We start from the raw sequence: 56340 nt of genomic DNA on the forward strand, positions 1-56340 counted from the left end.
GCGGGAGCAGCACCACCTCGGCTCCGGAATGATCGGCCCGGGCCCGCACGGCTCGACGGCTCTGAGCGTGGCGCCCGAGAGCGAGGGCCACGCCACGTCCTGACCGGCTCGCTGACGACGGAACTCGACAAGTAGGGGGCGTACATGATCGGGGATCCCGAGCTCGACGGGGAGTGGGGGCCTGCGGCCTCGGCCCCGGCCGAGGTCGTGGAACGTGAGCCCGGACGGTTACCGGTACGGGCGCGGACCCGCCCGTGGTGGTGGGTGGCGGCGGCCGTGGTGGCCACCTCCGCGCTGTGGGCCGGCGGGCTGTACGCGTACGGGGACCGGACGGCCGAGCCGGAGATCCGCTACCGGCTCACGGACGACCTCTGCGGCCAGTACAAGGCCCCGACGCTGGAGGGACTTCTGGGCGGCCTCCCGGACGCCGCGGCGGAGGCGGGCAGCCGGCATCCGGCGCTGGACTGGGCGGCGTGCTCCCGCAGCAGCGACCGGCAGGCCTCCGGCAGGGTCTTCGACACGAGGGCCACGGTCGAACTGCACAAGAAGATCGATCCGGCGGTCGAGTTCGCGCTCGACACCCCGGGCAGCCGGATGTACGTCTACGACGGCGGTGCGTGGGAGTCGGTGCCCGGTCTGGGCGAGCAGGCCCTCGTCACCCGTCCCGGGGGCGAGACCGAGTCCGGCCTGCGGCTGCGGGTCCGTGACGGCGGCGCGGTGTTCGCGATCGACGTGACGATCTTCGACGTACGGGGCGAGGGTGTCTTCGATCCCCGGGTGGACCCCCTGCCGGACCCCGACCGGGAGGCCTTGGTGGCGGCGGCGGTCGAGGACGCGCGGGCGCTGATGACCGAGCTGCGCACGAGCTGACACAGCACGGTGCCCCGTGACCGGATCCGGTCACGGGGCACCGTGCTGTCGTGCGGGGGCCGTTACTCGGCGGCGAGGGAGGCCTCGGCGTCGAGGGTGACGGCGACGGCCTGGATCACGGAGGCGATCTTGAAGGCCTCCTGGATCGTCTCGCGGTCGACGCCCGCCTTGCGCAGGACCTGCTCGTGCGAGTCCAGGCACTGGCCGCAGCCGTTGATCGCGGAGACCGCGAGCGACCACAGCTCGAAGTCGACCTTCTCCACGCCCGGGTTGCCGATGACGTTCATCCGCAGGCCCGCGCGCAGCGTGCCGTACTCCGGGTCGGAGAGCAGGTGCCGGGTGCGGTAGAAGACGTTGTTCATCGCCATGATCGCGGCGGCGGACTTGGCGGCGGTGTACGCCTCCGGCGAGAGGTTCGCCTTCGCCTCGGGCTCCAGCTCACGCAGGACGAGCGGCGAACGGGCGGCGATCGCACAGGACAGGACCGTGCCCCACAGCTGCTGCTGCGGGAGGTCGCTGTTGCCGATGACCGAACCGAGGTTCAGCTTCAGGTCCTTGGCGAAGTCCGGTATGGCCGACTTCAGGGAGTCGAGGGACATCCGTCACTCACCGGCCAGCAGCGCGCCGGCGTCGATGGTGCTGTCACCCTTGTTCCAGTTGCACGGGCACAGCTCGTCGGTCTGCAGGGCGTCGAGGACCCGCAGGACCTCCTTGGGGTTACGGCCCACGGAACCGGCGGTCACCATCGAGAACTGGATCTCGTTGTTCGGGTCCACGACGAAGACGGCGCGCATCGGCAGGCCGTCCTCGCCCAGGATGCCCAGCTCGGTCGACAGCTCGCGCTTGATGTCGGACATCATCGGGAAGGGCAGGTCACGCAGGTCGGCGTGGTCCTTGCGCCAGGCGTGGTGCACGTACTCGGAGTCGAGGGAGAAGCCGAGGATCTGCGCGTCGCGGTCCGCGAACTCCTCGTTCAGCTTGCCGAAGGCGGCGATCTCGGTCGGGCACACGAAGGTGAAGTCCAGCGGCCACGCGAAGATGACCTTCCACTTGCCCTCGTAGGTCTTGTGGTCGATCTGCGCGAACTCGGCTCCGGCCTCGAGCGAGACACAGGCGGTCAGGTCGAAGGTGGGGAACTTGTCACCAACAGTGAGCACGCGCTCTCCTAATACAGAGGAAAATAACCCTTTTGGGGGTTTTCCGGTGGGGTTGGACGTATCTCACATGCTGACACACCTGCATTGATTACAGAAATAGCTACTCTTGTGCCGGGTGATCGGAGGTACCTATCAGTGGCTGTCAGTAGTAGGGGAGCGAAGCAACCGACGCTCGCGCAACTGCGCGCGTTCGCGGCGGTCGCCGAGCACCTGCACTTCCGGGACGCCGCCGCGGCCATCGGGATGAGCCAGCCCGCGCTCTCCGGAGCCGTCTCAGCGCTGGAGGAGGCCCTCGGCGTGCAACTGCTGGAGCGCACCACCCGCAAGGTGCTGCTCTCCCCGGCGGGCGAGCGGATCGCGGCGCGGGCCCAGGTGGTGCTGGACGCCATGGGCGGACTGCTCGAGGAGGCCGAGGCGGTACGGGCGCCCTTCACCGGGGTGCTGCGACTCGGGGTGATCCCCACCGTGGCGCCGTACCTGCTGCCGACCGTGCTCGGACTGTTCCACCGGCGCTACCCGCGGATGGACCTCCAGGTGCACGAGGAGCAGACCGCCTCGCTGCTGGAGGGGCTGACCGGCGGACGTCTGGACCTGCTCCTGCTGGCGGTGCCGCTCGGGGTCCCCGGAGTGAGCGAACTACCCGTCTTCGACGAGGACTTCGTCCTGCTCGCACCCCGGGAGCACGCGCTGGCCGGGCGCCGGGACATCCCGCTGGAGGAACTGCGCGGACTGCAGCTGCTGCTGCTCGACGAGGGGCACTGCCTGCGTGACCAGGCCCTCGACATCTGCCGGGAAGCGGGTCGGACGACCGGCGCGGACGTCACCACGACCGCCGCCGGGCTGTCCACCCTCGTACAACTGGTCGCCGGGGGACTGGGGGTGACGTTGTTGCCGCGCTCCGCGCTGCGCCTGGAGACCGCCCGCAACGAGTACCTGTCCACGGGGTACTTCGCCGAGCCCGCGCCGTCCCGGCGGATCGCCCTGGCCATGCGGACCGGGACCGCCCGGCAGGAGGAGTTCAGGGCGATCGCCGCCGCGCTGCGCGAAGCCGTACGCCCGCTGCCGGTCTGGCCCACCGATTAGGGCCTCGCCGGGAGCGGGCGTAGAGGGATCGGGCGGGGGCCGGGTCACTCCGTCCGGAGGCCGTCCGGGCGCATCAGCCGCAGCAGGGGCGGCAGGCTGAGCAGGGTCACCACGACCACCACACCCGCGCCGGCCGCCGTCATCCCGAGCACCGAGGCCCAGTCGATCCGGACCGGCTGGGCGGCCATGCCCATCAGGACGGCGCCCAGCCCGACGCCGACCCCGGCCGCCAGCACCAGGCCGAGCACGATCGGCACGGCCGTCTGCCACAGCACCGACAGGCCCAGCGTGGAGCGCTTGGTGCCGAAGGCGACCAGGGAGGAGAGCAGCCGCCGGCGCTCGCGCAGCTGCTCCAGCTGGGAGACGAGCAGACTGCCGCCGATCAGGAGCAGTACGGCGGTGGCGCCGAAGAACAGGCCCGTGCGGATCGAGGAGTAGCCCGCGGCCTCCCGGGTGTCCCGCAGCCTCATCGCCGTGGCGAACGGGTCCGCCTTGAAGACGGCGTTGCGCGCCCGGTCCAGGACGTCCGGACCGGACTCGTCGACCTGGACGTAGATCTGCGGGTTCCGGAAGTCGCCCAGCCCCTTCGGCGCGGCCGACGGGGTGACCAGCAGGCCGGTGCGCAGCTGCCCGCTGGGGTCCGGCCGGCCGGCGACCGTGCCGGCTGCCGCCGGGAACGTCCACTTCGTCGGAGCGGGCGATTCGCCCTCCGCGGCCCCGTACTGCCTGACGTCGCCGACGAACAGCTCGTCGCCGGGCTTCGCCGTGGCCCCGTAGATGCCCCGCGCACCCTGGACGGGCGAGCCGGTCAGTACGAAGGCGTCCCCCTCCGCGCAGGAGTCGAGGACCGCGACCTCACCGAGCGCGTCGCAGGTGCCGATGGTCACTTCGACCGGCTCCTCCGTCGCGGGCACCTGGTGGGCGGCCTGGGTGGAGGTCAGCGAGACGGTACGGGTGACACCCCGCTCGGCGGAGATCCGCCGGGCCAGGTCGTCCGCGTCGGTCGTCGAACCGTGGCGCACCATCACCCTGACGGCGGCCCGCGCGGGATCCTGGCCGGTCGAGGTGACGTAGTCGCCCTCGACGCCCGCGAAGAGCATCTGGAGGGCGATGGCGCCCGCGACGGCCACGGCGATGCCGTTGACGAGGCGGGCCGCGGATCCGCTGTTGACCTGGAGCCGGCGCACGGCCAACTGCCAGGAGACCGGGCCACCGGACATCTTCGCGACGAAGCGTTCGAGCAGCCAGGGGAGCAGCACGGTGATCCCGACCAGCAGCAGCACCACACCGCCACTGACCTGCCACTGGTTGAACCTGCCCTGGTCGTTGCCGCGGCCGCCCATCGGCACGAGCAGGCCGAGCCCGATCAGCGGGAGCAGCAGCCGCCACCAGACGCGCCGCCGGGCGGGCTCGGCCGTACGGACGACGCCCAGCGGCTCGATGACCACACCGCGCAGCGCGAACAGGGTCACGGCCACCGCCGCCGCGGGCACGGCGAGGGCGACCAGGACGGCGAGCCAGGGCGCCGGGTCGAGGTCGGCGGGGAAGACGCTGCGCTGCCGGAGGCTGACGCTGCCGACCAGGGAGCGGCCGACGGCGAAGAAGCCGGTACCCAGCACCAGTCCGAGAAGAGAGCCGGCCAGCGCCTCGCCGGCCGCGATCCGGCGCACCATCCTGCTGTCGGCGCCGACCAGCCGCAGCGCGGCGAGCCGCCGGTCGCGCCGGTCCCCGCCGAAGCGGACGGCGGTGGCGATGAACACGGCGACGGGCATCAGCAGCGCGACGAACGTCAGGACGACCATCAACATGAGCACGGGGTCCAGGCCCTCGCGGTCCGCGTCGTAGCCGAAGGTCGTGACGCGCTGGACGCGATAGTCCTCGGGGCCCCTCTTCTCCAGGGTGCCGCTGCCCAGGTAGAAGAACAGCTCGCCGGGGCCGACCAGGCCCGGGTCGCCGATGACCTCGCTGATCCGCGCGTCCAGGCGCTCCCGCAGCAGCGCCCCGTCGGCGGACTTCAGCATCTCGTCCAGGGCGGGGGAGACCGCCATCTCGCCCGCGCCAGGGATGCGCCGCAGACCGGGCGGCAGCGGGGCACGGGGGCCCTCGGCCCGCATCATGTGCCCCTCGATGTCCTTGCTGCGGTAGGTCTGGTTGACGGAGGCGATCAACAGGGTGTCGGGCCCTGGGGCGTCGGCGGTCTCGGAGCTCATCGTCGACCGCGCGTCGCCGCGCTCGTACCGGCCGGCGAGAGCGCCCGGGATGGCGGTGCTGATCAGCAGCAGCGCGACGCCGAGACCGACGCCGACACCGGTGAGCAGGGTGCGGATCCATCCTTCGCGACCGCCGCCGAAGGCGAAGCGGGCGCCCATGCCGAGGTCGCGGGTCCAGACCTGGAGCCGGCTCATACGATGCGCTCCATGTCGCGGGACCTGCCGTCGCGTACGACGATCTCGCGGTCGGAGTAGGCGGCCACGCGCGTCTCGTGCGTCACGAGCACGACGGCGGCGTTCGCGGACCGGGCGGCCTCGGTGAGCAGCTGCATGACGAGTTCGCCGTTGAGGGAGTCGAGGGCTCCGGTGGGCTCGTCGGCGAAGATCACCCGGGGGCCGGTCACGAGGGCGCGGGCGACGGCCACGCGCTGCCCCTGGCCGCCGGATATCTCGCCGGGCCGTTTGGCGCCGAGGTCCTCCACCTGGAGCTGTTCCATCCGGCGCAGGGCGGTGCGTTCGGCGTCCTTGCGCTTGACGCCGGTCAGCCGCAGCGGGAGGGCGACGTTCTCCACGCAGGTCAGCTCCGGTACGAGCTGCCCGAATTGGAAGACGAAGCCGAACTCGGTGCGCCGCAGCTCGCTGCGCTCGGCGTCGTTCATCGAGGTGAGCTCGCGGCCGGCGTAGGTGATCGAGCCGGAGTCGGGCGGGACGATGCCCGCGAGACAGTGCAGCAGGGTCGACTTGCCGGAGCCGGAGGGGCCCATGACGGCGACGACCTCGCCGGCGTGGATGGAGAACTCGGCGCCGTCGAGGGCGGTGGTGCTCCCGTACGCCTTGCGTAGGTCCGTGGCGGCGAGCAGCGAGCCGGCGGGGGTCATCGGCGTACCTCCTGGGCGAGCTGGCCGAGGCGGGCCGCGGTGAGCTCCAGCCACCGCAGGTCCGCCTCCAGGTGGAAGAGGGCGTGGTCGCACACGAGCTGGTCGGCGATGTCCCCCTTGCGCTTGCGTTGGGTGAGGATGCGCATCAGGCGCAGGTGCTCGGCGCGCTGGGTGTCCAGCAGTTCGTCGGCGCGGCGGCCGGTGAGCAGGGCGAGGACGACCTTCGTGTAGAGGGTCGAGTGGAGGTACGGCTCGGGCTTCTCGGGCTGGGAGAGCCAGGCCTCGACGTCGGTGATGCCGGCGTCGGTGATGGCGTACCGCTTGCGGTCGGGGCCGCCGCCCGCCTCTATGCCCTCGACCTCGACGAGGCCGTTCTTCAGGAGGCGGGACATGGTCGAGTAGACCTGCCCGTAGGCGAGGGGGCGGTCGTGGCCGAACTTCTCGTCGAAGGCGCGCTTGAGGTCGTAGCCGTGGCGCGGGCCGGCCTCGAGGAGGCCGAGGAGGGTGTGACCGATGGACATGGCCGCGACTCTACACGGTGTGTATACGCTGAGTGTATAGAGGGTGGATCGAGGGCCGGACGCGGTCGATCCCGGCGGGACGCGGGGGATGTGCGGCCCGCCTGTGCGGGAGCCCGGAACGCCGGAACGCCCGGTGGGGCCGGGTTTCCGGCCCCACCGGGCGTCGCGGTTCACTCCGTGGGCTTGGGGGGACGTCCCCGGCGCGGGATGGGGCCGGGGGCCGTGGGGAGGCGGCCGGCCTCGGCGAGGGCCCGGCGGAGCAGGAACTCGATCTGCGCGTTGGCGCTGCGCAGTTCCTCACCCGCCCAGCGGGCCAGCGCGTCGTACACCTGCGGGTCGAGCCGCAGCAGTACCTGCTTGCGCGCCTGCCGCCCCGCCGGTTTCTCCTCGCCGCCCGGGGTCACTGGTAGAGGGTTCCCGTGTTGACCACCGGCTGGGCGGCGCGGTCGCCGCACAGGACGACCATCAGGTTCGAGACCATGGCCGCCTTGCGCTCCGGGTCCAGGTCGACGATGTCCTGCTCCGCCAGTCGGGTCAGTGCCAGCTCGACCATGCCCACCGCGCCCTCCACGATCTGCTTGCGGGCCGCCACGACCGCGCCCGCCTGCTGGCGCTGGAGCATCGCGGAGGCGATCTCCGGAGCGTACGCGAGGTGCGTGAAGCGGGACTCGATGATGTGCACACCGGCCGCGTCGACGCGGTCGCGCAGTTCGACCGCCAGCTTCTCGGTGATCTCCTCGGCGTTGCCGCGCAGCGACAGGCCGCCTTCCTCGTGCGCGTCGTAGGGGTATTCGATGGCGATGTGCCGGACCGCCGCCTCGGCCTGCGTCTCGACGAACTCCGTGAAGTCCTCGACCTCGAAGGTGGCCCGGGCCGTGTCCTCGACCCGCCACACCACGACCGCCGCCAGCTCGATCGGGTTGCCGTAGGCGTCGTTGACCTTCAGGACGGCCGTCTCGTGGTTGCGCACCCGGGTGGAGATCTTCTCGCGGGAGGTCAGCGGGTTCACCCAGCGCAGCCCGTCGGCGCGGATGGTGCCCCTGTAGCGGCCGAACAGCTGGACGACCCGGGCCTCGCCCGGCGCCACCGTGTTCAGCCCGCACATCGCGAAGGTGGAGGCGAGGCTCAGCAGCACGCCGATGGCTATCAGGGCCACCTTGGCCGCGACGGCCGTGAGCACCGCGCCGGCCACGATCAGGCCCGCACCTGCCAACAGGCCCAGCAGCCCGAGCAGTAGAGCCAGGCCGCCGCCGACACTGCGCGCGGTGAACTCCCGTACTCCGTCAGGGGTGGCGGTTTTGTTCGTCATGGTTTGCCCCGTTTCTCAGCTCACGGTCGGTCGGACCGTCTAGCAAAGTGATATCACTTTTTGGCGCTACGGCAACCCTTCGGCTTAGGTGAGCGTCGGTTCCATTGATGTGGGTGCTGATTCTCACGTCCGAAATGACCGGAATTGGTCATGGTTGGCCAACTTTTATCACAGCCTGCGGTGTTAGCTTTCTGAGCTGACGTCGGGGGGGTAATCGAGCGGAGCGGGAGCGATGGGCCGAGCAGAAGTGCGTAAGGCGCAGCAGCAGCGCGGTGCGCGGCGTGCGCCGAGCGGACGCGCGCAGGGCACCAAGGGAAGCGGAAGTACCGGTAAACGCACGGGTATACGTCGCTTCTTCACCTGGAAGAAGATCCTGGGCACGTTCTTCGGGCTGATGCTGCTCGGCATGGCCGCACTGGTCGCCCTGTACTTCTACGTGGAAGAGCCGGACCCCAACAAGCAGGCGCTCCAGCAGAGCAACGTCTACAAGTACGCAGACGGCACGATCATGGCCAGCAAGGGCAAGGTCAACCGCGAGATCCTGCCGATCGACAAGATTCCGATGGACGTCCAGGAGGCGTTCATCGCGATCGAGAACAAGTCGTTCCGCAAGGACCAGGGCGTGGACTTCAAGGGTCTGGCCCGCGGTCTGTGGAACACGGCGACCGGGCGCGGCAAGGCCGGTGGCTCCACGATCACCCAGCAGTACGTCAAGAACTACTACCTGACCCAGGATCAGACCGCGAGCCGCAAGCTCAAGGAACTGGTGATCTCCCTGAAGGTCGACCAGCGCATGAAGAAGCCCGAGATCCTCGCGGGCTACCTGAACACCAGCTACTTCGGACGCGGCGCGTACGGCATCCAGGCGGCCGCCCAGGCCTACTACGGCGTCGACGCGAGCCAGTTGACCCTGGAGCAGGGCGCCTACCTCGCCACCCTCGTGCAGGCCCCCAGCCAGTACGACTGGTCGACCGCGAGCGAGGAGACCAAGAAGCGGATCATGATCCGCTACAACGCGACCCTCGTGAACATGGTCGACATGGGCAAGTTGGACGAGGCGAAGCGTCAGACGCTGAAGCTCGCACAGCCGCAGCCGCCGCAGCCGCCGATGGGCATGGACGGCCAGAAGGGCTACCTGGTCCAGGCCGCCGAGGCCGAACTCAACGCCCAGGGCGTCGAGAAGAAGCTGATCGACGCCGGTGGCTGGACCTTCACGCTCAACATCGACCCGAAGAAGCAGGAAGCGCTGGAGAAGGCCGTCGAGGACGAGCTGGAGTCCAAGCTCGACCGCAAGGACACCAAGGGCAAGCCCCAGGACCAGAGCGTCCAGGCCGGTGCCACCTCCGTGGACCCGAAGACCGGCGCGATCGTCGCCATGTACGGCGGCACGAGCCTGAAGGACCACTGGTCCAGCAACGCCCTGCGCAAGGACTACCAGCCGGGCTCGACCTTCAAGCCGGTCGTGCTGGCCTCCGCCCTGGAGAACGGCGCGAAGACCCAGGACGGCAAGCCGATCACGCCGATGGCGCTCTACGACGGCACCAGCAAGCGGCCCGTCAAGGGCAGCGACATCCCCTTCGCCCCGCAGAACCAGGAGGACCGCAACTTCGGCACGCCGATGATGACGGTCCAGGAGGCGACCAACTACTCGGTCAACTCCGTGTACGCGCAGATGATCGTCGACGTCGAGCCGCGCAACGTGAAGAAGACGGCCCTGGCCCTCGGCATGAAGGACCGTGAGGGCTGGCCCGAGGACAAGCCGGCCATGTCGCTCGGCACCATGAGCGCCAACACCGTGGAGATGGCGGGCGTCTACGCGACCTTCGACAACCACGGCAAGAAGGTCACGCCGACCATCATCAAGAAGGCCGAGCACAAGGACCGCGAGGTCGAGCCGGCCCAGCCCGTCGGCGCCCAGGCCGTCAGCCGCCAGACCGCCGACACCGTCACCAAGGTGCTCACGGGCGTCGTCAACGACGACGGCGGCTCCGGCAACAAGGTCCGCAGCAGCGCCTACGAGGCCGCGGGCAAGACCGGTACCACCGAGAACAACGTCTCCGGCTGGTTCTCCGGCTTCACCCCGGAGCTGGTCACCGTCGTCGCGATCTTCGGTGAGGAGCCCGGCACCGCCAAGCAGGTCACCCTGACCGGTACGGCCGGCCTCGGCCGACTGGGTGGCTCCAGCTTCCCGGCCTCGATCTGGAAGGCGTACACCCTCGCCGCACTCAAGGGCGGCTCGGGCAAGTTCCAGCTGAGCGAGGCGGAGATGGGCGCCGTACAGACGCCGTCCCGCAGCGCCTCGCCGACGCCGTCGGCGTCGCCGTCCTCCAGTGCCCCGGCGGCCAGCAGCAGCCCGCCGGCGTCCCCGACGCCCACGCCGACGCCCACCGCGACCAAGACGACGCCGACGCCGACCCCGACGCCGACCCCGACGCCCACGGCGACCAAGACCAACGGTCCCAAGCCGCCGGACCCGCCGCTGCTGCCCGAGCACTAGGCACGGCCGCCTGCGACAGACCGCCGCCCCCCGACCTTCGAAGGTCGGGGGGCGGCGGTCTGTCGTACGGCGTGCGGCCCGCGATCAGCGCCGCTCGGGCTGCCCCGGCAACGACAGCTCGAACCAGACGACCTTGCCGCTGCTGAGCCGCGTCGCACCCCAGCGGCGTGCCATCCGGTTGACCAGGAACAGACCGCGGCCGCCCTCGTCGGTGTCCCGCGCCCGGCGCTGGCGCGGCAGCTGCGGCGAGTCGTCGCCGACCTCGCAGCGCAGTACGTCCGTCCGCAGCAGGCGCAGGGTCACGGGCCGCTCCGCGTATCGCACGGCATTGGTGACCACCTCGCTCACCAGCAGCTCCAGCGAGTCGCTCAGCTCCTCCAGACCCCACCGGGTCAGGGCGCGGCGGGCGAACCGGCGGGCCCGGCCCGGGGCGGTCTCCTCCGGGTCCAGGAACCAGTACGCGACGTCGCTGGGCGCGATCCCGTCGAAGCGGGCCGCGAGCAGCGCGATGTCGTCGTCCCGGTCACCGGGGCCGAGCATGTCCAGCACGTCGTCGCAGAGCGCCTCCAGCGGCGGCGGGTGGTCCAGGCCGGTCAGCTGGGCGGTGGTCGCCAGGCGCTCGCGGAGCTGCTCGATGCCGGTCCACACGTCCCGCAGGCGCGACTCCACCAGCCCGTCGGTGTAGAGCAGCAGGGTGCCCCCGGCGGGCGCGTCCAGCTCCACGGCCTCGAAGTCCACGCCGCCGACGCCGATGGGGGCACCGGGCGGCACCCGGAGCACCTCGGCGCGGCCGCCCAGGTGCAGCAGGACGGGCGGCGGGTGGCCCGCGTTGGCGATGGTGATCCGGTGCGCGACGGGATCGTAGACGGCGTACAGGCAGGTGGCCATGCGGTCGGAGCCCAGGCGTTGTGCCTGCTCGTCCAGGTGGTGCAGGACCTCGGCGGGCGGCAGGTCCAGCTGCGCGAGGGTCTGCGCGGTGGTGCGGAGCTGGCCCATGATCGCGGCGGAGGTCATGGAATGGCCCATGACGTCGCCGACGACGAGCGCGACGCGGCTGCCGGGCAGCGGTATGGCGTCGTACCAGTCGCCGCCGACCCGGGCCGTCTCGGCGGCGGGCAGGTAGCGGGAGGCGAGGCGCACCCCGGTGGGCTGCGGCAGGCTGTCCGGCAGCATGGTGCGCTGCAACTCGTCGGCGATGTAGGCCTCACGGCCGTACAGGACCGCCTTGTCGATGCCGAGCGCGGTGTGGGTGGCCAGCTGGGCGGCGACCAGCAGGTCGTTCTGCTCGAAGGCGGGCCGCTCAGGGCTGCGCAGGAACACGGCCGCGCCGATCACCCGGCGGCGGCCGCGCAGCGGCGCGAGGACGGCCCGGTCGCCACCCGGCAGCGGGTGGTCCACGCCGAGCAGCTCGGGCAGTGCGGCCCGGGCGGCGGCGGAGGACGCGAAGACGGGCCGTACGCCGCGCAGCACCTCGGCGAGCGCGCCGCCGGGCCGGATCTCGCACAGCTCGGCCGCGGGCAGGTCACCCTGCGGGCCGACCAGCGGCAACTGGCTGAAGTCGAGCTCGCCGGTGGCCCCCGCGGCCCCGGCGAGGTCCATCCCCGCGCCGATGGTGCTGCTCATGTCCGTCAGGTCGTCGATCGGCCGGAGCCGGTCGGTGCGCCGGAGCCTTAAAACGACCGGGCCGACGGGTCGCTCGTCGCCGACCGGGAGAGGGTCGCGCAGGTAGACGAGGATGGCGTCCGAGAAGGTCGGCACGGTGGCCCGGCACAGGCCCAGCACGATCTCGTCGAGGTCGATGCCGCGGGCGATCCGCCGGGTGGCGGCGCCGACGAAGCGCAGCCGGTCCCCCTCGCGGCGGGCGGCGCTCGCCTCCCCGGTGCCGGCGGCCGGTGCTCCGGTCCCGCCGCCTCCGTGCCGGCCGGCGCCACCGGTAGCGGCGACCGACCCGGCGTCACCGTGGGTCGCGCCGTCCCGCGGGCGGGCGTTGTCGTGGCCCGGGTCCTGCAGCTGTCCCTGTGCCTGGCCCTGGGGGCAGTCCGCGGCGCCCGGAACGTCCGGCCCCGCGGCGCCGCGGGGCCGGGGGAGCCCGGCCGCCGAGCGGGCCGCGCGCGCGTCGGAGGCCGCGGCGGCGCTGCCGCCCGGCTCCGCGCCCGGCGCATGCGTGCGTACGGCCTCGGTGGCGGCGATGGGCGCCTTGCCGTGGCCGGCCTCGTCCGTACCTCCGCCGGAGGCGACGGGCTGCGGGCCCTCCTGGGAGGTGGGGTACTCCGTCACGCGTGGATTTCCGTCCGTTTGCGCTCGATGTGCGCTGCACTCAACTCGGTCAGTCGCGGTATACCCGCTCAGCGGCCCGGGCACCATCACCCCGAGGTTCCTGCCCCAAACTTCTCTCCCGACCTCCGGTCGGGAGGTGCCCCTGACGGACCCCCGCCCCCTCGTCGTCTCTCGTCGTGCGTGTGACCTCCGGTCAGATCCCGCTTGTCGAGCGACACTTGCACAATGGTGCGGCGACCGCACCGTCCCGCGCGCGTGATCTCGTGGAGGACGATCCTACGTTTGCACCCTGGGGGCGCATCAAGGGTCTCATGAGGTCATATGCGCCGGGGTTCGGTCCCAGTCCTCCGGAAGTGCCGGAATCCTCCAGGCCGGATCCGGCCGCCAGTCCTCCCAGCCGTCACGGAACGGGGCTCCCCATTCCTCGATCACCTCGACGGCCGCGCGACCGGCCTCCCGTACCCGCTCCGCCTGCTCACGGTCCATCAGGCCGCACCGCTGCGCCTGCGCGAACTCGTCCTCGTCCAGCCACTGCCAGCTGCGGTCCGGGTGGACGGCGATGTCCAGGAAGTGGTCCACGGAGTCCACCCCGCCGGCCCAGCGCGAGCGCGGCTCCTCCAGGTTCACGTACCAGTTCTTGAACTGCCAGCCGGGTCCCCAGAACAGCCACACCGACCAGGAGTCCCCGGGCCGGGCCAGTTTCAGGACACCGGCGCCGAACCAGCGCGAGCGCGCGGTGGTCCGCGGCGCCGTGTAGCGGGTGGCGAGCGGCTCCTCGTGGACGGAGGTGCCGTCGGCGAGCACCGGCTTGACGCATTCGGTGCCGGGGGCCATCCACACCGCCAACAGCTCGTCCGTGTCCTGGACCACGGTCACCGGGCGGCAGATGTGGACCGGGCCCTTCGGTCCCGGGGCGTGGTCGCGGTAGCGCCACAGGATCTGCTCCCCGGGCATCCAGCGCGGGCCCTGCGCGGGGCTCCCCGGCGCGCTGCGCGCCGCGGAGTTCCCGGGCTTGGAAGTACCTGTCATGCGCAGATCTTAGGGCGGGGGTCGCCGTGCCCGCTGCGGCGCAGGTCACCGGTGGGTTCGGTGATGAGAATCGACCGAATTCGGCCCCCGCCCGAGGGGCGGTCGGACGGGTCAGGGACGCGTCATGCGCAGCACGTCGAGGGCCTCGTCGAGCTGCTCCAGGGTGAGGGCGCCGCGCTCCACGTAACCGGACTCCAGGACGACCTCCCTGATCGTCTTGCGCTCGGCGAGGGACCGCTTGGCGACCTTGGCGGCCTCCTCGTATCCGATGTAACGGTTGAGCGGGGTGACCACGGAGGGGGAGGACTCGGCGTATTCCCTGGCCCGGGCCTCGTCGGCGGTGATCCCGTCGATCGTGCGGTCGGCCAGCAGGCGGCTCGCGCTGCCGAGCAGCCGGATCGATTCGAGGAGGTTCCTGGCCATCACCGGAAGCATCACATTGAGCTCGAAGTTGCCGGCCGCGCCCGCCACGGCGACGGTCGCGTCGTTCCCCATGACCTGAGCGGCGACCATCAGGACGGCTTCCGGGACCACCGGATTGACCTTCCCGGGCATGATCGAGGAGCCCGGCTGGAGATCCGGGAGATTGATTTCGGCCAAACCGGTGCGCGGTCCGGACGCCATCCAGCGAAGGTCGTTGGAGATTTTGGTGAGAGACACGGCGACCGTCCGCAACATTCCGGAGGTTTCCACGAGGGCGTCCCGGGCGCCCTGCGCCTCGAAGTGGTCGCGGGCCTCGGTCAGCGGCAGTCCGGTCGCGTCCGCGACCTCGGCGATCACCGCGGCGGAGAACCCGGGCGGGGTGTTGATGCCGGTGCCCACGGCGGTGCCGCCCAGCGGTAGCTCGGCCAGCCGCGGCAGGGCCGCCCGCAGCCGCTCGACGCCGTAGCGGATCTGGGCGGCGTATCCGCCGAACTCCTGGCCGAGAGTGACGGGTGTGGCGTCCATCAGGTGGGTGCGCCCGGCCTTGACGACCTGCGCGAACTCGGCGGCCTTGCGCTCCAGCGCGGCCGCCAGGTGCTCCAGGGCCGGGATCAGCTCACCGGTGACGGCCGCGGTGGCGGCGATGTGGATCGACGACGGGAAGACGTCGTTGGAGCTCTGCGAGGCGTTGACGTGGTCGTTGGGGTGGACCTCACGGCCCAGACGCTCGGTGGCGAGGGTGGCGATCACCTCGTTGGTGTTCATGTTGGACGAGGTGCCGGAGCCGGTCTGGAAGACGTCCACGGGGAAGTGGTCGTCCCAGCGGCCGTCGGCGACCTCGGCGGCGGCGGCGCCGATGGCGTCGGCGACGTCCTGGTCCACCACGCCGAGCTTCGCGTTCACCACGGCGGCGGCCGCCTTGATCCGGGCGAGTGCCTCGATGTGGGCGCGCTCCAACCGCTGCCCGGAGATGGGGAAGTTCTCCACCGCGCGCTGGGTCTGGGCGCGCCATTTGGCGTGCCGGGGCACCCGTACGTCGCCCATGGAGTCGTGCTCGATCCGGTACGTCTCGGCCTGCTGGTCATCCGTCATGTTCATGGCCTCCTCAAAAAGTTGAGCAATTGTCTTGTTCGAAGTGTTCCCAACTCCCCTACCGGCCAGTAAATACCGGGGGTAACACCCATCTCCGGGGAGGCGTTCCATGGCACGTGTCCGTACGAGACCCATGCTCAGATCTACCTTCGCCGCTGTCGCGGCGATCGCGGCCGCCCTGGGAGGTGTCACCGCCATCACCCCCATGGCCCAGGCGGCGCCCACCTCCGGGGCCGTGGCCGTGCCGCTGTCGCCCGAGCTGGAGGCCGTCCGCGCCGCAGAGGCCACCAAGATCTACGGCGACCCGGCCGTCCGCCCGCTGAACGAGCGGAAAACTGGCCTGATCTCGCTCGGCGACAGCGAGATTTCGGGCGAGGGCGTCGGCAACTACGACCCCGCGACCAACACGCCGAACAACCAGTGCCACCGCTCACCGGACGCGGCGATCCACCGCACCGGCATACCGGCCGACCTGACCTTCAACGTCGCCTGCTCCGGCGGCTACACCGGCAACATCAGGATCGGCGGCAGCAAGCAGTACGCCGACGAACTGGTGCAGAGCGACAACCTGGCCGTCAAGGCGCGCAACACGAAGATCAAGATGGTCCTGCTGGTCGCCGGCGCCAACGACGACCTCCAGTTCGGCCCGGTCATGACCGACTGCGTGACCCGCTGGGCGCTCGGCCAGGGCACCTGCGAGCCCAAGTACGGGCCCGGCTGGCAGGCGCGCGTCGACGGCCTGAAGCCCAAGGTGGAAGCCACCGTCGCGGACCTCAAGAGCGTCATGCGCGACGCCGGTTACGCCGACTCCGACTACAAGCTCGTGGTGATGGGCTACCCCAGCCCCATCGGGCCCGACTTCTACGACAACCCGAACTTCCCCGGCAAGCTGCCCGGCGGCTGCGCCGGCTACGACTCCGACGCCGCCTGGGGCCGCAACTACGCGGTGCCCAACTTCGAGAAGGGCATGCGCGCGGCCGCCCTCGCCTCCGGCGCGATCTACCTGGACAACTCGCGGCTCTTCCACGGTCACGAGGTCTGCATGGAGGACACCTGGGCCCGCGGCCTCTACCTGGACCTCGGGGACCACTTCCCGTGGGACGAGAACACCGCCCGCCAGTCCTTCCACCCCAACTACCGCGGCCACGGCGCCTTCGCGTCCTGTCTGACCCAGCTCTACGACTCGGGCCTGCGCGAGGCCTCCTGCGCCGACCCCGCGAGCACCGGGACGCCCGCCCTGCAGGCCGGTGCCTGGGACGACAAGTTCAGGCCCCTCAGGAACGAGGCGACCGGGAACTGCCTCGACTCCTTCGGCGGCTCCAGCGCCGACGAGACCAAGGTCGTCGGATGGGACTGCCACGGCGGTCGCAACCAGGGCTGGTGGTACGACAGCGTCCGCAGGTCCGTCCACATCGAACTGACCCAGGACCGCTGCCTCGACGTCCCCGGCGCCGACTACGGCCCCGGCAAGGGCCTGATCATCTGGAACTGCCACGGCGGCGCGAACCAGCGGTTCGTCCGCGACGGCGCCACCCTGCGCCCCGCAGCCGCCCCGGGCATGTGCCTGACGGTGGCCGCCGCCCATGAGCCGCTGCGCCTGCAGACCTGCAACGGGTCCACCTACCAACGCTTCGCATGACCGCCCCGCACCCGTAGACCCCCCACGCCCGGCCGGCGCACCCCGGCCGGGTGTTTCCGTGTCGGGTGTCGTGCGTCGGGCGGCACGTGACGCCCTCACGTTCTACGAACGTATGTCCGCTGATCGGAGGGGGTGTTGTGGCAGGGTGACCGTGGCACCCCGGCCCCCGGCGGAAGCCGACCCGATGCCTCGTGTCCATGTAAGGGTGAGCCCGATCCTCGTAGCAGTCGCCGCCGTCCTCGCGGCCCTCCCGGCCGCCGCCTTCCTCCTCGTGAAGGTGGTGCACCTGCTGGCGATCCGAAGGCCCGGCATGAGCCGCGGCGCCGTCGGCCCCTGGGTGGAAGGCGCCGTCGCCTGCCTGAGCGTCGCCGTCATCGCCTTCACCCTGGGCAGCCTCAGCGGCTTCGACTCCCGCCCCGTGCGACCCTGCATCGCCGAACGCGCCGAGCGGTTCGGCCCGCAGTCCGACCGGACGCCCGACGGCGACATAAAGATCACCTCACGGGTCTTCCCCGTGTCCCGGGCGTGCGTGTTCCCCGACGGCGTCGAGGTCGAGCTCGTCCCGGTCTGGATCAATCCCCTGCAGGTGATCGCGCTGGCCGGGGTCGTCGCCTGCGGGGTGCGCGCGGTGCGCGCCGGCTTCTCGTCGAGGTCCTCGCGCACCGCGGGGCAGCGGGCCTGACCGGCTTCGGATCAGGTCCGACCGGGGCCTGATCCGTCCCGCCGTCGGGCCGCGCGTCAGCGGCCCTCCAGCTGCTCCCGCACCTGCCTGGGCCGGTTGGTGATGATCGTGTCCACGCCGAGCCGCAGGCACAGCTCCACGTCCTGCGGCTCGTCCACCGTCCACACCCGCACCGACAGCCCCTTCGCCTTCAGCCGGGCCACCAGCCCCGGGTCCCGGCGTACGAGGTCGATGCCCGGGCCCGCGTGGGTCGCGTAGGGCGGACGCACCGGGCGGAGCCGCCGCTCCATCAGGTAGACGGCGGGCAGCCCGGGCACCAGCCGGTGCAGCCGGGTCAGCGCGACGCGCGAGAAGCTCATCACCTCGACCAGCCCGGCAGCCCCGTCGGCCAGCCCGTACTCCCGGAGCATCCGCGTCAGCTCGACCTCCAGCCGGCCGCCGGCCCGGGTCGGGTGCTTGGTCTCGACGGCCAGCCCGACCGGCCGGTCCGCGGCCAGCGCCTCCCGGAGCAGGTCCTCGAAGAGCAGCACCCGGGCGCCGGCGTGCCCGGCCCCCTTCCACGCCCCGAAGTCGAGCGCGGACAGCTGCGCGTAGGTCATCTCCGATACCACCCCGCTCCCGTCGGAGGTCCGCTCCACCCGCCGGTCGTGCACGCACACCAGCTTGTGGTCGGCGGTCAGCCGGACATCGCATTCGAGGGCGTCGGCCCCGTCGGCGATGGCCTGCCGGTAGGCGGCGAGGGTGTGCTCGGGGTGCTCGTGGGAGGCCCCGCGATGGGCGACCACGCGCGTCGCGCGGGCGGTGCGGAGAGAGGGGGTCGTCGGCGCCATACGGAAATCCTTGCAAACCGGGGTGAACGCACAGGTGCGGGGTCGTGTCCCCGACGTTAACCCCGTGCGGGCCCCGGCCCGGCCAGGGCAGGCTGCCACCATGCCGATGCCGATGCCGATGCCGATGCCGATGCCGATGCCGATGCCGATGCCGATGCCGAGGACCGCCTCCTGCGCCCCGTGTCCCCGTTGCGTATTCCACGCCTGGCAGCTGACCGAGGGCGGACGGTTGCGGTGGATGGCCGAGTGGGAGTGCGACACCTGCGTGTTCGGGAGCCCGGAGACGTGCAACCGCGAGGAGGGAAGCGGCCCGGCCCCCGAGCACGTCCGCGCGGCCGTGGTGGCGGCCGAGGGGACGGTCCTGCTCCGTGTGGGCGGCGCCGGCGGCGCGGGCCTGAAGGTCTTCCGCGACGTGCTCGGCCTGACGATGACCGAGCTCCTGGCCGCCGTCCGGGACGGGTACCGGGCCACCCCCGTTGAGGCCCGGTGCCTGTCCGTTCCGGCGCCGTAGCTAGGCCTTCGGTCGCGGGGCCAAGGGTGCCGGGGTGACCTTGAACCCGCCCTTGGTGACCTCGGTGAAGGGGGCCGGGGCCATGCACGTGCCCACCTTGCCCTCGGCCACCGTGCCGTCCGGCTTCACGTCCACGTTGGCGATGCCCCACGAGAAGCCCAACCGGTCCGGGCCGCCGCGTTCGCCGTCCTGGACGCTGATCCCGATCCGCCTGCCCTCCCAGCCGACGTTCGAGGAGGTGACCACCGCGGTGACCGTGGCCGTCCGGCCGCCGGTGACCAGGCAGTCCACCTCCGCCTCGCCGACCGCGGTGAAGTTCTGGTCCGGCATCGCGTGGTAGATCGTCACCTTGCCGCGCGCGTCGACGGGCATGCCCTGCTCCCCGCCCGGGGCCGGGAAAGGCCTGCTCCACGGGACGGCCTCGGCGTCGACCGTGAAGCGGATGTCGTGCGACGCGGGCACGTAGGGGTAGTGCACCGTGCCACCCCCGTGCACCGCGGCGACCTTCGGCGCGGCGGGCGCCGCAGGGGTGGCGGGGGCGGGCGCCGCGGCGATCAGCGTCGCCATCAGGGCGACGGCGGTGCCGGCCAGGACGAGGGTGCGCTTGCGGTTCTTCATCGTGAACTCCCTCTGGCAGTGCAGCCGTTCGGCTACGGGAACAGCCTCGCCGGAGCTCTGCGGCCTGCCATCTGCCGGTGGGCGGACATGCCCGAGGGCCTCTCCCCCGATCGGGGGAGAGGCCCTCGTACGGTCGGGCTACGGACCGGGCCGCGGAGGGCGGCGACGCCCGCGCCCCTGGCCGCCGCTCCGGGCGGGTACCGGGCCACCCCCGTCGGCCCGGTACCCCGGGGGAGCCGCTCAGCGCGGGAGCGGCGGAAGCGGGGCCGCGGTGACCTTGAAGCCGCCCTCGGTCACCGTCGTGAAGGGGGCCGGGGCCATGCAGGTGCCCGCCGACGGCTTCGCGACATCGCCGTTCGGCTCCTGGTTCGGGGGGTCGATGTTGGCGACGCCCCACGAGAAGCCCAGACGGTCCGGCGCGCCCCGCTCGCCGTCCTGGACGCTGATCCCGATCCGCTTGCCCACCATGCCCACGTTCGACTTGGTGACCACGGCGGTGACGGTCGCGATCCTGCCGCCCGTGACCAGGCAGTCCACCTCGGCCTCCGAGGTGCCGGTGACGTCGTGCTCGGGGGAGTGGTGGTACACCGTCACCTTGCCCCGCGCGTCGGTCGGCATCCCCTGCTTGCCCTGCGGGTCCGGGAACGGCTTGCTCCACGGGGCCGCCTCCGCGTCGACGGTGAAGCGGATGTCGTCGTCGGCCGAGTAGGCGTAGAACACCGAGGCTCCGCCGTGCACGGAGGCGAGCTTCGGCGCGGCCGGCGCCGCCGGGGCCGGGGCGGCACCGATCAAGGTGGCGAGCAGTGCGGCGGATCCGGCGAAAAGGAGGGCGCGCGTACGGTTCTTCACTGTGAACTCCCGCTGTAGGTGAGCTGTTCGGCTACGGGAACAGCCTCGCCGGGAGCCCTTCGGCCCACCATCTGCCGATGGGCGGACATGCCCGAGGGCCTCTCTCCCGATCGGGAGAGAGGCCCTCGGGCGGTCGCGCTACAGGCCCGGGCCGCGGACCGGGATGTGGGTGAACGTCGGCTCCGGGGCAGGGTTCTGGAAGAAGTCGTTGCCCTTGTCGTCGACCACGATGAAGGCCGGGAAGTCCTCGACCTCGATCTTCCAGACCGCCTCCATGCCGAGCTCCTCGTACTCCAGGACCTCGACCTTCTTGATGCAGTCCTGGGCCAGGCGCGCCGCCGGGCCGCCGATCGAGCCCAGGTAGAAGCCGCCGTGCGTACCGCACGCGTCCGTCACCTGCTGGGAGCGGTTGCCCTTGGCCAGCATGACCTTGGAACCGCCCGCCGCCTGGAACTGCTCGACGTAGGAGTCCATGCGGCCGGCCGTGGTCGGACCGAAGGAGCCCGAGGCGTAGCCCTCCGGGGTCTTCGCGGGACCCGCGTAGTAGACCGGGTGGTCCTTCAGGTACTGCGGCATCGGCGCGCCCGAGTCCAGCAGCTCCTTGATCTTGGCGTGCGCGATGTCGCGGGCCACGACCAGCGGGCCGGTCAGCGACAGCCGGGTCTTGACCGGGTGCTCGGTCAGCGTCGCCAGGATGTCGTCCATCGGCTGGTTCAGGTCGATGGAGACGACGTCCGAGGCCTCGCTCAGGTGCTCGTCCGTGGTCTCCGGCAGGAAGCGCGCCGGGTCCGTCTCCAGCTGCTCCAGGAAGACGCCCTCGGCGGTGATCTTCGCGGTGGCCTGGCGGTCCGCCGAGCAGGACACGGCGATGGCGACCGGCAGGGACGCGCCGTGCCGGGGGAGGCGCACGACGCGGACGTCGTGGCAGAAGTACTTGCCGCCGAACTGCGCGCCGATGCCGATCTTCTGGGTCAGCTCGAAGACCTGCTGCTCCAGGGCCTCGTCGCGGAAGCCGTGGCCCAGCGCCGAGCCCTCGCGCGGCAGCTCGTCCAGGTAGTGCGCCGAGGCGTACTTGGCGGTCTTCAGCGCGTGCTCGGCCGAGGTGCCGCCGACCACGATCGCCAGGTGGTAGGGCGGGCAGGCCGCCGTACCGAGCGAACGGATCTTCTCCTCCAGGAACTTCATCATGGAGGCCTCGTTGAGGACCGCCTTGGTCTCCTGGTAGAGGAAGGACTTGTTGGCCGAGCCGCCGCCCTTGGCCATGAAGAGGAACTTGTACGCGCCGCCGTCGGTCGCGTACAGCTCGATCTGCGCGGGCAGGTTCGAGCCGGTGTTCTTCTCCTCCCACATGGTGATCGGGGCCATCTGCGAGTAGCGCAGGTTCAGCCGCGTGTAGGCGTCGTAGATGCCGCGCGAGAGCGCCGCCTCGTCGCCGCCCTCGGTCAGCACGTTCTGGCCGCGCTTGCCCATGACGATCGCCGTGCCTGTGTCCTGGCACATCGGCAGGACGCCGGCCGCCGCGATGTTCGCGTTCTTCAGCAGGTCCAGCGCGACGAACTTGTCGTTCGCGCTCGCCTCCGGGTCGTCGATGATCCGACGCAGCTGCGCGAGGTGCGCGGGGCGCAGGAAGTGCTGGATGTCGTGGATCGCCTCTTCGGCGAGCTTGCGCAGCGCCTCCGGCTCGACCTTGAGGAACGTACGGCCGTCCGCCTCGAAGGTGGACACGCCCTCGGCGGTCACCAGTCGGTACGGGGTGGTGTCCTCGCCCAGGGGCAGCAGGTCGGTGTACGCAAACTCTGGCATGACGGCAGTCATTCCTCACTCGGCAGACGGCGCTGGCGACCAATTGGCAGCGCGGTTAACCAGCGTAGGACCTCTTCCCCGCGGCGTGTCTGTGAGGTAAGGCTCACTCAGCAGTATCGCGATCTATCGTGTCTGGCTATGCTGGGCGTCGTGGACCTGGAAAAGCACCCCGACGCCCCCGCCCCCGCGACCGCCGGCCCCGCCGAGCTGCGCGCCTCCGACGCGGACCGGGACCGGATCGCGCAGATCCTCGGCGACGCGGTCGCCGAAGGCCGGCTGACGGCCGAGGAGCATTCCGACCGCCTGGACACGCTCTACGCGGTCAAGACCGTCGGCGAGCTGGAAGTGCTCGTACGGGATCTGCCCACGCCCGGCGGCGTCCATGCCTCGCCCGCGCACGCGGCCCCCTCCACCGCTCCGGGCGGCCCCGCCGAGACCATAGTGGCCGTGTGCAGCAGCTCCGCCCGCAAGGGCCGCTGGCGGCCGGGCCCGCACACCCGCGCCGTCTCGGTCATGGGCGACATCACCATCGACCTCACCGAAGCGGTCTTCGAACAGCAGGTCACCGAGATCAACGTGACCTGCGTCCTCGGCAACGTCGAGGTCCTGGTCCCGGAGAACGTCACCCTGCGCGGCTACGGCAGCGGCGTCCTCGGCAACTTCGAGGTACGCGGCGAGGGCCGCGGGGAGACCGACCCGCAGGCGCCGGTGGTGATCGTGCGGGGCTTCGCCCTGCTGGGCAACATCGAGGCGCGGCCCAAGCTCGGCGCCCGCCTGGTGGACCTGGCCCGCAAGCTGCGCAAGCGCCTGGACGGCTGACCGCGGAGGATCAACAGGCCGCGGATGCAATGAAATTCGGCCGACGGGTGACCGGGGACCTCTAGTGTCCGGTTCATGACGACAACCAAGTGGGAACTGCTCGACCAGGCGTACGCGACGCTGCGCGAGGCCGTCGCCGGGGTACCCGCCGACGGCTGGGACCGCCCGACCCCCTGCGCGCAGTGGAACGTCACCCAGGTCCTCCAGCACGCCGCCGGCGACCAGCTCGCCTACGCCGCCCGCCTGACCGGTGGGCCGGGACCCGCCGAGGACCCCTTCGCACCCTCCGGCACCCTGGCCGGGGCGCCGGCGGACCTGTTGGAACCGGCGCTCGCGGCCGCGGCCGAGGCCTTCGCCGGGGTCGCCCCGGGCACGGCCGAGGTGGCCGTGCCGCTGCCGCCCTTCTCCGTACCGGCCGAGACGGCCGTCGGCGCGGCCGCCCTCGACGCCGCCGTGCACGCCTGGGACCTCGCCGTCGCCACGGGCCGCCCCTCGGGCCTGACCGACGCGCTGGCCGCCGCGCTGCGCCCGGCCGCCGACGCCCTCGCCGAGCCGCTGCGCGGCTTCGCCTACGGCCCGGCCCTCCCTCTCACGCCGGGCGCGGACGACGGCGCGGCGGCGCGCCTGCTGGCCTTCCTCGGGCGGGATCCCGGATGGGCCGCGGCCGCGGAGTGACGGCCCGTGACGGCCCGCCCGACGGGGTCTCGTTTCGGACGAACCCCCGGCGGCCCGTGGCGCGCGGTGCATAGGGGCGCGTACAGCGGGTAGGGACAGGTGCGTCGTCTCTCGCTCACGTATACGTCGTCAGGAGTAGACCGTGCCGCATCCGCCGCATCAGTCCTTGCAGGTAGCCGCCGTCCAGAGTCTTCCGGGGCGCGCGGCGGCCGTGCCGAAGCCGCGGGTGCCGGCGAGGACGGAGGACGGCCCATGGCATGCGGAGGCGGTGTGCCGCCGGGACGAGGCGGGGCTCTTCTTCGCACCGTCCAAGGAGCCGACCGCGGCCCGGCTCTCGCGCGAGGAGGCCGCCAAGCGCGTCTGCGCCCGCTGCCCGGTGATGGTCGCCTGCCGGGAGCACGCGTTGCTCCAGCCCGAGCCGTACGGGGTGTGGGGCGGGCTCACCGCGGCCGAGCGCCGGGTGGTCCTGGCGCGGATGCGGCGCAGGGCCGCCGAGCTGCGTCAGGCCCCCGGAGCCGGGCCGATCGCCGCGGCGGGCTGAAGCGGACCGAAGCGGGCTGAAGCGGACCGAACGAAGCGGACCGACGGGGCCTGAAGCGACCTGAGGCGTGCTGCACCGGTCCCGGTCCGCCCGCGGCGGTCCGCCCGGGCGCCGGCCGCCGGGCGCCGACATCACGCCTGGATGTGCGAGAGGGGCGGTCCCGCCGCACGCGGTGACCGCCCCTCTCGCTTCCTCACACCGTGACGGCGGCGACTAGTGCGCGCGGTCGAAGTCGATCGCGCTGTACGCGCGCAGCTTCGACAGGCGGTGCGTGGAGTCGATCTGCCGGATCGTGCCCGACTTGGAGCGCATGACCAGCGAGGACGTCGTCGCGGTCTCCGAGCGGTAGTGGACACCGCGCAGCAGCTCGCCGTCGGTGATACCGGTGGCGACGAAGAAGACGTTCTCGCCGGACACCAGGTCGTTCGTGGTCAGGACGCGGTCCAGGTCGTGACCGGCGTCGAGCGCCCGCTGCCGCTCCGCCTCGTCCTTCGGCCAGAGCTTGCCCTGGATGGTGCCGCCGAGGCACTTTATGGCGCACGCCGAGATGATGCCCTCGGGAGTGCCGCCGATGCCGAGCAGCAGGTCGACGCCGGTGCCCTCGCGCACGGCCATGACCGAGCCGGCGACGTCGCCGTCGGAGATGAACTTGATGCGGGCGCCGGTCTCGCGGATCTCCTTGACGATGCCCTCGTGACGGGGGCGGTCCAGGATGACCACGGTGACGTCCTCGACGGCCATGTTCTTGGCCTTGGCGACCCGGCGGATGTTCACCGAGACGGGAGCGTTGATGTCGACGAAGTCGGCGGCCTCGGGACCGGTGACCAGCTTCTCCATGTAGAACACCGCGGACGGGTCGAACATGGTGCCGCGGTCGGCGGCCGCCAGGACGGCGATGGCGTTCGGCATGCCCTTGGCGTTCAGGGTGGTGCCGTCGATCGGGTCCACGGCGATGTCGACCTCGGCGCCCGTGCCGTCGCCGACGCGCTCGCCGTTGAAGAGCATGGGGGCCTCGTCCTTCTCCCCCTCGCCGATGACGACGACGCCGTTCATCGAGACGGTGGAGATCAGGGTGCGCATCGCGTTGACCGCGGCACCGTCCGCGCCGATCTTGTCGCCGCGTCCGACCCACCGGCCCGCGGCCATGGCGGCGGCCTCGGTGACCCGTACGAGTTCCAGTGCGAGGTTGCGGTCGGGGGCCTCCGGAGAGACTTCGAGCTGGGGCGGCAGGTTGTGCTCGGTCATCGGAGCGCACCTTTCTGTACGGCGACGGCCGGGAAGTGAGGGTGCTGGAACTCTATCGGTACGTCGACATATTGAGCAGGGCGGGTCACGTATGAGCGGCATATCGGTCAGTCGATTGTCCTGAGCGGACGTCTTGCGGCCCTCCCGGGCCGTCCGGATCTCCTCCGGGACTCCGCCGGATCTCCTCCGGGACTCTCCAGGGTCCGCCGACACGCGCCGCACCGCGACCCCGGCGGTGATCGCCGCCCCGCGATGCGGGACGATGGGGCGCGTGGCAGGTATGAAAGGCAAGCAGACGGTCTGGGACATGGTCCGGTCGCTGGGGGTGATCGGCATCGTCGTCGCCGGGATCTACCTCTTCGTCCCGCATGACGAGGAGGCCGACCCGACGCACGCGGTCGACTACCGGGTGGAGACCATCACGGCCCGGCGCGCGGCCCCGTATCCGGTGGCGGCCCCCGTGGGGCTCCAGGAGCAGTGGCGGGCGACCTCGGTGACGTACGAGCGCAAGAACGCCAACGCCTGGCACCTGGGCTTCCTCGACCCGGAGCAGCAGTACGCGGCGGTGGAGCAGTCCACGGACACCTCGGCCAAGTACCTCGCCAAGGTCACCCAGCAGGCGAAGGCCACCGGGCAGACGCAGCAGGTCGGCGACCTGACCTGGGAACGCTGGGACGGCGAGAAGTACGACGCCCTCGTGCGGCAGGAGCAGGGCTACGTCACGGTGGTGACCGGCACGGCCTCCTACGACCAGCTCGGCGCGCTGGCGGCGGCGCTGGAGTTCAAGCAGGGCAAGTAGCGCGAGCGGGACGGGCAGGGCGAGTGGGGGCGCGTCGCACCGCACCCGCCGCCCGCGCCCCCGCACGCCGCGCGCCCCCGCGCGCGTGGAACGCGGAACGTGGAACGTGTACGCGAGAAGGGCCGTGCGCCCCGGGATCCCGGGGCGCACGGCCCTTCTGCGTGTGCTGTGCTGCGGCGGAGCCGATCAGACGGTCGTGATGACCTCGTCGAAGCCCAGGCGCGGGGAGCGGTCGAACCAGGCACCCTCGGCGGCCGGCTTGCCGATGTTGATGACCATGATCGGGGTGTGGTCGGCGTCCAGGAATTCCTTCTGGATACCGGCGAAGTCGGCGCCGGTCATCGGGCCCGCGGCCAGGCCGGCGGCGCGGATGCCGATGATGAAGTACGCGGCCTGCAGCGCGGAGTTCAGCAGCGCGGACTGCTCGCGGACCGGGCGCTCGGAGAAGAACGCGTCCTTGGCCTGCGGGAAGTGCGGGAGCAGCTGCGGGAGCTCCTCGTGGAACTCGTTGTCCGCGGAGAGGATCGCGACCAGCGGCGCGGTGGCGGTCTTGGCGTCGTTGCCCTTGGCCATGTGCTGCACGAGGCGCTCGCGGGCCTCGGGGGAGCGGACCAGGGTGATGCGCAGCGGAGTCTGGTTGAAGGCGGTGGGACCGAACTTCACCAGGTCGTATATCGCCTGGACCTGCTCCTCGGTGACCGGCTCGTCGGTGAACGAGTTGGCCGTGCGGGCCTCGCGGAACAGCAGGTCCTGCGCGGCGGGGTCAAGAACGAGAGACATCGGAAAGCCTTCTTCCATACGGAGGTGAAGCGATGTCCCAGACTCTACGGCGGAGGTAGATGAATTTTCAACTAAATTGGCCTGCTGGTGATCGGGATCACTTCCGCCCGGGTCATTCCTCCTCGGCCGGCTCGCGTGCCGCGAGCGCCGAGTCCAGCCGGGCCCGGGCCCCCTCCAGCCAGTGCCGGCACACCTTCGCCAGTTCCTCGCCGCGCTCCCAGAGCGCGAGCGAGTCCTCCAGCGAGGTCCCACCGGCCTCCAGCTTGCGGACGACCTCGATGAGCTCGTCGCGGGCCTGCTCGTACCCCAGCGCCGTTCCGGCCTCTGTCATTCCCGTATCCATCCTCTGTGTGTCGTGCGACCACGTGATTGCGGCCGTGTGGCGCTATTGCGAAGCGGCGCTCGGGTCCGCCGGGGAGACCTCCACCGTGAACGTGCCCTCCGCCACCCGCGCGCGCAGCACGTCGTGCGGGGCCACCTCCTGCGGCGAGCGCACCACATGGCCGTCGGCCCGCTGCAGCACGGCGTACCCCCGCTCCAGGGTCGCCGCGGGGGAGAGCGCCACCACCCGGGCCAGGGTGTGGGCCAGTTCAGAGTCGGCCCGGTCCAGCAGGTGCCCCAGCGTGCGCCGGGCGCGGGCCAGCAGGGCGTCCAGCTCGTCCTCGCGGATCTCCACCATCCGCTGGGGGTGGACGAAGACCGGCCGGGCCAGGGCGTGCGCGAGGCCCCGTTCCTCCCGGTCGAGCAGCCCGCTCACCGCGCGCAGCCCCCGGGCCTGCAGCTGGCGTACGCGCTCCAGCTCCTCGCCGACGTCCGGGACCACCTTCTTCGCCGCGTCCGTGGGCGTGGAGGCCCGGACGTCCGCGACGAGGTCCAGCAGCGGGGAGTCCGGCTCGTGGCCGATCGCCGAGACCACCGGGGTGCGGGCCGCGGCGACGGCCCGGACCACCTCCTCGTCGGAGAAGGGCAGCAGGTCCTCCACGCTGCCCCCGCCGCGCGCCACGATGATCACGTCGACCTCGTCCAGGGCGTCGAGCTCCTTGACAGCCTGGACGACCTGGGGCACCGCGTGCACCCCCTGGACGGCGACGTTGCGCACCTCGAAGCGGACCGCCGGCCAGCGGCGCCGGGCGTTCTCCAGGACATCGCGCTCGGCCGCCGAGGCCCGCCCGACCACCAGCCCGATCAGCTGCGGCAGGAAGGGCAGCGGCTTCTTGCGGTCCAGCGCGAAGAGTCCTTCGGAGGCCAGGGACCGCTTGAGGCGCTCCAGCCGGGCGAGCAGCTCCCCGATGCCGACCGGCCGTATCTCCGTGGCCCGCAGGGACAGCTGACCGCGCGGGGCGTACCACTCGGGCTTGGCCAGCAGCACGACCCGGGCACCCTCGGAGACCACGTCGGCGACCTCGTCGAAGACCTGGCGGAAGCAGGTCACGCTGACCGAGATGTCGTGCGAGGGGTCGCGCAGCGTCAGGAAGACCACCCCCGCTCCCGGTCGCCGCGAGAGCTGCGTGATCTGCCCCTCCACCCACACCTGGCCGAGCCGCTCGATCCAGCCCCCGATGAGCCGGGACACCTGGCCTACCGGCAGCGGCGCCTCGGCCGACGTATTCAGACCCATGCACGCAGGCTATCCGGCGCCGCCGACAGTGCGTCAGGCCCCGGCGCCGGTGTCGCCGGGCAGGTCGCGGCGGCCGCGCTGGACGAACAGCACCGTCAGGCCCACCGCCAGCCACACCGCCCCCACCAGTTGCGCCGTCCAGGAGGCCTCGAAGATCACGGCGACGGTCACCGCCCCACCCAGCACCGGCATCACCAGGTGTTTCCACCAGTTCGGCGGACCCTCGCGCCGCTTGACCACGAACCAGCCCACCACCGAGGCGTGCAGCAGGGTGAAGGCCACCAGCGCCCCGACGTCCACCACCGACACCAACTGGTCGAGCCCGTCGTCGCGCCGGGCCGCCCACACGGCCGCGACCAGCGTGATGGTGGCCGCCACCAGCAGGGCGACCCGCGGGGTCCCGTCCGAGGTCCGGGCCAGCACCCGGGGCAGCCGCCGTTCCCGGGCCATCGCGAACACCAGCCGCCCGGCCGCCGCCTGCCCGGCCAGCGCCGCGAAGGCCGCCCCGATCGCCTTGCTGACCGCCACCAGGTCGTGCAACCAGGAGCCGACGGCCGACTCCACCGCGTCGTAGAAGGCCGGGCCCTGCAGCGCGGGCTCGGCCGCCAACTCCGCCGCGGACACGGGCATCAGCAACGCCGCCAGATAGCTCTGGGCGACGAACAGCAGCCCGGCCAGGGCCAGGCAGAACAGCACCGCCCGCGCCACCCGCTCCGAGCCGCCCGTCACCTCCTCGGCGAAGGAGGCGATGGCGTCGAAGCCGAGGTAGGACAGGACCGCGACCGACACCGCGCCCAGCACCGCCGCCGTACCGAAGGCCGGCGAGCCGTCACCGGTCAGCGGGGACAGCCAGCCGCGCCGGGCCCCGCCCTGGACCAGTACGGTCACCGCGGCCACCACGAAGACGAGCAGGACCAGGATCTCCATGGCCAGCACGGCGAAGCCCACGCGTGCCGCCGCCCGTACGCCCCACAGGTTCAACGCGGTGGTGAGCACGACGGCCAGGGCCGTCCACACCCACCGCGACACCTCCGGGACCAGCGCGTTCATGGCGATCCCCGAGAAGAGGTAGGCGACCGCCGGGATCAGCAGGTAGTCGAGCATCGCCATCCATCCGGCGATCAGCCCCGGTCCCTCGCCGAGACCCTTTCGGGCGTACGTGAAGACCGAGCCGGCCTGCGGGGCGACCCGCACCATCTGCGCGTAGGAGAAGGCCGTGAAGGCCATCGCCACGGTCGCGCAGAGGTAGACGAGGGCCACGGCGCCGTGCGACGTGGCGTCGAGCGTGCCGAAGACCCCGACGGGGGCCATCGGGGCGATGAACAGCAGGCCGTAGACGACCAGATCCCGGAAGCCGAGGCTCCGCCGCAGCGCCGAGGGCGCCGCCGCACTGGAATCCGTAACGGAAGCCATCCGTCCTCCGGGGTATAGGGGCGGGACAGGTGGGACGGGTGGGACGGGGGTGGTGCGGGGGTGGTGCGGGCTTTCGGGCAAGTGTGTGCCGTACGGCCGACGCCCGGCCTCCTGGAGACCCCCGTACGATGGAGCACATGACTGCTCCCGCCCCCGCTCCCGCTTCCCGCCGTGTCCTGCTCGCCGCGCCCCGCGGCTACTGCGCGGGCGTGGACCGAGCCGTGATCGCCGTCGAGAAAGCCCTTGAGCAGTACGGTGCGCCGGTCTACGTCCGCCACGAGATCGTGCACAACAAGTACGTCGTGCAGACCCTGGAGAAGAAGGGCGCCATCTTCGTCGAGCGGACGGAGGAGGTGCCCGAGGGCTCCATCGTGATGTTCTCCGCGCACGGCGTGGCGCCGGTGGTGCACGAGGAGGCGGCCCGCGGCAAGCTCGCGACGATCGACGCGACCTGCCCGCTGGTCACCAAGGTGCACAAGGAAGCCATCCGGTACGCGAACGAGGACTTCGACATCCTCCTCATCGGCCACGAGGGCCACGAGGAGGTCATCGGCACCTCCGGCGAGGCCCCGGACCACATCACGATCGTCGACGGCCCGCACGACGTGGAGAAGGTCACCGTCCGAGACGAGTCCAAGGTCGTCTGGCTGTCCCAGACCACCCTTTCGGTCGACGAGACCATGGAGACGGTCGACGCGCTGAAGACGAAGTTCCCGCTTCTCGTCTCGCCGCCGAGCGACGACATCTGCTACGCCACCTCGAACCGGCAGGCCGCCGTGAAGGTGATGGGGGCCGACTCGGACCTGGTCATCGTCGTCGGCTCGAGGAACTCCTCGAACTCGATCCGGCTCGTCGAGGTCGCCAAGGACGCCGGCGCGAAGGCCGCGTACCTGGTCGACTTCGCGAGCGAGATCGACGAGGCCTGGCTGGAGGGTGTCGGCACCGTCGGCGTCACCTCGGGCGCCTCGGTGCCGGAGGTCCTGGTCGAAGAGGTCCTGGAGTGGCTGTCGACCCGCGGCTTCGAGGACGTGGAGATCGTCAAGACCGCCGAGGAGTCGATCGTCTTCTCGCTGCCGAAGGAACTCCGTCGCGATCTGCGCGCCGAGGCCGCAGAACTGGTCGCCGACAAGTAACTCGTTTCGTACGGTATGTCCATGCAGATCTTCGGCGTGGACATCGGCGGAACCGGGATCAAGGGTGCTCCCGTGGACCTGGAGCGGGGCGACCTGGCTCAGGAGCGCCACAAAGTACTGACACCGCATCCGGCCACCCCCGAGGGGGTGGCCGGATGCGTCGGTGAGGTGGTGCGCAACTTCGACTGGGACGGGCCGCTCGGGGTCACCTTCCCGGGCGTGGTCACGAGCGGCGTCATCCGTTCGGCGGCCAACATGGACAAGTCCTGGATCGGCGTCGACGCGGCGACGCTGATCTCGCGCGAGCTGGGCGGCCTGCCGGTCACCGTCCTGAACGACGCGGACGCGGCGGGCGTCGCCGAGATGACGTACGGGGCCGGGCAGGGGCGGGGCGGCACGGTCCTCCTGCTCACCCTGGGGACGGGCATCGGGAGCGCCCTGTTCACGGACGGGCGGCTGGTCGCGAACTCGGAGCTCGGTCACCTGGAGCTGAAGGGCCACGACGCGGAGACGCGGGCGTCGGTCAAGGCCAAGGAGGACCACGACCTCACGTGGGAGCGCTGGGCGCACCGCGTGCAGAAGTACCTCCAGCACGTGGAGATGCTGTTCTCGCCGGACCTCTTCATCATCGGCGGGGGCGTCAGCCGCAAGCCGGAGAAGTTCCTGCCGCTGATCGAGGGCGTACGGGCCGAGATCGTCCCGGCCAAGCTGCAGAACAACGCGGGCATCGTGGGAGCGGCGATGGCGGCCAAGGCCGCGAAGGTCGAGCGGTAGGAGCGCTCAGCGGGCGATCCGCCGGGGCATCCGCCGCCTGCCGATCAGCACGGCCTTGCGCACGACGGCGATCAGCGCGGCGACCAGCGTCCCGGCGTACAGCCAGCCGGCGTGCAGGGACAGCGCGGACACCAGCCCCATCAGCTGCCCGCCGAAGCCGCCGGAGCCGCCGGAGATGGGCCACACTCCGGCGGCGAAGGCGATGGGCACGCCGATCGGCGCGGTGATCAGGTCGGCGGGCCGTACCCAGAGCGCGGTGGCGGCGGCGACGGGCAGGAAGAGCAGCCCGTAGACGAAGAGCGAGGAGCCGAAGAGCAGCCAGCAGATCCCGCCCACCAGCACCATGGCGGCACACGCGAACAGCCCGCCGCCGAGCCCGGTCAGCCGGGGCCGGGGCATCCGCCGCGCGAAGGCGGGCCGGCGCGCGCCGCCGCCGGCCTGGGCGGGTACGGCGGCGGACCAGGGTGCCTGGCGCTGGGCCGGCGGTCGCTGTTGGTGAGGGGCCGATCGCGTGCTGTATTGCTCCACGTCACCAAAGTAGGCCGGGAGCGGGTCGGATCGGGCCCCGGACACGCGTACATCCACCGCCACTCATCGGAAAGTAAACTGTCCGGTGGCCCACTCCTGGGCCGCCGCCCCCTCCAGCTACGGGAAGTCGCCAACGTGTCGCTCACGATCGGAATCGTCGGCCTGCCGAATGTCGGCAAGTCGACCCTTTTCAACGCCCTGACCAAGAACGACGTGCTGGCGGCCAACTACCCGTTCGCCACGATCGAGCCGAACGTCGGCGTCGTCGGCGTCCCGGACGCGCGCCTGGGCGTCCTGGCCGGCATCTTCGGTTCGCAGAAGGTCCTCCCCGCGACGGTCGACTTCGTCGACATCGCGGGCATCGTGCGCGGTGCCTCGGAGGGTGAGGGCCTGGGCAACAAGTTCCTCGCGAACATCCGCGAGTCGGACGCCATCTGCCAGGTCATCCGCGCCTTCAAGGACGAGAACGTCGTCCACGTCGACGGCAAGGTCTCGCCGAAGGACGACATCGAGACGATCAACACCGAGCTGATCCTCGCCGACCTCCAGTCCATCGAGAAGGCCGAACCGCGCCTGACGAAGGAGTCCCGCCTCCAGAAGGAGAAGGTCGCGGTCCTCGCGGCCGTCGTCGAGGCCAAGAAGATCCTCGAAGCGGGCGACACCCTCTTCTCCAAGGGCATCACCAAGGGCACCGAGCAGGGCGACCTGCTGCACGAGCTCCACCTGCTGACCACGAAGCCCTTCCTCTACGTCTTCAACGTGGACGAGGACGAGCTGACGGACGACGCCTTCAAGGCGGAGCAGAGCGCGCTCGTCGCCCCGGCCGAGGCGATCTTCCTCAACGCCAAGCTGGAGGCGGAGCTCATCGAGCTCGACGACGAGGAGTCGCTCGAGCTCCTGCAGTCGGTCGGCCAGGAAGAGCCCGGCATGGCCACCCTCGGCCGCGTCGGCTTCGCCACCCTGGGCCTGCAGACCTACCTGACGGCCGGCCCGAAGGAAACCCGCGCCTGGACCATCAAGAAGGGCGCCACGGCCCCCGAGGCGGCCGGCGTGATCCACACCGACTTCCAGCGCGGCTTCATCAAGGCCGAGATCATCTCCTTCGCGGACCTGGTCGAATGCGGCTCGGTGGCCGAGGCCCGCGCCAAGGGCAAGGCCCGCATGGAGGGCAAGGACTACGTCATGCAGGACGGCGACGTGGTCGAGTTCCGCTTCAACGTTTAATACGTCCGGCGAAAGGCCGTCTGACCTGCGACGGAGCGGGTTGGGCGGCCTTTGCGGTCCGCACAGAGTCCGCAGCATGCTGACTTCGGTCAGCGCGCGGGGGAGTGGCTACGCCGCTTCGTCGACCTGTGGCTGGGCATCAGCAGACTGGTCCGCGTACGCCTTGTCGACGGCGGCCCGGGTCCGCTCCTCAGAGTCGGGCCACAGGTGGGTGTAGATGTTCAGCGTCATGGCCGCATTGGTGTGGCCGAGGCGCTCGGAGACGGTCTTCACCGACTCACCGTGCTTGATCAGCAGGCTGGCGTAGTGGTGTCGGAGGGAATGGGGTCCGGTGCCCTTCGCGATGCCGGCCTTGGCACAGGCGGGCCGCCAGGAGGCGTCCATGAAGTGCGTGTAGACCACGGGTCCGCCTTGCGGCGCCGTGAAGATCCAGCCCTCGGGCCCATCGGCGGGGAAGCCCCGCAGGTGGGCCTTCATCGCATCCACCGCCACACGGGGGAGCGGAACCGTGCGGTGCGAGCGGGCGGTCTTGGGTGGGCAGACGTACACGCCGTGCTTGGCGGTCTGCTGGATCTGCTGCTCGACCGAGACCGTGGCATGCAGCAGGTCGAGGTGACGCGCCTGGAGGCCGAACAGCTCACCGGGGCGGAGTCCGGTGGCCGCGCCGAGCAGCACGAGGCCCTTGTAGCGGGCGGGAATCTCCTCGGACAGCTTCCGTACCTGGTCGACGGCCAGCGGCACGATCTTCTTCCGGGGCACCGAAGGCAGTTTCGCCTCGGCGCACGGGTTGTGAGGGATCATCCGGTCACGGACGGCCGCCCGGAAGACGGCGTTGACCGTGTTGAAGACCGTCCGTGAGGTGCTGGCGGCCAGCCCGTGCGTGGTGGTCAGACTGGTGACCCAGCTCTGTACGTCGCCGGGCTTGATGGCGCCGAGTGACCGCTTCTCCCAAGCCGGGTAGACGTAGCAGCGCAGGTGCTGGGCCACCGCCTTGGCCGTGGAAGGCCGATGCGGCTGAATGGCCCGCCATTCCTCCGCGTACTCCTTGAAGGGCTTCTTCGCCGATCGCGGGTCGACGTACTGACCGGTGACCAGGCTGGCCGTGACCTCGTCGATCCAGCGCTGGGCGTCGATCTTGCGGTCGAAGTGGCGGGCGTGCTCCTTGCCTTCGAGGTCGCGGTAGCGGGCCCGCCATTTGCCGTTGGGGCGCTTCTGGATGTTCGCCAAGTGGCTTCTCCTTCGTGTCGGTTGTCAGTAGTGGCCGCCGTCCTCGATGTCGTTGCTGAGGGTGAGAGCGTCCCGCTCGTCGCCCATGAGGCGGAGGCGCTGCTCGTGGATCGCCCGCGAGCTGTCCGGGTGGGCCTTGATGTGGTCGGCGATGGCGACCACGGCGTGATGGAGGCGGTCACGTGCGTCGCGGGTCTCGTAGAACGCCTCGACGGCTTCTTGGACGAGCCGCCGGCTGGCGATGTCGAGCCCCTCCAGGGGCGGGGACATCAGTTCTTCGAGAGGGAGCTCGAAGACGCGGGAGAAGGCGAGGGCCTCGTCGAGGTTGATGCGCCGGCGGGGGGTGGCGTTCTCGATGCGCCAGACCGCTGTCTGGTTCATCTTGACGCCGGCTCTGGTCACCCGCTCCGCCAGCTCGGTCGTGCTCCACCCTCTGACCTCGCGCTCCAGCGCCACGCGCGCGGCCACGTTCCCCTCGCTGTAGAGCAGCGGCACCTCGCCGCCCTCGGGCCTGTCGCCTGCCATCGAACCTCCATCGCCACCGTCGCTATCCCAATTGAAACATGGGCTTCCCGATTGGGGTAACCGCCGATCCTGGGGCACAACTTTATGCAGATCGAATCGTCACCTAGCCGAATGGGAATGCATGCGATACCTGACCACCGCCGAGGTCGCCGAGCGCTACCGCACAGCCGAGAGCACCGTCCGCTACTGGCGCCACATCGGGAAGGGGCCGCGCGGCATCAAGGTCGGCAAGCGGGTGCTGTACCCCGAGGCGGAGCTGCTGCGGTACGAGCAGACGCTGATCGACGGCCAGGACGAATGGGGCCTGGCCTCGTGAGCCGCCGACAGCCCCGGACACAGCAACGGCCCCCGGCGCGCCAACGCCGAGGGCCGGAGATTCCCCTGCCTGTCGCCCATCCCTGAACGAACGAACCGGTGAGGGGCGGGACCTTGCCCGTCCCGTCCCTCACCTGAGAGGAACGTCTATGGAGGACTCTACGTCCCCCGCCACCTCGAACGCATCCGAGGTTGTCTGGCCCACCCCCGCGGTTCCCGGCCAGGGCATCCCCTGGCGCAACGGGGACCGAACGGGGTCACGGTCCCCTGCTTCGACGGGTGTTCCGGTCGGGGACCGAGACTCCCCTAGCACGGAACATGTGCAGGTCAGCGACCCGGGGACCGGTCCCGCCGGAGCGGAAGCCGGGGACCGGGCGGGGACTTCCGGTCCGCCGGTCCCCGAACCCGGTCCCCGAATCCCGGACGAGCGCGACGCCCCCCGAGCCGATGGTGAGGACCACGGTCCCCACGTATCTGCGGGGACCGTGGTCCCCGACGGTGGTTCGGGGACCGGGGACCCCGCCCGTGCGAGCGACGAGACGGCGGACGAAGGAGCCGCACTGCTGGATGACCTCCGTGCGGCGATCGGCCGGTACGTGGTGCTGCCGAGCGACGAGGCCCTGACCGCGGTCACCTTGTGGGTGGCGGCCTCCCACATTCAGCCCGCCCTCCAGCACGCGCCGCGTCTGGCGGTGGTGGGGCCGACCAAGGGGTGTGGAAAGTCCCGGGTCCTGGACGTGTTCCACGAGACCGTGTCCCAGCCGATGATGACGGTGAACACCTCGCCTGCGGTGGTCTTCCGGATCATTGGCGAGGACCCGCCGACGCTGCTGGTGGACGAGGCTGACACCATCTTCGGCCCGAAGGCTGGCGACAAGGAGGACCTGCGCGGTCTGCTGAACGCCGGGCACCAGCGAAACCGGCCCGCCTGGCGGATCTCCGGCCCGGAGCACAAACCGACTGCGTTCCCGACCTTCGCCATGGCAGCGCTCGCGGGCATCGGCGACCTGCCGGACACGATCATGGACCGGGCGGTCGTGCTCCGCATGCAGAAGCGCAAGCCCGGCGAGAAGGTCGCTCCCTTCCGCTCCCGGCACTCCGTCCCGGAACTGAACGCGCTGCGCGACCGGCTGACCGCGTGGCTGACCCCGCTGCGCGGGGCAGCGCACCGGCTGGTGCCACCGATGCCGGTTGAGGACCGGGCTGCGGACACCTGGGAGCCATTGGTCATCGTCGCAGACCTGGCGGGCGGCCACTGGCCCGCGCAGGCCCGTGCGGCCTGCCTGGCGATGACCAGGAACGAGGTGGTCCAGGACGAACAGACGACGCTGAAGACCCGGTTGCTGCGCGACATCCGCCGCGTCTTCGGGCAACAGGGCGATACGGAGGCGCTGCGCAGCCACGACCTGCTCGCCGCCCTCGCCCAGGACGCCGAGGCGCCGTGGGCTGAGTACGGGACGAAGGGCCTGAACGCCTACCACCTGGCCAACCTGCTGCGCGACTTCGGCATCAGACCGGCCAACCACCGTTTCGAGAACGGGAGGCAGGCCAAGGCGTACGGCCGTAACCAGTTCCTCGACGCCTGGGCCCGCTACTGCCCCGACCCCGCCCAACCGGCACCCGCAGCCAATGAGGCCGCGCTCGCACGTCGAGCCCAGGACAAGCCGCCGACCCCTCCGTCCGGGACGCTGCCCATCGGCCCGCCCGGCGGACCTGCCGGCCCCAGGCCCACCCGCTGACATCAGCTCCGTATCAACCGTCGCATCCGTCCCCGCGCAGGTCAGCGCGGGGACGGAGTTCCTCGCCGATACGGATCACTCCGTACCTGCGACCGCCTCCGTACCTGTCCTGACCAGCTACGGGACGGATGCAACGGACGTGACGAAGCCCCACCGCACACGACCACCGGAGCACCACCATGCCTGAAGCGAGCACCGAGAACACCTCAACCCGCCGCCGCAAGGGATTCTTCGGCCTGACCCGCCGATCAGCAGCAAGCTGGAGCGAACGAGCCTCTAACGAGGCTTCGTCCGCGCTTGCCCCCGCCTCAGGGGTGGCGGAGGAGAAGGCCGAGCGCCAGGGGGCGCCCGAGCCGGAGGAGGGGGTAGCGGAGACCAGTTGTCCGCCCGCAGCCGACTCCGTCGCCCCGAGCACTCAGCCGCCGGCCGATGTCCCGCCGCCCGTCGAGCAGCCCTCCTGGCGGGATCTCGACGCGCCCGCCCTGCCCGCGCTGATGAACCGCAAGCGCACCGTGGAGAAGCGCGACCATGAGAAGACCATTCGCTTCACCCGGACCGCTGTGAGCGTGATCAGCGCGGCGGCTCACCAGCGCGGTCAGAAGTTCGCCGGATTCGTCGGCGACGCCGCCCTCGCCGTAGCCCTGGGCAAGGCGGGGCTGGTCGGCAGCCCGGAGGACGACCCGGTCCGCCCGCTGATCGAGGCCGTCGAGGCGCACACGGTCGCGCTGCACCGCATCGGCGGCAACCTCAACCAGATCACCGCAGCCATCCACCGAGGAACAGTGCCCGAGCGCGCCGAGGCGGTGCTGGACCGCGTCGAGCAAGCCGCCGAGAACAGCTACCGACTGATCGACCAGCTCCTGACGGAAGGCACCGCGCATGGTTCCTGACGTCTCCACCGGCTCCGACACCCGCGGACTGATCGTCTACCTCTTCGGCCCCGGCCGCCGCGACGAACACACCGCCCCACGCATCGTCGCCGCCTGGGACATGGCCGGCGCCCCCGACCCCGGCCGCGACCCCGAGGCCACCTACACCCGGCTTGCCAAGCGCCTCGACCACCACGTCGACCTGCGCACCTGCGAGCTGGGCGGCAAGAAACCATCCCAGCATGTCTGGCACTGCCCGGTCCGCACCGCGTCCGGCGACCGCTACCTCACCGACACCGAGTGGGCCAAAGTCGCCCGCCGCATCGTGCACGCCACCGGCATCGCCCCGGAAGGCGACGACAAGGCATGCCGGTGGATCGCGGTGCGGCACGCCGACGACCACATCCACCTCATGGCCACCACTGTCCGCGCCGACGGGCGCCGCCCGCGCACCCACCGCGACGGACAGCGAGCCCAAGCCGAGTGCCGCAAGATTGAGACCGAGTTCGGCCTGCGCCGCCTGAAGTCCGGCGACCTCACCGCGCCCCGCACCCCCACCGGCGCCGAACGCGCCAAGGCGGAACGCCAGGGCCAGACGGTCACGGCACGGCACTGGCTGCGCGAGCAGGCGTACGCGGTCGCCGCCGCCATACACAACGAAGCCGACTACTTCACCGTGTTGCAGTCCCTCGGCGTCAAGGTCAAGACCCGCCTCGGCCCAGAGACCGGCGACGTGATCGGCTACAGCCTCGCCGCACCCGGCGACACCAACGCGGCCGGCGAACCCGTCTGGTACGGCGGCTCGAAACTCGCCCCCGACCTCTCCATCAACCGCCTACGCGAACGCCTCCCCGACCAGGAGATGGCCGACCGCCCCCGGTACGTGGCGGACCCCGCCGAACCATGGCGCCACACCACCACCGCCATACACGCGGCACGCACCGTCCTCGACTCCGGTGACGATGCCGCCGCCCAGGGCCACCTGGCCGCCTTCGGCGACGCCCTGTACAACATCGCCAGCGCCACGACCGGCCCTCACCGGGCCGAACTGCGGGCGGCAGCCATGGCGTTCAACCGTGCTCGCCGCTCCGCCACCCGCGCCGACCACCAAGCCGCCACCGTCCTGCGCAAGGCCGCCAGGGAACTCGCCTACGCCTCCAGCGAGCCGGGCGGGCTCGCTATCGCCCTGCTCTTCGCCATCGTGCATCTGGCCCGCGCCGCCGCCAAGTGGCACGAACAGCACGGCCACGAACAGCAGGCTGCTGCGGCCGAAGAAGCCTTCCGCCACCTACAGGCGGGCTACCAGCAGGCCGCCCCACCCGTTCTGGCGGACTTGGCCCGCCGCGCACCACGAGCCGCGACCGCCAGCCGCTACGAGCAGGACCTTCGCGTGGCCCTCCCCGCCCACGCCGACCGGATCCTCGCCGACCCCGCTTGGACCGCCCTGACCACAACCCTCGCCCAAGCCGAGACCGCCGGCCGCAACCCCCGACGCCTCCTGGCCGAGGTGGGCACCCAGCGGGAACTCAACAGCGCCGAGCACCCCGCCGAGGTCCTCAACTGGCGCATTACCGCTCAGCCGAACCGGCGGACGCAAGCGGCTCGCATGCGAAGCGCCGCCAGCGGAACGTCGTCCATGCCCGGCCCGCCACACCCTCCAGTCACACCAGTGGCCACGAGGCCCGAAGAGCGCAGTCGACACCGCTGACGCCACGGCCCAATGTCCGCGCCACGCGTCGTGGCGGGGACATCGGGGCGATTTAACGGCCGGCTGCGTGCCAGCCACAAAACTGCTCACGCTGATTCCCCACGCGCTCCGGTGGACAGGTGTGTCGCTCCGGTCGGCCTCGCACTCAGGGGAGGCCGACCGGTGGACCACACCTCAGGAGCAGTTCCACTCCTCGCTGGGCAGCGCGTGCCACAGGTCGAGCCAGTCGTGGAGCAGGAAGAGGGGGCGGGTCAGGACGACGTCGCTGGCCCGCTGGGAGCGGATCGCCAGGCCGAGGTCGGCGAAGACCGGATCGCCGGCGACGCTGTACACCAGGCTGCCGGACCGTGTGGTGCGGTGGACGAGCCAGTCCTCCACGTGGGAAGGTGCGCAGCCGGTCAGCGGGGCCGCTTCCAGTCTCACCTGGGGGCCGGTGAGGGCGTCTGCTGCGACGCACCCCAGGCGGCCGTTGTGGAAGAGGGCCCTGATCCCGATCTCAGTGAAGTCGGCGTAGTTGAGCCGCTGGTCTTCGCCGTGGTGGGAGTAGGACGAGACGGCCGGTGCTTCGCCGAGGAGGCGGGTGATCTCATCCAAGGTCATTCCGAAGTGCAGGGGGCCGACTCCTACGTACGGCGTGAACGTCCACTCGGCGCGCTCCTCCTCCCGGGCGATCCGCCGCGGGCCGCGGTACCCCGCCTCGCTTCCAGCGGCGGCCACGGGCGGCTCGGGTGCTGGCTCGTGCGGGGCGGCCGGTATGGGCGCGGTCCGGTCCTCACGCCGGCGGCCGAGTCGTTCCGGAGCCGCGGTGTCCTCGGGTTGCTCTTCCAGCCAGCGGATCGCCTGCTCCTGCTCATGTCCGCCGAACGGGTCCTCCGCCAACTCGCCTGCCCGGTCTAGGGCCGCGCGGCGCTCCTCCTCCGCAGTGACGAGACCGGTGACGTCCTCACCCCAGGCAGCCAGCCGTTCCCGGCCGATCCACCGGTAGTACGAGTCCGCGCTCACGGCCAGGACCTCGCGAACGGCGGGCGCGTACCGGGGTACGGACGAGGCGAGGGCGGGGTCGGCCAGGAGCAGGGCGGTGGCCGCGAGCGCGGCCTCCCTCACCAGTGGATCGTCGGCGTCGCAGAAATCCGCGATGTGGTCGTGGAGTATCGGCCTTGCCGCACGAGCGGCAGCCAGATCCTGCGCCGTGCCGGCGCCGTCCTCGACGTCCAGGCGGGCGATGTCGGCGAACGAAGCCAGCCAGTTCAGTACTTCGGCGCGAAGCGACCGCCGACCGGCCCTGCGCTCCCACCGGTCTTCGGCGAGGGTGCGCGGATCGTCGAGAAGACAGGCGAGGACCGAGGCCGCCGGAGCGGTCGCCGGAAACACCTGCTCCTGATGGAGGAGCAGCCGATACAGATCCCCCACCGCCCGCACCCGGCGGGCCGGGTCTGTGGCGAGCACGGCGCCGAGGATGTCCGGTGTGTCAGGCACACCGTGTCGGCCCGTACAGACGTGCGGCAGCTCCTCCCAAGCGGTGCCGGCGAGCTCTGCCTGTGCTCTGGTTGGCAGGGAGCCGGCAGGAGTACCAGGAAGGTCTGGGGTCATCTCGTTGATCACGACCGCAGTGTTCCAGCAGACTCCGACATCAGCGCCGCCGATACGCGCTACAGACCGCAGACGGCTCACGCTCAAGCAACACTCTGATGCCCTCGCTGTTCGTGGCAGCGAGGGCATCAGTGGTCAGGCGGCGCGGGCTGTGGGTAACTGCGCGACCCACCTCGTGACCTCGGTCAGGTGCTCGAGCTGTAGACCGAGGTGCGGGTCGGGCTGAATGAGGAGGGTCGCTGTTCCCTTCGCAGTGCGCTCCGCCGCCCATTCATGGTCGAGGCCGGTGAAGTCGTCGTCGATCCAGACGGCGGCGTCGCCCAGCCAGGCGTCGACGTGGTCACGCTTCCACAGGTAGCCGTTGGGGTGGCTGCTGGTGATCTGCGGACGCGGGAGATCGACGTACGGCAGGGTCGGAAGGCCGAGGAGCGGGCCGATGAGGGTGGTGGCGTCCTGCCGCCAGCTGGTGCACCAGACGGGGGTGATCAGGCCGGTTCGGATCACGTCCATGAGCAGACTGCCGTGGTCGGGGTGGAGCCAGACGGTGACCGGGTTGTCAGCGCTGCGGCCGGTGGGGACGACGTCGTGGTGGGCGTGGGTGGCCGGGGTCGAGCCGTGCTCGTCCGGGAAGGGTATGAGGACGCCGTCGATGTCGAGGAGCAGGTAGGGCGGGCGCATCGGTTCCTCCGGGGGAAGCCGGGCGGGTGGCTGGTCACAGCTTGCGGGCGCGGATCAGCAGGGTGGTGGGCCAGTGGCCCATGCGAGGGTCGTGGAACTCCTGGGCTGAGGTGAGCCAGAAACCCGCCTGGCTCAGGTGCTTCTCCCAGCGGTCCGTGGAGAACTCCCATCGGGCGATGGGGAGCCGGGAGCAGTCGGGCAGGGTGACGAAGTCGCGGCGGGGCCGGTCGTCGCCGGCGGGGCTTCGACCGCCGCGCTGCGGGTGGGGGACAGAGAAGGCGAGCACCCGGCCGGGCGTGAGGCGCTGGGCGATGGCCGGGAGCAGGAGCTCGGGGGCGACGAGGCCGACGGCGCCGAAGACGGAGTAGATCGCGTCGAACTGCTCGTCGGAGGCGTGCAGGTAGTGCAGGGCGTGGCCGACGAAGAAGGTGAGGTTATTCAGCCGTCCGTAGTGGGAGCGGGCGCGGCGGACCTGGAGGCCGACCAGGTCGACGCCGGTGACACGGGCGCTATGGCGGGTGGCGAGGTGGGCGGCGTTGTGGCCGGGGCCGCAGCCGAGTTCCAGGAGCCGCTTGCCGCGCAGGTCCGGGCCGAGGATATCGGCGCCGGGACCTTGGCCGGGTCTCGTCGTCCACTCCATCCGGGCGGGCACGGAAAGGGGTTCGGCGAGTCCGGCGGCGGTGCGCTGAGCGGCGTGGGCGTGCCAGGGGGATGCCTGGGCGAGCACGTCAGATCTCCAGGAGGTGGAGGACGTCGGTGAGGTGGCGGCGGACGGCCTTGATGTAGGCGGGGTCGGTGGCCGGGTCGTTGATCCAGCGGATGGACTGTTCCATGAACCACTCGACGGCCCACATGCGGTGCCAGCCCAGGGCCCAGTTCTCGGCGGTGAGCCCGCCGCGCGGGGCGAGGGCGTCGGGGGTGCCGCCGGCGGTGACGTACTGCTCCAGGAAGACGCGCAGGCGTACAGGGTGCGGCGGATCGATGGTGCCGTGCCAGCTGGCGAGGTCGAGCAGGCCGGGGCCGGTGAAGGCGCGTGCGAAGTCGAGCAGCCGCCACCCGCGCCCGCCGATGTGGAGGCTGGTGGGATGGAACTCGGAGTGCACCCAGCCGAATGGTTCCAGCGTCGCTCCGGCCGAGCGGGCCTCGGCGGCCTGGGCGGCCTGGGCGATACGGTCGAGCGCGTCCTCGACATCGTCGGCGTCCTGCCACCGATCGGCCTTGCGCAGCCGTTCGAGACGCTCAAGCGCCCTGGCCGGCAGCGTCCGCAGCCGCTCCTGGTCGAGGACGGGCAAAGGCGGAGCCGTACGGGTGCCGTGCAGGACCACGGCCGCGGCGACGCCGTCGAGGTCGTCGGCCTCGCGGGCGGACGGTCCGAGGTCTTCCATGAGCATGCCGAGCCAGCCGTCCAGGACGGCGGAGGCGTGGACCTGGGGGACGGGGACGCCGAAGGTGTGGGCCAGGCGGAGGGCCTGGTCCTCGCTGTCGAAGGGCTTCTTGGCGTACTTGAAGATAGCGGTGGCACCGTCGGGGAAGGTCACGCGCTCGACGCCGGACATGGACCACACGCGTACCTCCTCCCGTACGGCGGTGGTCTGGCCGGTCGCGGTGAGCAGGTTGTCGAGGAGTTCGGCGCTGGGGTTCGTGGTCACGTGGGACTCCGGGGGAGGGTGTCGTCCGGGGCGGGCGAGGGATGCCAGCCCGCCCCGGAGCCTGATCGGATGGGTTACGCGGCGGGGCTCACGCGGTGGGCGTAGACCTGCTCGATCCAGCCCGCCTTGAACGCGGCGAGGTCGTCACGGAAGTTCGCCATCGAGGCACCGTAGGGCGCGACCACGCCGCCGGACTGGTCCGGCACGGACTGGCAGCCGTGCACGAGCCGGCCGCCGAGGGCGGCGTGGGCCTTGATGGACTCGATCCGGCGATGCTCGTTGAACCAGCCGCCGTGGTAGACCTCGTCGAGCATCCCGCCCGTCTCGTCGTCCAGGTCGAAGACGACGGAGGTGGCGGCGGGGAAGAACCAGCACGGGCCGACGTTGGAGATGTGCCCGTCGAGTTCGACCTTGTTGAGCGCTATGAGCGTGGCGGCCTCGCGGAGCATCCGCAGGTGGTCGGCGGTGATCTGCGGCTGGCCGAGGCCGGCCAGGTGCTCATCGCGGAAAAGGTAGGCGTACACATCGAACGCGGTGGCCAGGACGCGGGCCGCGTCGGAGGTGGACTCGCTGTGCTGCTTGATGAAGTCGAGCGCGAGCTGCTCGACCGCGCTCTCGGTAGTCTCGTCCACGTCCAGGAGCTGGGACTTGACCAGCTCCCAGTCGGCGACGAGCCAGGTGTTCGACTCGAAGCGGAAGAAGTACTCGGCCAGGTCGATGGTGATGCGCCGGCCGTCGACCTGGATGCCGGGCAGGCGGCTCCAGCGCGGGTCGAACGCCTCGGGCAGCTCGACCGTGATGGCCGTGGTGTCGATGGTGGTCACCGTGTCTCCGTCTCTGATCGGCCAGGTTCGAGCACAGGAATGCCCGAGCCTGGTGTGGGCGTACGGAACTTCGGGGTGCCGCCCGGACCAAGGAGGAGCCTGGATCACGGTCACACCGTTCCGGGCGGCTGCTGATAAGTGAACCGGCGGTCACGCTCAGTGGGTACGGTGGAAGGCAGTTGAAGCGGTATACGCGGTTTACAGCTCCGGAGTGGAGGCGATCGTGGCGGCGCCGAGGGAACCCAACTCCCGTATGCGCGACGTCATCGCGGCGGTCGACTGCACCTACGAGGCCCTCGCCAGAGACGTGCGGCGCATCGCCGCCGAGAACGGCGAGATCCTCCAGACCAACAAGTCGGCCATCTCCCACTGGGTGAACGGCATCCGTGCCCCGTCGGGCCGAGTAGGCCAGTACCTCGCCGAAGCGCTGTCCCGTCGAGCGGGGCGCACGATCACCGAGACCGAGATCGGCCTCCAGGCTAGCGATGACGAAGCGCCGGCGGAATCCGACCCCGTCCTCGCGGCTACCGACCTGGGCCGGGCTGACGTCGAGCGCCGCCGCTTCCTCGCCATCGCGGCCTTCACCACGGCCGGCGTTGCCATGCCGCTCGGCTACGACCACGAAGCCACTGCCCGCATGCTCCGCGCCCGCACCAGCACGTCCCTGGTCGGGGCGGAGGACGTGGACGTCGTACGGCAGATCACGGCGGCCTACAGCGCCGCCGACGAGCGCCTCGGCGGCGGGCACGGCCTGACCACCGTCACCGCGTACCTCGCCGACACAGCCGCCCCCATACTGCGCGGACGCTTCCCCAGCGAAGCCTTACGCCGGGCCGCCTTCGGTGCCGTCGCCGAACTCGCCTACCTCGCAGGATGGAAGCACCACGACCTCGGCCAAGAAGGCGCCGCCCAGCGCTACTACCAGGTCGGCTACAAGCTCGCCTGCGAAGCCGACCCCCACGGCCACGCCGCGTGGATGATGCGCGCCCTCGCCCACCAGGCCCTGAGCCTCAAACAGCCCCACCACTGTGTCGACCTCGTCGAAGGCGCCCTCCGCACAGGTCTCGGCCACGTCGACGGCCAGACCGAGGCACTCCTCCACATCACCCACGCCCGCGCCTACGCCGCCACAGACGAGTACTCGTCGGCCGCCTGGGGCGCTCCTGGCCGCCGAGGACGCCCTCCTACGGGACGACGGTCCCCAGCCCAACTACTCCCGTGTGAGCGGCCCGGCCGCCGGCACCGTGGCCAGCCACACCGCCCGCACCCTGACCGACCTCGCCGACCACATCGGCACCGAACAGCAGCACCGGGACGCCCTCACCTGCTGGGACCCCGCAAAGTACAAGCGCGTCCACGCCCTCACCCACGCCGACCTCGGCGACAGCCTTGCCGCCCAGGCCCGCGCCGACGAGGCCGTCGCCGCCTGGACCCAGGCCCTGGTCCTGATGGAGGGCATGACCTCCGACCGGACCCGGAAGGCGATCACGTCGATCCGCTCCACCCTCGCGGTCTACCAGCGCCGTCGCGTTCCCGGTGCCGCCGATCTCGCCCGCCGCGCCCGCGAAGCGCTCGCCTAACATGCCCCACAACCCGTCCGACGAAGGGATCAACGTGACCCAGCAGACCGACGATCAGCCGAAGGCCCTCAAGCCGGCGCTCGAATCCATGACCCTGCTGGTCGCCGTGGTCATCGTCCACGACAAGGCCACCAACCGCGTCGTCCTCCTCCAGCGCAGCGAGAACGCCAAGTTCGCCCAGGGCATGTGGGACCTCCCTGTGGGCAAGAGCGAACCGGACGAGCCCATCACCGAGACCGCAGTCCGCGAGCTCTACGAGGAGACGGGCCTCACCGTGAAGCCCGAGACCCTCAAGGTCGCCCACATCATCCACGGCGCCTGGGGCGTCGAAGCCCCCAACGGCTTCCTCACGGTCGTCTTCGCCACCCACGAATGGACCGGCGAACCCGAAAACCGCGAACCCCGCAAGCACTCCCAGGTCCGCTGGGTTGACGCCGACGCCATCCCCGAAGCCTTCGTCGACACCACCGCGAGTGCTCTACACCAGTACATGGCGGGAAGTTCTCAGGTCTCGCTCGACGGATGGAATTAGTTGCGCATCCTACCTGCGTGACTATGCGGCGTCCGGCGGAGGCCAAGCGCACCATTTGTCGTGCGCCTCCCACGACATGGTCGAACGCTATGTGCCGCGAGGCAACGTGAGGGCTGATCTCCGGGGGTGGCTGTGTCAGGTCGCCTCTGCGGTCGTTGGCTGCAGAGGGAACTGGATCAGCGTCGCCGCACGCAGTTCCTCATTCCGCAAAAGGGAGAGAATCTCGGGTGGCTCATCGCTCATGACCAAGGCTGCTCCCGGGAGCACTGCTTGGCGCAACATTGCCTGCCACACATCGGCGAAGGGCTGCCCCTTTAGTACGTCCAGGGCATCGCGCTGGGCCTCCGCGTCTCCCTGTTGCCAGGCCCGGCCCCAGTCCCTCACGACAGACCTAATGTTCAGTCGGGCAATCTTCCGGCCAGCCACCAAGCGTCGCTCAGGGAGGTTGAGGGCGAGCACGTTGATAGTCGTCCGCCCCCTGTCCGTCTCACCGCGGTACTTGCCTTCCCTGAGGTTCAGCAGCAAGTGGTCGAACGGGTCGTCCCGGGTCGGGTCGATCAGTAGGGGCTCGCCGGTCTCCTCGTCACACTCCCACCAGTGCCGCTTGTACGTGCTGTTACACGGGCCACACGCCAAAAGGTGGTTGGGCCAGAAGAAAGTCTTGAGCGCGTCGTGCTCCCGTGGTTCGAAGTGCTCGATATCGGTCGCGGTAAAACCACCGCAGTACATGCAGCAGCCGAGGACTCCCGGAGCCATTTTGAGGAGTACTTCGCGCAGCCCCCTCTTGACGTCGGCCTCTTCGTTCCACAGGTTATCCGCGTATTTCTTGCGCAGGCCACTTGCTGTGTCCCTTAGCCCGATCCGTTCCGTGAGTACCGCCATGCGTGCCGTCACGGCCTCGGGCAGCGATAGTCGTTGGATTGGGATCATGCGTCGCGCTCCCGGGACAGCCGGTATCGTTCCATCACTTCATCGACACGGGCCACGGGTGAACTGGACAGGCGATCGCGCAAGCGCAGGTATTCCTCGGTCTTTACGGCGTCGGCCCGCCCAAGCAGGACGTCGTACTCCAACTCGGCCAATCTGCTTCGCAGTTCATGTGCCTCGTCGGAATAGGGCGAGTCCAGGCCGAACAAGTCCGAGAGTGCTGCGTCGTCCCCTGTCCCAAACACGATCCGCCCGTACAGCTCTCCGTCTACCACCTGTGGCGGTTCTTGCTCCCCCGAGCCCGGAAGCCGGATCAGCCCGCCCGGGTCTGCTGCCTGGCAGATGTACGGGCTGTGGGTGGTGACGATGAACTGGATCGCTGGGAAGTGCGTCGTGAGCCACTGGCCGATGTTCTTTTGCCAGGTCATGTGCAAGTGCGCGTCGATCTCATCGATGAGCACCACGCCCGGGTGCGGCAGTACGATCCTGCCGCCGACGTGTTCCTCGAACCCGAGGTCCCCATACGCTGCGTGCATCTGCCTGACGATGTCCAGGACTAGGGCGATAACGGTCCGCTGACCATCGCTCATCCGCCGCAGCTCGGTCCGGGCGCCCTCCGGGCCGCTGTCACCCTGCCGCCGAAGCCACATCCCCTCCGAGTCCACATCCTCGATGTGGTAGTGATCCGGCAGCAGCCCGTCATTGAGTAGCCGAAGCACCCAGGCTTTCAGCTGACCGATTCCGGGGCGCTCCTCCAAGGTGCGCAGGTGGAGGGACAGCAGCCAATCGAAGGCTTCAGTTAGGGCCGACTGCTCCTCGAAAAGGGTGCGGAGCGCGGTGGCCCGGTCGAGCTGCTGCGGGGTGCGCTCGTAGAGGCCGGTGCCGGTGAGGCGTCGGAAGGGGCCATACGCGGCGCAGAACCAGCCAGGCGGTGGGACTGAGGACCACAGCGCGGAGGCGAGGGGCCGGGGGGCAGAGAAGGCCACCGCGGTGGGCGGCTCATAGTCTTCGACGAGTTCGTCGAAGAATTCGGCGTCCTGCTCGGGCCGCCAGTCGAGTCTTGCCTCCACCGGCTGGCTTCCGCCCGGAGCCATTGTGTCGGCGGACCGGTCCCCGACGACCTTGGCCACCGCTGAACCACGGGTGGCACCGTGTGTCAGGTACCCCTCGAGCTCCGGTTCCAGCTGGTGTGCCCGCCGCTCGCCGGTCAGTGTGAGCGCGATCATGCGCAGCAGTGTGGTCTTACCTGAGCCGTTCCGCCCGGCCATCACCGTCCAGCCTGCATAGCCGCCGGTTGGGCGGGTGAAATCGAGGTCGCAGGCGCGAGGCCCGTGGAAACCACGCACCCCGTCCACTCTGAGCCCCGCCACGTACACCGGCCTGTCCCTCCCTCGGCGTGACATCACGTACGCCGTGTGTGATGTCGCCCACTTTACGGACCGTTGGTGATAACGGCAGTCCCGGCTTGATCTTCGCGTACGGTCCCGTGCCGCGTACACCGGCTGCTGTAATCGGTGTACGGACGACTGACCGGTCCGGACAGGGACGTACTGGGGAGGGACCTTGAACGGCGCCGCACCGGATTGGGCCAAGACAGTGGAGGCAGCCCTGGCCGCCTCGGGCTGGCGGGTCTACGGGCCCGGCGAGCGCGAGCTAGGTGTCGCCCATGAGGCGGTGCGTTCCCCGGTCTCGCCCACTCTGGTCCTCTTCACGCTATACGTGCAGCGTCGGCTTTGCGGGATCGTCGCAGCCGGTCCCGCGCAGGCAGAGGAGCAGAATCTGCTCGATGCCGCGGCCGAACAGGCTGCCAGGATCGCGGGCCGGCACGCCGATCGGGCTTGGCGGGGAAATCACCCTCTGCCGTTCCAGTACGCCACCAACGGCGCTACCTGGCGGTTCCGCAACGTTCTGGACGTCGACCATCTAGACGGCACCACCGCCTCTGACAGCCCTCAGGGCGGTGCTCGCAGCCGTCGCGTCTTCGCCCCGCACCGGCCCGCCACGGTGGAGCGCTGGATGCGGGAGGCCGAGCGGATGCCGACCGCGCCGACCTTCCGTGCCCGCCTGCGGAAGCTCCCGACCACACGCCTCGACCACAAGCGGCTGCGGTCCGCGCAGTACAGGTCCATCAAAGCGCTGGAGAAGTCCCTCGCCCGCGACGATCAGCGGGCACTGATCCAGATGGCGACCGGCGCGGGCAAGACCTACACCGTCGTGCAGAGCAGCTACCGCCTGCTACGTCACGCGGGCGCCCGCCGGGTGCTATTTCTGGTGGACCGCAACAACCTGGGCAAACAGGCGTACAACGAGTATCGGGACTTCGTTCCGCTGGGGTCCAGGACGCCCTTGCATGAGCAGATGCCGCTGCGCTTGTTCAGCAAGGGTGCGATCGCGGACTCAGACAAGATCGTGATCTCGACGATCCAGCGGCTGTGGTGCAAGCTCTCGGGGATCCCCGTGCCGGCCGACGATGATGACAGTTTCGAGACGGAGCGGGCCGACCGGCTTGCGGGCAGCGTGGCGTCTGTGGGCTACTGTCCCGACCTACCGCCCGACTTCTTCGATGTGATCGTTGTGGACGAGTGTCACCGGTCCATCTATGGGCGGTGGCGCCCGGTCCTGGAGTACTTCGACGCCCATGTGATCGGTCTCACCGCGACGCCGATCCAGCAGACCTTTGCCTTCTTCGACAACAATTTGGTCAGCCAGTACACGTACGAACAGGCTGTCGCCGACGGCGTCAACGTCGACTACGACATTTACAAGATCGGAACACGGATCACCGAGCGGGGGTCGGTCATACCCGCACTGAGCGCGGAGGTCCATCCCGACGGCGCCGTCCAGCAGGTCAACTCCGTCATCGCCAAGGTCCACAAGCTGACCCGTGCCGAGCATTGGCAGAGCGTGGAGGAGGACGACCCCTACGCCCGCACCGAGGTCAACCAGCGGGTACGTCCCAAGGACCAGATCCGCTTGATCGTGGAGACCTTCCGCGACAACCTCTTCACCGAGATCTTCCCGCCGACGGTCGACCAGGAAACCGGCGAGATCCAGAGCCGGGCGATTGTCCCCAAGACCCTCTTCTTCGCGCAGAACGACCTGCACGCCGACGCGATCGTGGAGGCCGTGCGCACCGCGTTCGGGGGAGCCGGGGATGGCTTCTGCCGGAAGATCACCAGCCAGGCTTCTCGCCCCGACAAGGCGCTGTCCGATTTTCGCAATAAGCGCGACCTGCGCATCGCTGTGACCGTCGACATGATCGCCACGGGCACGGACATTCCAGCCCTGGAGTGTCTGGTTTTCATGCGGGACATTCAGACCTGGTCGTACTTCGAGCAGATGAAGGGGCGCGGGGCCCGCACCGTCAAGGACCTTGATCTGGTGAAGGTCACGGCGGACGCTGTCCACAAGGACCGGTTTGTGATCGTCGACGCGGTGGGCGTCACAGAGCACCCGAAGACCGACGCCCGCCCGCTGGTACGGGACGATGCCCAACCCGTACCGAGTCTGGAGCGGCTCCTGCGTGCCTGCGGGACAGGCGGACCACTCCACCCCGACGACATCGCCACCCTCGCTGGCCGCCTCAGCCGACTCGGACGCCGCCTGGACGAGCGGGGCCGGGCAGTTATTGAGGAGTACCTGGAGGTCGACCAGACGTACGAGGGATTGGTCCGCTCGCTGATCCGGGCCGCGGATGCCGTGCAGCCAACCCTTGTACGCGCCGAGAGCTCAGCCCCGGATGAGGACGCAGAGATCGCCGACGCCGTGGGCTTGCTGGCTGCGAGCGAGGAACTGCGCGCCGCGCTCCTCAAAGCTGCTCAGGACAGCTGGCTGCTGATCGACCACCTCAGCCAGGACCAGCTCCTCGAGGCGCGCGGGCTGCGCGACGAGGAAGAGGCCCGCAGGGTGGTCGACGACTGGCGGGCGTACATGGCCGACCACGCGGACGACATGCTGCCCCTCCGGATCGCCTTCCAGGAGCGACGACCGCCCCGCGAGGTGGTCCGCGAGCTGAAGGTGCTGATCGACAAGGTTCGGGCTACCCGGCGCGAATGGACCGAGGCCAGGCTCTGGAAGGCATACGTGGACCTGGAGATCGCCCGGGGTGCCGCGAGGCGGAATGCGGGATTGGTCGAGTTCCTGTCCGTCATGCGGTACGAGCTCGGGCTCGATGGCAAAGAGTTTCGGCCATATCGCAGTACCGTTGAGGGTCGCCTCGAAGCGTGGCTCGCCCGCCAGGAGACGGCAGGCGTCGCTTTCGACAAGCGGCAGCATGCATGGCTGCGGCAGGTCGTGAATGTGGTGGCGGCCAACGCCACTCTTACGGTGGCCTCGCTGGACGAGGGCCGACGAGCGGAGGCCGGCGGCTACGGAGACTTCGTGGATGCCTTCAAGGACGGCCGGTGGAAGCCGGGCGAGCTGGTGGATGAGTTGGACAGGGAACTGGGTGCGTGAGCGCGAGCAAGGTTGAGGATTTCGACGACGTCAGCAGGCAAGGGCTGCCGGATGGGTGGGCTTGGGCGACGGTAGCCGATGTCGGTGACGTCGAACTCGGGCGGCCGCGTCATCCAGACTGGCACGAAGGCCCTGATATGCGGCCTTACCTGCGGGTGTCCAACGTCTTCGAAAACCGCATTGACGCGACAGGTATGAAGGAGATGGACTTCTCTGGGGTCTTCGACCGATACCGGCTTGAGCCGGGCGACGTCCTATTGAACGAGGGCCAGAGCCCCCACCTCGTCGGCCGGCCGGCCATGTACCGGGGGGAGCCCGCTGATGTGGCATACACCAACAGTCTCATTCGTTTCCGGGCCAACACCGGGCTCCTGCCCGAATGGGCGCTGCTAGTCTTCCGTAATCATCTGCATTCGGGACGCTTCATGCGCGAGGTTCGCATTACGACGAACATTGCGCACCTGTCGGCGACCCGGCTGAAAGCGGTGGAGTTCCCGGTCCCGCCCACCGCCGAACAGCACCGAATTGCCGCCGCGCTCGACATCCGAATGGCCCGCCTCGATGCCGTTGACCGGACAGTGGCCTCCGCCCGTCGCGACCTCGCTGCCCTCCGTAAGGCCGTCCTGCTGGACGCCGTACCAGAGCCGGAACAGTGGCCTGCGCACTGGACGGCCACGACGACTGGTAAGGCCGGAACCGTCGAGTTGGGCCGTGCCCGACACCCCAACTGGCACACCGGTCCGAAGGTGCGCCCGTACCTGCGCGTCGCGAACGTATTCGAGGATCGAATCGACATCGGTGACGTCAAGGACATGGACTTCTCCGGGGTCTTCGGCAAATACCGCCTGGAGCCGGGTGACATTCTGTTGAACGAGGGCCAGAGCCCCCATCTCGTCGGCCGCCCCGCCATGTATCGGGGTATCCCCGAAGGGGTCGCCTTCACCAACAGCTTGTTGCGCTTCCGGGCAAGCGACGACGTGTTGCCAGGCTGGGCGCTTCTGGTCTTCCGCCGTCACCTCCACGCCGGTCGCTTCATGCGAGAAGTACGGATCACGACGAACCTCGCGCACCTCAGTGGCGCGCGCCTGAAGGCCGTTGAGTTCCCAGTACCGCCGTTGGATGAGCAGCGACATTTGGTCCGTACGACCAAACAGCGACTCGCCTCCCTCGACTGCATCGAGCTCGGTCTGGACCGCGCCACCCGGCACAACAGTGCCTTGCGCCGTGCCCTCCTATCCGAAGCATTCTCCGGCCGTCTCGTCCCCCAGGACCCCGCAGACGAGTCCGCCGAGGAGCTGCTCAAGCAAATTCGCATGGAGCGCGAGGCAGCAGAGACCGAGCGGAAGGCGGCCCGCACGGCGGCACGCACCGGTCGAAAGGCGAAGGTGGACACCATCCCTCCGCTCTCCGCCAGCGCAGACGACACCATCCTCGCCGACGGCGAACAGGCCACCCTCCCCCTGGAGTTCAGCTCGTGAATCAGGAAGCCCGCCGGCTTGTAGACCGCCTGTGGAACTACTGCAACGTCCTGCGGGACGACGGCGTCTCCGCCTCCAACTACCTCGAGCAGCTCAGCCTGCTGGTCTTCCTGAAGATGGCCGACGAGACGGAGCAGCTCAACGCCCACCGGCCTCCGGCCGATCACGAGCACATGCTGCCCACCGCTCCCGAGTGGCAGGGCCGCGGCTGGCCCGAGCTCATCGACCTCGAAGGCGACCCGCTGGAGGAGGCGTACAGCAAGCTCCTTATGGATCTCGGCCGCCGCACCGACCAGAACGACCACACCACCCTCAGCCTGATCTTCAACCGGGCCCGAAACCATATCGAGAATCCGACCCATCTGCGCCGACTGATTGTCGATCTCATCGATAAGGAGAAATGGCGCAACTCCCGTTCCGACATCAACGGTGCCGCGTACGAGGCCCTGATCGCCCGCAGCGCGTCGGATACCAAGGCCGGAGCGGGCCAGTACTTCACCCCGCGCGCCCTGATCGAGTCCATTGTTCGGTGCATGCGCCCGACGCCGTACGACACGATCACTGACCCGGCCTGCGGCACCGGCGGCTTCCTGATCGCCGCGCATGAATACATCACCCGGGAATACGGGGACGACCTGCCGGACGAAGACCTCCACCGCCTCCGCACGGAATCGATCTGGGGCCACGAGATCGTGCCGGCGACCGCACGCCTCGCCGCGATGAACTGTCTCCTGCACTCGCTCGGTGACCCGACCGGCGAGCCGGTCATCGACGTCGGCGACGCCTTGGCCAAGCCCCCCGAGCGGCATGCCAGCCTGGTCCTTGCGAACCCGCCCTTCGGTCGGAAGTCGGGCATCAATGTGTCCGGCAAGGAAGCCGACGCAGAGGCGGACGACCGGGACAACGTCACGTACAACCGCCCTGACTTCTGGGTGGGCGAACAGACCACGACCAACAAGCAGCTGAACTTCCTCCAGCACATCGGAACCCAGCTCACCGATAAGGGCCGGGCCGCCGTGATCGTTCCCGATGGCGTCCTGTACGAGGGCGGCGCCGGCAGCGTGGGCGATCTAGTCCGCCGCGAACTGCTCACCGGCTACAACCTGCACACCATGCTGCGTCTGCCGGAGAACATCTTCTATGCCGGCGGCGTGAAGGCGCATGTTCTCTTCTTCGAGGCAGTCCCTGGACACCGTGCGGACGATGACCCGCCGCACACCACCTACGTGTGGACGTACGACCTCCGCACCGGCAGCCGCTTCACGCTCAAGAAGAACCCCATGAAGCCGGAGCATTTGGCCGATTTCGAGAAGCAGGCATTCGACCCGTCCGACCCGGACCGCAAGCACCGAAAGGAGTCGGACCGATTCCGCCGCCACGCAACCGCCGAGCTCCTCGCCCAGAAGCAGGTGAACCTGGACATTGCCCGCCTCAGCCCCGAAGCCTCGGCGGCCAAGGAGCCCACGGCGTCCATCGACGCACTGACCCGGTCCGTGGCCGGAGACCTCCGCTCAGCCCTGGCCGGGATCGAGGCGTTCGCTCAGGAGCTTGGCGTCGACCTCACCACGGTGTCGGAGTGACTCGAACCTTGCTGTGGCGAAGGGCGAGCAGGACCCCTGGCCGTTTCCGGCCGAGGGCGGCGACGAAGAGGCCGAGGCGGAGCTGCGCAGGCACCTCGACTCCCTAGACCAGTCCGCAGAGAGTCCGCAGGACACTCGTAAACGACCGTCGGGACGCAACGCTCGCCAACGGAGAAATGCCTGGTCAGGGCGCTGTAGGCGCCTCCGCCGCAGGTCAGGATCAGACCGCAGACATTCCGCTTCAACGTGTAGCCGGCCACCTACCGCAACGCAGGTGATCTAGTAAACGTACAGGTCAAAGGGGTTCGGCTCTTCGGAGTCGAACCCCTGAGTCACCCTGCACGAGGGGCACAGGCAGTGGTACGTTATTAGGTACCACTTCAGGTGAGGGGGCAGGTCGTGTCGATAACTGCGAGTGAAGCCCGCAAGGAGCTCTTCCCGTTGATCAAGAAGGTCAACGAGAACCACGAGGCCATCGAGATCGTCTCGAAGCACGGCAACGCCGTACTCGTCTCGGCCGAGGATTACGCGGCGTTGCGCGAGGGCTCGTACCTGCTTCGCTCTCCGGCGAACGCTCGCCGGCTCCTCAAGGCGTACGAGAACGCCCTGGCCCACGTCAACGTGTCGGAGCGCGAGCTGATCGATCCGGACTCGGCGGACGCGGGTGCGGGTGCTGCGTGAGGCTTGTCTTCGAGGATCAGGGCTGGGAGGACTACACGTCCTGGCTCAAGAACGACCGCAAGATGCTCGCCCGAATCAACAAGCTCATCGAGGACGTCAGGCGTGATCCGTTCTCGGGTATCGGCAAGCCTGAACCCTTGAAATACCACCTGCCGG

The 56340-nt window shown here is 70.2% G+C and carries 53 protein-coding genes and 1 pseudogene (2 of these 54 only partly in view); 25 read left to right on the forward strand and 29 right to left on the reverse strand.

Features of this window, described 5'->3' with window-relative positions; all coding sequences use genetic code 11:
* Positions 1 to 103: the 3' end of an AI-2E family transporter gene (locus BCL76_RS21890; protein ID WP_109781151.1), read on the forward strand. 1292 nt of this gene lie to the left of the window's left edge; 103 of the gene's 1395 nt are visible here — the last part of the coding sequence; its start codon lies off the left edge, out of view; the stop codon is at positions 101 to 103.
* A 41-nt stretch (positions 104 to 144) separates the two neighbouring features.
* Positions 145 to 870 carry a hypothetical protein gene (locus BCL76_RS21895; protein WP_109781152.1) on the forward strand — a complete coding sequence of 242 codons (726 nt, stop codon included), beginning with the start codon at positions 145 to 147 and terminating at the stop codon, positions 868 to 870.
* A 62-nt stretch (positions 871 to 932) separates the two neighbouring features.
* On the opposite strand, the gene BCL76_RS21900 is transcribed toward BCL76_RS21895, so the two are convergent.
* Both BCL76_RS21900 and BCL76_RS21905 read right to left on the reverse strand, forming a co-directional pair.
* Positions 933 to 1469, reverse strand: a complete 537-nt coding sequence (locus BCL76_RS21900) for an alkyl hydroperoxide reductase (RefSeq protein ID WP_109781153.1) — start codon at positions 1467 to 1469, stop codon at positions 933 to 935.
* 3 nt (positions 1470 to 1472) lie between these two features.
* Positions 1473 to 2027: a peroxiredoxin gene (locus BCL76_RS21905; RefSeq protein WP_109781154.1), complete on the reverse strand. Its 555-nt coding sequence runs from the start codon at positions 2025 to 2027 to the stop codon at positions 1473 to 1475.
* A 135-nt stretch (positions 2028 to 2162) separates the two neighbouring features.
* On the opposite strand from BCL76_RS21905, the gene BCL76_RS21910 reads away from it, so the two are divergent.
* Positions 2163 to 3110 carry a hydrogen peroxide-inducible genes activator gene (locus BCL76_RS21910; RefSeq protein ID WP_109781155.1) on the forward strand — a complete coding sequence of 316 codons (948 nt, stop codon included), beginning with the start codon at positions 2163 to 2165 and terminating at the stop codon, positions 3108 to 3110.
* A 44-nt stretch (positions 3111 to 3154) separates the two neighbouring features.
* Here the strand turns inward: BCL76_RS21910 and BCL76_RS21915 are convergent, their stop codons facing one another.
* From BCL76_RS21915 to BCL76_RS21935, 5 genes are all read right to left on the reverse strand, one after another.
* Positions 3155 to 5515, reverse strand: coding sequence for an FtsX-like permease family protein (locus BCL76_RS21915; protein WP_109781156.1), 2361 nt, complete (start codon positions 5513 to 5515; stop codon positions 3155 to 3157).
* The gene (locus tag BCL76_RS21920; RefSeq protein ID WP_109781157.1) at positions 5512 to 6198 is read right to left on the reverse strand and encodes an ABC transporter ATP-binding protein; all 687 of its coding nucleotides are present in this window, start codon (positions 6196 to 6198) and stop codon (positions 5512 to 5514) included. Before BCL76_RS21920 ends, BCL76_RS21915 begins: the two co-directional genes overlap by 4 nt.
* Positions 6195 to 6719 (reverse strand): PadR family transcriptional regulator, encoded by a 525-nt coding sequence (locus tag BCL76_RS21925; RefSeq protein ID WP_109781158.1) that lies wholly within the window; start codon positions 6717 to 6719, stop codon positions 6195 to 6197. The genes BCL76_RS21920 and BCL76_RS21925 overlap by 4 nt, the downstream gene beginning before the upstream one ends.
* Before the next feature lie 170 nt (positions 6720 to 6889).
* Positions 6890 to 7123 (reverse strand): hypothetical protein, encoded by a 234-nt coding sequence (locus tag BCL76_RS21930; protein WP_109781159.1) that lies wholly within the window; start codon positions 7121 to 7123, stop codon positions 6890 to 6892.
* Positions 7120 to 8028, reverse strand: a complete 909-nt coding sequence (locus BCL76_RS21935; protein ID WP_109781160.1) for an SPFH domain-containing protein — start codon at positions 8026 to 8028, stop codon at positions 7120 to 7122. The genes BCL76_RS21930 and BCL76_RS21935 overlap by 4 nt, the downstream gene beginning before the upstream one ends.
* Before the next feature lie 232 nt (positions 8029 to 8260).
* On the opposite strand from BCL76_RS21935, the gene BCL76_RS21940 reads away from it, so the two are divergent.
* Entirely contained in the window at positions 8261 to 10525 is a 2265-nt protein-coding gene (locus tag BCL76_RS21940) for a transglycosylase domain-containing protein (RefSeq protein ID WP_109781161.1), read from the forward strand.
* An 84-nt stretch (positions 10526 to 10609) separates the two neighbouring features.
* Here BCL76_RS21940 and BCL76_RS21945 read toward each other — a convergent pair whose 3' ends face one another.
* The 3 genes from BCL76_RS21945 to BCL76_RS21955 all read right to left on the reverse strand — a co-directional run bounded on the left by BCL76_RS21945 (position 10610) and on the right by BCL76_RS21955 (position 15346).
* On the reverse strand, positions 10610 to 12802 hold the full coding sequence (locus BCL76_RS21945; protein ID WP_109781162.1) for an ATP-binding SpoIIE family protein phosphatase: 2193 nt from the start codon (positions 12800 to 12802) through the stop codon (positions 10610 to 10612).
* A gap of 309 nt (positions 12803 to 13111) precedes the next feature.
* Complete coding sequence (gene fomD / locus BCL76_RS21950; RefSeq protein WP_258309856.1) at positions 13112 to 13756, reverse strand: cytidylyl-2-hydroxypropylphosphonate hydrolase; 645 nt, start codon at positions 13754 to 13756, stop codon at positions 13112 to 13114.
* Between the two features lie 186 nt (positions 13757 to 13942).
* Positions 13943 to 15346, reverse strand: coding sequence for a class II fumarate hydratase (locus BCL76_RS21955; RefSeq protein WP_109781373.1), 1404 nt, complete (start codon positions 15344 to 15346; stop codon positions 13943 to 13945).
* 133 nt (positions 15347 to 15479) lie between these two features.
* Between BCL76_RS21955 and BCL76_RS21960 the strand changes: the two genes are divergently transcribed.
* Positions 15480 to 16985, forward strand: coding sequence for a ricin-type beta-trefoil lectin domain protein (locus BCL76_RS21960; protein ID WP_375137950.1), 1506 nt, complete (start codon positions 15480 to 15482; stop codon positions 16983 to 16985).
* Between the two features lie 205 nt (positions 16986 to 17190).
* Positions 17191 to 17667: a hypothetical protein gene (locus BCL76_RS21965; protein ID WP_109781165.1), complete on the forward strand. Its 477-nt coding sequence runs from the start codon at positions 17191 to 17193 to the stop codon at positions 17665 to 17667.
* Positions 17668 to 17723: 56 nt separating this feature from the next.
* Here BCL76_RS21965 and BCL76_RS21970 read toward each other — a convergent pair whose 3' ends face one another.
* Positions 17724 to 18497: a glycerophosphodiester phosphodiesterase gene (locus BCL76_RS21970; RefSeq protein WP_109781166.1), complete on the reverse strand. Its 774-nt coding sequence runs from the start codon at positions 18495 to 18497 to the stop codon at positions 17724 to 17726.
* Between the two features lie 100 nt (positions 18498 to 18597).
* Between BCL76_RS21970 and BCL76_RS21975 the strand changes: the two genes are divergently transcribed.
* On the forward strand, positions 18598 to 19008 hold the full coding sequence (locus tag BCL76_RS21975; protein ID WP_146228411.1) for a hypothetical protein: 411 nt from the start codon (positions 18598 to 18600) through the stop codon (positions 19006 to 19008).
* Here the strand turns inward: BCL76_RS21975 and BCL76_RS21980 are convergent, their stop codons facing one another.
* The 3 genes from BCL76_RS21980 to BCL76_RS21990 all read right to left on the reverse strand — a co-directional run bounded on the left by BCL76_RS21980 (position 19009) and on the right by BCL76_RS21990 (position 22278).
* On the reverse strand, positions 19009 to 19626 hold the full coding sequence (locus BCL76_RS21980; RefSeq protein WP_109781168.1) for a hypothetical protein: 618 nt from the start codon (positions 19624 to 19626) through the stop codon (positions 19009 to 19011). It abuts the gene before it with no gap.
* Positions 19627 to 19866: 240 nt separating this feature from the next.
* The gene (locus tag BCL76_RS21985) at positions 19867 to 20475 is read right to left on the reverse strand and encodes a hypothetical protein (protein WP_109781169.1); all 609 of its coding nucleotides are present in this window, start codon (positions 20473 to 20475) and stop codon (positions 19867 to 19869) included.
* 138 nt (positions 20476 to 20613) lie between these two features.
* Positions 20614 to 22278 carry a fumarate hydratase gene (locus BCL76_RS21990; RefSeq protein WP_109781170.1) on the reverse strand — a complete coding sequence of 555 codons (1665 nt, stop codon included), beginning with the start codon at positions 22276 to 22278 and terminating at the stop codon, positions 20614 to 20616.
* A 150-nt stretch (positions 22279 to 22428) separates the two neighbouring features.
* On the opposite strand from BCL76_RS21990, the gene BCL76_RS21995 reads away from it, so the two are divergent.
* The 3 genes from BCL76_RS21995 to BCL76_RS22005 all read left to right on the forward strand — a co-directional run bounded on the left by BCL76_RS21995 (position 22429) and on the right by BCL76_RS22005 (position 24313).
* Positions 22429 to 23097: a DUF1707 SHOCT-like domain-containing protein gene (locus BCL76_RS21995; RefSeq protein WP_258309837.1), complete on the forward strand. Its 669-nt coding sequence runs from the start codon at positions 22429 to 22431 to the stop codon at positions 23095 to 23097.
* Between the two features lie 75 nt (positions 23098 to 23172).
* Positions 23173 to 23772, forward strand: a complete 600-nt coding sequence (locus tag BCL76_RS22000) for a TIGR03086 family metal-binding protein (protein WP_109781172.1) — start codon at positions 23173 to 23175, stop codon at positions 23770 to 23772.
* Positions 23773 to 23914: 142 nt separating this feature from the next.
* Positions 23915 to 24313 carry a WhiB family transcriptional regulator gene (locus tag BCL76_RS22005; protein WP_375137951.1) on the forward strand — a complete coding sequence of 133 codons (399 nt, stop codon included), beginning with the start codon at positions 23915 to 23917 and terminating at the stop codon, positions 24311 to 24313.
* Between the two features lie 213 nt (positions 24314 to 24526).
* Here the strand turns inward: BCL76_RS22005 and glpX are convergent, their stop codons facing one another.
* Positions 24527 to 25558 carry a class II fructose-bisphosphatase gene (gene glpX, locus BCL76_RS22010; protein WP_030712049.1) on the reverse strand — a complete coding sequence of 344 codons (1032 nt, stop codon included), beginning with the start codon at positions 25556 to 25558 and terminating at the stop codon, positions 24527 to 24529.
* A 280-nt stretch (positions 25559 to 25838) separates the two neighbouring features.
* On the opposite strand from glpX, the gene BCL76_RS22015 reads away from it, so the two are divergent.
* Complete coding sequence (locus BCL76_RS22015; RefSeq protein WP_181382675.1) at positions 25839 to 26357, forward strand: DUF4245 domain-containing protein; 519 nt, start codon at positions 25839 to 25841, stop codon at positions 26355 to 26357.
* A 186-nt stretch (positions 26358 to 26543) separates the two neighbouring features.
* Here the strand turns inward: BCL76_RS22015 and BCL76_RS22020 are convergent, their stop codons facing one another.
* The 4 genes from BCL76_RS22020 to BCL76_RS22035 all read right to left on the reverse strand — a co-directional run bounded on the left by BCL76_RS22020 (position 26544) and on the right by BCL76_RS22035 (position 30168).
* Positions 26544 to 27137 (reverse strand): malonic semialdehyde reductase, encoded by a 594-nt coding sequence (locus BCL76_RS22020; RefSeq protein ID WP_030764902.1) that lies wholly within the window; start codon positions 27135 to 27137, stop codon positions 26544 to 26546.
* 112 nt (positions 27138 to 27249) lie between these two features.
* On the reverse strand, positions 27250 to 27468 hold the full coding sequence (locus BCL76_RS22025; protein WP_030385819.1) for an exodeoxyribonuclease VII small subunit: 219 nt from the start codon (positions 27466 to 27468) through the stop codon (positions 27250 to 27252).
* A gap of 54 nt (positions 27469 to 27522) precedes the next feature.
* Positions 27523 to 28755, reverse strand: coding sequence for an exodeoxyribonuclease VII large subunit (gene xseA / locus BCL76_RS22030; protein ID WP_109781174.1), 1233 nt, complete (start codon positions 28753 to 28755; stop codon positions 27523 to 27525).
* Positions 28756 to 28788: 33 nt separating this feature from the next.
* Positions 28789 to 30168 carry an APC family permease gene (locus tag BCL76_RS22035; RefSeq protein ID WP_109781175.1) on the reverse strand — a complete coding sequence of 460 codons (1380 nt, stop codon included), beginning with the start codon at positions 30166 to 30168 and terminating at the stop codon, positions 28789 to 28791.
* A 128-nt stretch (positions 30169 to 30296) separates the two neighbouring features.
* Between BCL76_RS22035 and BCL76_RS22040 the strand changes: the two genes are divergently transcribed.
* Together BCL76_RS22040 and ppgK are read left to right on the forward strand one after the other, a co-directional pair.
* Positions 30297 to 31301 carry a 4-hydroxy-3-methylbut-2-enyl diphosphate reductase gene (locus BCL76_RS22040; protein WP_375137952.1) on the forward strand — a complete coding sequence of 335 codons (1005 nt, stop codon included), beginning with the start codon at positions 30297 to 30299 and terminating at the stop codon, positions 31299 to 31301.
* A 21-nt stretch (positions 31302 to 31322) separates the two neighbouring features.
* Positions 31323 to 32075 carry a polyphosphate--glucose phosphotransferase gene (ppgK, locus tag BCL76_RS22045; protein ID WP_109781176.1) on the forward strand — a complete coding sequence of 251 codons (753 nt, stop codon included), beginning with the start codon at positions 31323 to 31325 and terminating at the stop codon, positions 32073 to 32075.
* 6 nt (positions 32076 to 32081) lie between these two features.
* On the opposite strand, the gene BCL76_RS22050 is transcribed toward ppgK, so the two are convergent.
* Positions 32082 to 32603 (reverse strand): DUF6542 domain-containing protein, encoded by a 522-nt coding sequence (locus tag BCL76_RS22050; RefSeq protein WP_258309838.1) that lies wholly within the window; start codon positions 32601 to 32603, stop codon positions 32082 to 32084.
* 135 nt (positions 32604 to 32738) lie between these two features.
* Between BCL76_RS22050 and ychF the strand changes: the two genes are divergently transcribed.
* On the forward strand, positions 32739 to 33827 hold the full coding sequence (gene ychF, locus BCL76_RS22055; RefSeq protein ID WP_030764886.1) for a redox-regulated ATPase YchF: 1089 nt from the start codon (positions 32739 to 32741) through the stop codon (positions 33825 to 33827).
* Between the two features lie 108 nt (positions 33828 to 33935).
* Here the strand turns inward: ychF and BCL76_RS22060 are convergent, their stop codons facing one another.
* Together BCL76_RS22060 and BCL76_RS22065 are read right to left on the reverse strand one after the other, a co-directional pair.
* Entirely contained in the window at positions 33936 to 35054 is a 1119-nt protein-coding gene (locus BCL76_RS22060) for a tyrosine-type recombinase/integrase (RefSeq protein ID WP_109781177.1), read from the reverse strand.
* 24 nt (positions 35055 to 35078) lie between these two features.
* Positions 35079 to 35579 (reverse strand): helix-turn-helix transcriptional regulator, encoded by a 501-nt coding sequence (locus BCL76_RS22065; RefSeq protein WP_109781178.1) that lies wholly within the window; start codon positions 35577 to 35579, stop codon positions 35079 to 35081.
* 121 nt (positions 35580 to 35700) lie between these two features.
* Here BCL76_RS22065 and BCL76_RS22070 point away from each other — a divergent pair, with 121 nt between their 5' ends.
* The 4 genes from BCL76_RS22070 to BCL76_RS22085 all read left to right on the forward strand — a co-directional run bounded on the left by BCL76_RS22070 (position 35701) and on the right by BCL76_RS22085 (position 40210).
* Positions 35701 to 35895, forward strand: coding sequence for a helix-turn-helix transcriptional regulator (locus BCL76_RS22070; protein ID WP_109781179.1), 195 nt, complete (start codon positions 35701 to 35703; stop codon positions 35893 to 35895).
* A 484-nt stretch (positions 35896 to 36379) separates the two neighbouring features.
* Positions 36380 to 37633 carry a DUF3631 domain-containing protein gene (locus BCL76_RS22075; protein WP_109781180.1) on the forward strand — a complete coding sequence of 418 codons (1254 nt, stop codon included), beginning with the start codon at positions 36380 to 36382 and terminating at the stop codon, positions 37631 to 37633.
* A gap of 314 nt (positions 37634 to 37947) precedes the next feature.
* The gene (locus BCL76_RS22080; RefSeq protein ID WP_109781181.1) at positions 37948 to 38523 is read left to right on the forward strand and encodes a hypothetical protein; all 576 of its coding nucleotides are present in this window, start codon (positions 37948 to 37950) and stop codon (positions 38521 to 38523) included.
* Positions 38513 to 40210, forward strand: a complete 1698-nt coding sequence (locus tag BCL76_RS22085) for a relaxase/mobilization nuclease domain-containing protein (protein WP_109781182.1) — start codon at positions 38513 to 38515, stop codon at positions 40208 to 40210. The genes BCL76_RS22080 and BCL76_RS22085 overlap by 11 nt, the downstream gene beginning before the upstream one ends.
* A gap of 174 nt (positions 40211 to 40384) precedes the next feature.
* On the opposite strand, the gene BCL76_RS22090 is transcribed toward BCL76_RS22085, so the two are convergent.
* From BCL76_RS22090 to BCL76_RS22110, 5 genes are all read right to left on the reverse strand, one after another.
* Positions 40385 to 41656 carry a hypothetical protein gene (locus BCL76_RS22090; protein WP_258309839.1) on the reverse strand — a complete coding sequence of 424 codons (1272 nt, stop codon included), beginning with the start codon at positions 41654 to 41656 and terminating at the stop codon, positions 40385 to 40387.
* Positions 41657 to 41935: 279 nt separating this feature from the next.
* Entirely contained in the window at positions 41936 to 42478 is a 543-nt protein-coding gene (locus BCL76_RS22095) for an HAD domain-containing protein (RefSeq protein ID WP_109781184.1), read from the reverse strand.
* Positions 42479 to 42512: 34 nt separating this feature from the next.
* A complete protein-coding gene (locus tag BCL76_RS22100) occupies positions 42513 to 43205 on the reverse strand; it encodes a class I SAM-dependent methyltransferase (RefSeq protein WP_109781185.1) in 693 nt (230 codons plus the stop codon).
* Position 43206: 1 nt separating this feature from the next.
* Entirely contained in the window at positions 43207 to 44127 is a 921-nt protein-coding gene (locus BCL76_RS22105) for a phosphotransferase (protein WP_109781186.1), read from the reverse strand.
* A 74-nt stretch (positions 44128 to 44201) separates the two neighbouring features.
* Positions 44202 to 44951 (reverse strand): hypothetical protein, encoded by a 750-nt coding sequence (locus BCL76_RS22110; protein ID WP_109781187.1) that lies wholly within the window; start codon positions 44949 to 44951, stop codon positions 44202 to 44204.
* 223 nt (positions 44952 to 45174) lie between these two features.
* Here BCL76_RS22110 and BCL76_RS22115 point away from each other — a divergent pair.
* Positions 45175 to 46531, forward strand: a pseudogene (locus tag BCL76_RS22115) (tetratricopeptide repeat protein).
* Between the two features lies 1 nt (position 46532).
* Positions 46533 to 47063, forward strand: coding sequence for an NUDIX domain-containing protein (locus BCL76_RS22120; protein WP_109781188.1), 531 nt, complete (start codon positions 46533 to 46535; stop codon positions 47061 to 47063).
* Positions 47064 to 47198: 135 nt separating this feature from the next.
* On the opposite strand, the gene BCL76_RS22125 is transcribed toward BCL76_RS22120, so the two are convergent.
* Complete coding sequence (locus BCL76_RS22125) at positions 47199 to 47993, reverse strand: hypothetical protein (RefSeq protein ID WP_109781189.1); 795 nt, start codon at positions 47991 to 47993, stop codon at positions 47199 to 47201.
* Positions 47990 to 49393 (reverse strand): AAA family ATPase, encoded by a 1404-nt coding sequence (locus BCL76_RS22130; protein ID WP_109781377.1) that lies wholly within the window; start codon positions 49391 to 49393, stop codon positions 47990 to 47992. Before BCL76_RS22130 ends, BCL76_RS22125 begins: the two co-directional genes overlap by 4 nt.
* Positions 49394 to 49553: 160 nt before the next feature.
* On the opposite strand from BCL76_RS22130, the gene BCL76_RS22135 reads away from it, so the two are divergent.
* From BCL76_RS22135 to BCL76_RS22155, 5 genes are all read left to right on the forward strand, one after another.
* Positions 49554 to 52445, forward strand: coding sequence for a DEAD/DEAH box helicase family protein (locus tag BCL76_RS22135; RefSeq protein WP_109781190.1), 2892 nt, complete (start codon positions 49554 to 49556; stop codon positions 52443 to 52445).
* Positions 52442 to 53923 (forward strand): restriction endonuclease subunit S, encoded by a 1482-nt coding sequence (locus tag BCL76_RS22140; RefSeq protein WP_109781191.1) that lies wholly within the window; start codon positions 52442 to 52444, stop codon positions 53921 to 53923. The genes BCL76_RS22135 and BCL76_RS22140 overlap by 4 nt, the downstream gene beginning before the upstream one ends.
* Entirely contained in the window at positions 53920 to 55503 is a 1584-nt protein-coding gene (locus BCL76_RS22145) for a class I SAM-dependent DNA methyltransferase (RefSeq protein WP_109781192.1), read from the forward strand. The genes BCL76_RS22140 and BCL76_RS22145 overlap by 4 nt, the downstream gene beginning before the upstream one ends.
* Before the next feature lie 399 nt (positions 55504 to 55902).
* Entirely contained in the window at positions 55903 to 56184 is a 282-nt protein-coding gene (locus tag BCL76_RS22150; protein WP_099889684.1) for a type II toxin-antitoxin system Phd/YefM family antitoxin, read from the forward strand.
* Positions 56181 to 56340 carry the 5' portion of a Txe/YoeB family addiction module toxin gene (locus tag BCL76_RS22155; protein WP_109781193.1) on the forward strand. It continues 95 nt past the right edge of the window, so the window shows 160 of its 255 coding nt (coding positions 1–160); the start codon lies at positions 56181 to 56183; its stop codon lies beyond the right edge, outside the window. The genes BCL76_RS22150 and BCL76_RS22155 overlap by 4 nt, the downstream gene beginning before the upstream one ends.

The sequence above is a fragment of the Streptomyces sp. CG 926 genome (assembly GCF_003148825.1).
Lineage (GTDB): Bacteria > Actinomycetota > Actinomycetes > Streptomycetales > Streptomycetaceae > Streptomyces.

Excerpts from the sequence above, each read along its gene's own strand:
- BCL76_RS21895 (WP_109781152.1), top strand. The coding sequence starts at position 145 with ATGATCGGGGATCCCGAGCTCGACGGGGAGTGGGGGCCTGCGGCCTCG.
- BCL76_RS21900 (WP_109781153.1), bottom strand. The coding sequence starts at position 1,469 with ATGTCCCTCGACTCCCTGAAGTCGGCCATACCGGACTTCGCCAAGGAC.
- BCL76_RS21915 (WP_109781156.1), bottom strand. The coding sequence starts at position 5,515 with ATGAGCCGGCTCCAGGTCTGGACCCGCGACCTCGGCATGGGCGCCCGC.
- BCL76_RS21920 (WP_109781157.1), bottom strand. The coding sequence starts at position 6,198 with ATGACCCCCGCCGGCTCGCTGCTCGCCGCCACGGACCTACGCAAGGCG.
- BCL76_RS21925 (WP_109781158.1), bottom strand. The coding sequence starts at position 6,719 with ATGTCCATCGGTCACACCCTCCTCGGCCTCCTCGAGGCCGGCCCGCGC.
- BCL76_RS21935 (WP_109781160.1), bottom strand. The coding sequence starts at position 8,028 with ATGACGAACAAAACCGCCACCCCTGACGGAGTACGGGAGTTCACCGCG.
- BCL76_RS21940 (WP_109781161.1), top strand. The coding sequence starts at position 8,261 with ATGGGCCGAGCAGAAGTGCGTAAGGCGCAGCAGCAGCGCGGTGCGCGG.
- fomD (WP_258309856.1), bottom strand. The coding sequence starts at position 13,756 with ATGCCCGGGGAGCAGATCCTGTGGCGCTACCGCGACCACGCCCCGGGA.
- BCL76_RS21955 (WP_109781373.1), bottom strand. The coding sequence starts at position 15,346 with ATGACGGATGACCAGCAGGCCGAGACGTACCGGATCGAGCACGACTCC.
- BCL76_RS21960 (WP_375137950.1), top strand. The coding sequence starts at position 15,480 with ATGCTCAGATCTACCTTCGCCGCTGTCGCGGCGATCGCGGCCGCCCTG.
- BCL76_RS21970 (WP_109781166.1), bottom strand. The coding sequence starts at position 18,497 with ATGGCGCCGACGACCCCCTCTCTCCGCACCGCCCGCGCGACGCGCGTG.
- BCL76_RS21975 (WP_146228411.1), top strand. The coding sequence starts at position 18,598 with ATGCCGATGCCGATGCCGATGCCGATGCCGATGCCGATGCCGATGCCG.
- BCL76_RS21980 (WP_109781168.1), bottom strand. The coding sequence starts at position 19,626 with ATGAAGAACCGCAAGCGCACCCTCGTCCTGGCCGGCACCGCCGTCGCC.
- BCL76_RS21990 (WP_109781170.1), bottom strand. The coding sequence starts at position 22,278 with ATGCCAGAGTTTGCGTACACCGACCTGCTGCCCCTGGGCGAGGACACC.
- BCL76_RS22000 (WP_109781172.1), top strand. The coding sequence starts at position 23,173 with ATGACGACAACCAAGTGGGAACTGCTCGACCAGGCGTACGCGACGCTG.
- glpX (WP_030712049.1), bottom strand. The coding sequence starts at position 25,558 with ATGACCGAGCACAACCTGCCGCCCCAGCTCGAAGTCTCTCCGGAGGCC.
- BCL76_RS22015 (WP_181382675.1), top strand. The coding sequence starts at position 25,839 with ATGAAAGGCAAGCAGACGGTCTGGGACATGGTCCGGTCGCTGGGGGTG.
- BCL76_RS22020 (WP_030764902.1), bottom strand. The coding sequence starts at position 27,137 with ATGTCTCTCGTTCTTGACCCCGCCGCGCAGGACCTGCTGTTCCGCGAG.
- BCL76_RS22025 (WP_030385819.1), bottom strand. The coding sequence starts at position 27,468 with ATGACAGAGGCCGGAACGGCGCTGGGGTACGAGCAGGCCCGCGACGAG.
- xseA (WP_109781174.1), bottom strand. The coding sequence starts at position 28,755 with ATGGGTCTGAATACGTCGGCCGAGGCGCCGCTGCCGGTAGGCCAGGTG.
- BCL76_RS22035 (WP_109781175.1), bottom strand. The coding sequence starts at position 30,168 with ATGGCTTCCGTTACGGATTCCAGTGCGGCGGCGCCCTCGGCGCTGCGG.
- BCL76_RS22040 (WP_375137952.1), top strand. The coding sequence starts at position 30,297 with ATGGAGCACATGACTGCTCCCGCCCCCGCTCCCGCTTCCCGCCGTGTC.
- ppgK (WP_109781176.1), top strand. The coding sequence starts at position 31,323 with ATGCAGATCTTCGGCGTGGACATCGGCGGAACCGGGATCAAGGGTGCT.
- BCL76_RS22065 (WP_109781178.1), bottom strand. The coding sequence starts at position 35,579 with ATGGCAGGCGACAGGCCCGAGGGCGGCGAGGTGCCGCTGCTCTACAGC.
- BCL76_RS22070 (WP_109781179.1), top strand. The coding sequence starts at position 35,701 with ATGCGATACCTGACCACCGCCGAGGTCGCCGAGCGCTACCGCACAGCC.
- BCL76_RS22085 (WP_109781182.1), top strand. The coding sequence starts at position 38,513 with ATGGTTCCTGACGTCTCCACCGGCTCCGACACCCGCGGACTGATCGTC.
- BCL76_RS22095 (WP_109781184.1), bottom strand. The coding sequence starts at position 42,478 with ATGCGCCCGCCCTACCTGCTCCTCGACATCGACGGCGTCCTCATACCC.
- BCL76_RS22120 (WP_109781188.1), top strand. The coding sequence starts at position 46,533 with ATGCCCCACAACCCGTCCGACGAAGGGATCAACGTGACCCAGCAGACC.
- BCL76_RS22125 (WP_109781189.1), bottom strand. The coding sequence starts at position 47,993 with ATGATCCCAATCCAACGACTATCGCTGCCCGAGGCCGTGACGGCACGC.
- BCL76_RS22130 (WP_109781377.1), bottom strand. The coding sequence starts at position 49,393 with ATGTCACGCCGAGGGAGGGACAGGCCGGTGTACGTGGCGGGGCTCAGA.